Source organism: Mycobacteroides sp. H003, from assembly GCF_001440135.1.
Taxonomy (GTDB): domain Bacteria; phylum Actinomycetota; class Actinomycetes; order Mycobacteriales; family Mycobacteriaceae; genus Mycobacterium; species Mycobacterium gwanakae.
This window is the reverse complement of sequence record NZ_LJYL01000015.1, coordinates 56963-113509: the sequence shown is the minus strand read 5'-3', so window position 1 is coordinate 113509 and position 56547 is coordinate 56963. Positions and strand designations below refer to the sequence as shown.

The 56547-nt window shown below is 64.1% G+C and carries 58 protein-coding genes and 2 tRNA genes (2 of these 60 only partly in view); 38 read left to right on the top strand and 22 right to left on the bottom strand.

The window, feature by feature from the left end:
- From AOT87_RS11120 to AOT87_RS11100, 5 genes are all read left to right on the top strand, one after another.
- On the top strand, nucleotides 1-637 hold the 3' portion of the coding sequence (locus AOT87_RS11120) for a DNA cytosine methyltransferase (RefSeq protein WP_057970093.1). Its footprint begins 590 nt before the window's first position; 637 of the gene's 1227 nt are visible here — the last part of the coding sequence; the start codon falls outside the window, past its left edge; its stop codon occupies nucleotides 635-637.
- A complete protein-coding gene (locus tag AOT87_RS11115; RefSeq protein WP_057970094.1) occupies nucleotides 634-1242 on the top strand; it encodes an Eco29kI family restriction endonuclease in 609 nt (202 codons plus the stop codon). The genes AOT87_RS11120 and AOT87_RS11115 overlap by 4 nt, the downstream gene beginning before the upstream one ends.
- 178 nt (nucleotides 1243-1420) lie before the next feature.
- Nucleotides 1421-2659, top strand: coding sequence for an acyltransferase (locus AOT87_RS11110; RefSeq protein ID WP_057967182.1), 1239 nt, complete (start codon nucleotides 1421-1423; stop codon nucleotides 2657-2659).
- A 72-nt stretch (nucleotides 2660-2731) separates the two neighbouring features.
- Nucleotides 2732-3424 (top strand): GDSL lipase, encoded by a 693-nt coding sequence (locus AOT87_RS11105; RefSeq protein ID WP_057967190.1) that lies wholly within the window; start codon nucleotides 2732-2734, stop codon nucleotides 3422-3424.
- A 15-nt stretch (nucleotides 3425-3439) separates the two neighbouring features.
- Complete coding sequence (locus AOT87_RS11100; protein WP_057967181.1) at nucleotides 3440-3922, top strand: hypothetical protein; 483 nt, start codon at nucleotides 3440-3442, stop codon at nucleotides 3920-3922.
- A 7-nt stretch (nucleotides 3923-3929) separates the two neighbouring features.
- Here the strand turns inward: AOT87_RS11100 and AOT87_RS11095 are convergent, their stop codons facing one another.
- The 7 genes from AOT87_RS11095 to ponA2 all read right to left on the bottom strand — a co-directional run bounded on the left by AOT87_RS11095 (nucleotide 3930) and on the right by ponA2 (nucleotide 10517).
- Complete coding sequence (locus AOT87_RS11095; RefSeq protein ID WP_057967180.1) at nucleotides 3930-4646, bottom strand: GNAT family N-acetyltransferase; 717 nt, start codon at nucleotides 4644-4646, stop codon at nucleotides 3930-3932.
- Nucleotides 4647-4806: 160 nt separating this feature from the next.
- Nucleotides 4807-5391: a hypothetical protein gene (locus AOT87_RS11090; protein ID WP_030095914.1), complete on the bottom strand. Its 585-nt coding sequence runs from the start codon at nucleotides 5389-5391 to the stop codon at nucleotides 4807-4809.
- Nucleotides 5392-5460: 69 nt separating this feature from the next.
- On the bottom strand, nucleotides 5461-5604 hold the full coding sequence (locus AOT87_RS29040) for a hypothetical protein (RefSeq protein ID WP_030095913.1): 144 nt from the start codon (nucleotides 5602-5604) through the stop codon (nucleotides 5461-5463).
- A gap of 181 nt (nucleotides 5605-5785) precedes the next feature.
- Nucleotides 5786-5859: transfer RNA gene (locus AOT87_RS11085), tRNA-Pro, on the bottom strand.
- 101 nt (nucleotides 5860-5960) lie between these two features.
- The gene (locus AOT87_RS11080; protein WP_057967179.1) at nucleotides 5961-7031 is read right to left on the bottom strand and encodes a PLP-dependent cysteine synthase family protein; all 1071 of its coding nucleotides are present in this window, start codon (nucleotides 7029-7031) and stop codon (nucleotides 5961-5963) included.
- 1 nt (nucleotide 7032) lies between these two features.
- A complete protein-coding gene (locus AOT87_RS11075) occupies nucleotides 7033-7995 on the bottom strand; it encodes a metallophosphoesterase (RefSeq protein ID WP_030095911.1) in 963 nt (320 codons plus the stop codon).
- 101 nt (nucleotides 7996-8096) lie between these two features.
- The gene (gene ponA2 / locus AOT87_RS11070; protein ID WP_057967178.1) at nucleotides 8097-10517 is read right to left on the bottom strand and encodes a transglycosylase/D,D-transpeptidase PonA2; all 2421 of its coding nucleotides are present in this window, start codon (nucleotides 10515-10517) and stop codon (nucleotides 8097-8099) included.
- Nucleotides 10518-10775: 258 nt separating this feature from the next.
- Here ponA2 and AOT87_RS11065 point away from each other — a divergent pair, with 258 nt between their 5' ends.
- Entirely contained in the window at nucleotides 10776-11093 is a 318-nt protein-coding gene (locus AOT87_RS11065; protein ID WP_030095909.1) for a WhiB family transcriptional regulator, read from the top strand.
- Between the two features lie 85 nt (nucleotides 11094-11178).
- Here the strand turns inward: AOT87_RS11065 and AOT87_RS11060 are convergent, their stop codons facing one another.
- Entirely contained in the window at nucleotides 11179-12300 is a 1122-nt protein-coding gene (locus AOT87_RS11060; protein ID WP_030095908.1) for an ArsA family ATPase, read from the bottom strand.
- Entirely contained in the window at nucleotides 12297-13325 is a 1029-nt protein-coding gene (locus AOT87_RS11055) for an ArsA-related P-loop ATPase (RefSeq protein ID WP_044104955.1), read from the bottom strand. The genes AOT87_RS11060 and AOT87_RS11055 overlap by 4 nt, the downstream gene beginning before the upstream one ends.
- Nucleotides 13326-13395: 70 nt before the next feature.
- Here AOT87_RS11055 and AOT87_RS28335 point away from each other — a divergent pair, with 70 nt between their 5' ends.
- The 4 genes from AOT87_RS28335 to AOT87_RS11040 are packed head-to-tail and all read left to right on the top strand — an operon-like array spanning nucleotide 13396 to nucleotide 15667.
- Entirely contained in the window at nucleotides 13396-13557 is a 162-nt protein-coding gene (locus tag AOT87_RS28335) for a DUF4177 domain-containing protein (protein ID WP_044104864.1), read from the top strand.
- Nucleotides 13554-14027, top strand: coding sequence for a RidA family protein (locus AOT87_RS11050; RefSeq protein WP_030095906.1), 474 nt, complete (start codon nucleotides 13554-13556; stop codon nucleotides 14025-14027). The genes AOT87_RS28335 and AOT87_RS11050 overlap by 4 nt, the downstream gene beginning before the upstream one ends.
- Nucleotides 14027-14815 carry an MBL fold metallo-hydrolase gene (locus AOT87_RS11045; RefSeq protein WP_057967177.1) on the top strand — a complete coding sequence of 263 codons (789 nt, stop codon included), beginning with the start codon at nucleotides 14027-14029 and terminating at the stop codon, nucleotides 14813-14815. The genes AOT87_RS11050 and AOT87_RS11045 overlap by 1 nt, the downstream gene beginning before the upstream one ends.
- Nucleotides 14816-14821: 6 nt before the next feature.
- Nucleotides 14822-15667 (top strand): DMT family transporter, encoded by an 846-nt coding sequence (locus AOT87_RS11040; protein WP_057967176.1) that lies wholly within the window; start codon nucleotides 14822-14824, stop codon nucleotides 15665-15667.
- Between the two features lie 12 nt (nucleotides 15668-15679).
- Here AOT87_RS11040 and crp read toward each other — a convergent pair whose 3' ends face one another.
- Nucleotides 15680-16354 carry a cAMP-activated global transcriptional regulator CRP gene (gene crp, locus AOT87_RS11035; protein ID WP_030095903.1) on the bottom strand — a complete coding sequence of 225 codons (675 nt, stop codon included), beginning with the start codon at nucleotides 16352-16354 and terminating at the stop codon, nucleotides 15680-15682.
- A gap of 91 nt (nucleotides 16355-16445) precedes the next feature.
- The gene (locus AOT87_RS11030; protein WP_030095902.1) at nucleotides 16446-16784 is read right to left on the bottom strand and encodes a hypothetical protein; all 339 of its coding nucleotides are present in this window, start codon (nucleotides 16782-16784) and stop codon (nucleotides 16446-16448) included.
- A 262-nt stretch (nucleotides 16785-17046) separates the two neighbouring features.
- Here AOT87_RS11030 and nth point away from each other — a divergent pair, with 262 nt between their 5' ends.
- The 4 genes from nth to marP are packed head-to-tail and all read left to right on the top strand — an operon-like array spanning nucleotide 17047 to nucleotide 20430.
- Nucleotides 17047-17748 carry an endonuclease III gene (gene nth, locus AOT87_RS11025; RefSeq protein ID WP_232783356.1) on the top strand — a complete coding sequence of 234 codons (702 nt, stop codon included), beginning with the start codon at nucleotides 17047-17049 and terminating at the stop codon, nucleotides 17746-17748.
- Between the two features lies 1 nt (nucleotide 17749).
- Entirely contained in the window at nucleotides 17750-18403 is a 654-nt protein-coding gene (locus AOT87_RS11020; protein WP_081346288.1) for a TlpA disulfide reductase family protein, read from the top strand.
- Between the two features lie 3 nt (nucleotides 18404-18406).
- A complete protein-coding gene (locus AOT87_RS11015) occupies nucleotides 18407-19171 on the top strand; it encodes a CoA pyrophosphatase (protein WP_030095899.1) in 765 nt (254 codons plus the stop codon).
- Nucleotides 19168-20430 carry an acid resistance serine protease MarP gene (gene marP / locus AOT87_RS11010; RefSeq protein ID WP_057967175.1) on the top strand — a complete coding sequence of 421 codons (1263 nt, stop codon included), beginning with the start codon at nucleotides 19168-19170 and terminating at the stop codon, nucleotides 20428-20430. The genes AOT87_RS11015 and marP overlap by 4 nt, the downstream gene beginning before the upstream one ends.
- Here marP and AOT87_RS11005 read toward each other — a convergent pair.
- Complete coding sequence (locus tag AOT87_RS11005) at nucleotides 20404-21366, bottom strand: alpha/beta hydrolase (protein WP_057967174.1); 963 nt, start codon at nucleotides 21364-21366, stop codon at nucleotides 20404-20406. The genes marP and AOT87_RS11005 overlap by 27 nt on opposite strands.
- Before the next feature lie 32 nt (nucleotides 21367-21398).
- Nucleotides 21399-21923, bottom strand: a complete 525-nt coding sequence (locus AOT87_RS11000) for a phage holin family protein (RefSeq protein WP_030095896.1) — start codon at nucleotides 21921-21923, stop codon at nucleotides 21399-21401.
- Nucleotides 21924-22159: 236 nt separating this feature from the next.
- Between AOT87_RS11000 and AOT87_RS10995 the strand changes: the two genes are divergently transcribed.
- Nucleotides 22160-22855, top strand: coding sequence for a hypothetical protein (locus tag AOT87_RS10995; RefSeq protein WP_057967173.1), 696 nt, complete (start codon nucleotides 22160-22162; stop codon nucleotides 22853-22855).
- Between the two features lie 9 nt (nucleotides 22856-22864).
- Here the strand turns inward: AOT87_RS10995 and acs are convergent, their stop codons facing one another.
- Nucleotides 22865-24811: an acetate--CoA ligase gene (acs, locus tag AOT87_RS10990; protein WP_057967172.1), complete on the bottom strand. Its 1947-nt coding sequence runs from the start codon at nucleotides 24809-24811 to the stop codon at nucleotides 22865-22867.
- A 184-nt stretch (nucleotides 24812-24995) separates the two neighbouring features.
- On the opposite strand from acs, the gene AOT87_RS10985 reads away from it, so the two are divergent.
- The 5 genes from AOT87_RS10985 (at nucleotide 24996) to AOT87_RS10965 (ending at nucleotide 30999) form a co-directional block, all read left to right on the top strand.
- The gene (locus tag AOT87_RS10985) at nucleotides 24996-26615 is read left to right on the top strand and encodes an ABC transporter substrate-binding protein (protein ID WP_046252332.1); all 1620 of its coding nucleotides are present in this window, start codon (nucleotides 24996-24998) and stop codon (nucleotides 26613-26615) included.
- 125 nt (nucleotides 26616-26740) lie between these two features.
- On the top strand, nucleotides 26741-27664 hold the full coding sequence (locus AOT87_RS10980) for an ABC transporter permease (RefSeq protein WP_057967188.1): 924 nt from the start codon (nucleotides 26741-26743) through the stop codon (nucleotides 27662-27664).
- Nucleotides 27657-28571, top strand: coding sequence for an ABC transporter permease (locus tag AOT87_RS10975; RefSeq protein ID WP_046252334.1), 915 nt, complete (start codon nucleotides 27657-27659; stop codon nucleotides 28569-28571). Before AOT87_RS10980 ends, AOT87_RS10975 begins: the two co-directional genes overlap by 8 nt.
- A gap of 18 nt (nucleotides 28572-28589) precedes the next feature.
- Nucleotides 28590-30215 carry an ABC transporter ATP-binding protein gene (locus AOT87_RS10970; RefSeq protein ID WP_057967187.1) on the top strand — a complete coding sequence of 542 codons (1626 nt, stop codon included), beginning with the start codon at nucleotides 28590-28592 and terminating at the stop codon, nucleotides 30213-30215.
- 40 nt (nucleotides 30216-30255) lie between these two features.
- Nucleotides 30256-30999: a hypothetical protein gene (locus AOT87_RS10965; RefSeq protein ID WP_030095889.1), complete on the top strand. Its 744-nt coding sequence runs from the start codon at nucleotides 30256-30258 to the stop codon at nucleotides 30997-30999.
- A gap of 411 nt (nucleotides 31000-31410) precedes the next feature.
- Here the strand turns inward: AOT87_RS10965 and AOT87_RS10960 are convergent, their stop codons facing one another.
- Nucleotides 31411-32292 carry an HAD-IB family hydrolase gene (locus AOT87_RS10960; protein ID WP_030095888.1) on the bottom strand — a complete coding sequence of 294 codons (882 nt, stop codon included), beginning with the start codon at nucleotides 32290-32292 and terminating at the stop codon, nucleotides 31411-31413.
- Nucleotides 32293-32678: 386 nt separating this feature from the next.
- Between AOT87_RS10960 and ssd the strand changes: the two genes are divergently transcribed.
- Genes ssd through AOT87_RS29310 form a run of 7 tightly spaced genes read left to right on the top strand, consistent with a single transcriptional unit; the run spans nucleotide 32679 to nucleotide 37172 of the window.
- Nucleotides 32679-33752 carry a septum site-determining protein Ssd gene (gene ssd / locus AOT87_RS10955; protein ID WP_057967186.1) on the top strand — a complete coding sequence of 358 codons (1074 nt, stop codon included), beginning with the start codon at nucleotides 32679-32681 and terminating at the stop codon, nucleotides 33750-33752.
- Complete coding sequence (locus AOT87_RS10950; protein WP_057967171.1) at nucleotides 33749-34909, top strand: TadA family conjugal transfer-associated ATPase; 1161 nt, start codon at nucleotides 33749-33751, stop codon at nucleotides 34907-34909. Before ssd ends, AOT87_RS10950 begins: the two co-directional genes overlap by 4 nt.
- A complete protein-coding gene (locus tag AOT87_RS10945) occupies nucleotides 34906-35679 on the top strand; it encodes a type II secretion system F family protein (protein WP_057967170.1) in 774 nt (257 codons plus the stop codon). The genes AOT87_RS10950 and AOT87_RS10945 overlap by 4 nt, the downstream gene beginning before the upstream one ends.
- Nucleotides 35676-36260 (top strand): type II secretion system F family protein, encoded by a 585-nt coding sequence (locus AOT87_RS10940; protein WP_057967169.1) that lies wholly within the window; start codon nucleotides 35676-35678, stop codon nucleotides 36258-36260. The genes AOT87_RS10945 and AOT87_RS10940 overlap by 4 nt, the downstream gene beginning before the upstream one ends.
- Nucleotides 36261-36311: 51 nt before the next feature.
- Entirely contained in the window at nucleotides 36312-36503 is a 192-nt protein-coding gene (locus AOT87_RS27760; RefSeq protein ID WP_081343320.1) for a DUF4244 domain-containing protein, read from the top strand.
- A gap of 41 nt (nucleotides 36504-36544) precedes the next feature.
- Entirely contained in the window at nucleotides 36545-36829 is a 285-nt protein-coding gene (locus tag AOT87_RS29315; RefSeq protein ID WP_272936775.1) for a TadE family type IV pilus minor pilin, read from the top strand.
- Entirely contained in the window at nucleotides 36789-37172 is a 384-nt protein-coding gene (locus AOT87_RS29310) for an Rv3654c family TadE-like protein (protein ID WP_256364551.1), read from the top strand. Before AOT87_RS29315 ends, AOT87_RS29310 begins: the two co-directional genes overlap by 41 nt.
- A 12-nt stretch (nucleotides 37173-37184) precedes the next feature.
- On the opposite strand, the gene AOT87_RS10925 is transcribed toward AOT87_RS29310, so the two are convergent.
- Nucleotides 37185-37820, bottom strand: a complete 636-nt coding sequence (locus AOT87_RS10925) for a TetR/AcrR family transcriptional regulator (RefSeq protein ID WP_030095880.1) — start codon at nucleotides 37818-37820, stop codon at nucleotides 37185-37187.
- A 129-nt stretch (nucleotides 37821-37949) separates the two neighbouring features.
- On the opposite strand from AOT87_RS10925, the gene AOT87_RS10920 reads away from it, so the two are divergent.
- The 3 genes from AOT87_RS10920 to AOT87_RS10910 all read left to right on the top strand — a co-directional run bounded on the left by AOT87_RS10920 (nucleotide 37950) and on the right by AOT87_RS10910 (nucleotide 42256).
- Nucleotides 37950-38411, top strand: a complete 462-nt coding sequence (locus AOT87_RS10920) for an MmpS family transport accessory protein (RefSeq protein WP_057967167.1) — start codon at nucleotides 37950-37952, stop codon at nucleotides 38409-38411.
- Nucleotides 38408-41350 carry an RND family transporter gene (locus AOT87_RS10915; RefSeq protein WP_057967184.1) on the top strand — a complete coding sequence of 981 codons (2943 nt, stop codon included), beginning with the start codon at nucleotides 38408-38410 and terminating at the stop codon, nucleotides 41348-41350. The genes AOT87_RS10920 and AOT87_RS10915 overlap by 4 nt, the downstream gene beginning before the upstream one ends.
- 66 nt (nucleotides 41351-41416) lie before the next feature.
- A complete protein-coding gene (locus tag AOT87_RS10910; RefSeq protein WP_057967183.1) occupies nucleotides 41417-42256 on the top strand; it encodes a class I SAM-dependent methyltransferase in 840 nt (279 codons plus the stop codon).
- Nucleotides 42257-42277: 21 nt separating this feature from the next.
- On the opposite strand, the gene AOT87_RS10905 is transcribed toward AOT87_RS10910, so the two are convergent.
- The 3 genes from AOT87_RS10905 to AOT87_RS10895 are packed head-to-tail and all read right to left on the bottom strand — an operon-like array spanning nucleotide 42278 to nucleotide 44238.
- Nucleotides 42278-42646, bottom strand: a complete 369-nt coding sequence (locus AOT87_RS10905; protein WP_046252344.1) for a hypothetical protein — start codon at nucleotides 42644-42646, stop codon at nucleotides 42278-42280.
- Nucleotides 42643-43563: a carbon-nitrogen hydrolase family protein gene (locus AOT87_RS10900; RefSeq protein ID WP_057967166.1), complete on the bottom strand. Its 921-nt coding sequence runs from the start codon at nucleotides 43561-43563 to the stop codon at nucleotides 42643-42645. Before AOT87_RS10900 ends, AOT87_RS10905 begins: the two co-directional genes overlap by 4 nt.
- A gap of 30 nt (nucleotides 43564-43593) precedes the next feature.
- Nucleotides 43594-44238, bottom strand: a complete 645-nt coding sequence (locus AOT87_RS10895) for a TetR/AcrR family transcriptional regulator (protein WP_057967165.1) — start codon at nucleotides 44236-44238, stop codon at nucleotides 43594-43596.
- Nucleotides 44239-44284: 46 nt separating this feature from the next.
- Between AOT87_RS10895 and AOT87_RS10890 the strand changes: the two genes are divergently transcribed.
- Nucleotides 44285-45244, top strand: a complete 960-nt coding sequence (locus AOT87_RS10890; RefSeq protein WP_057967164.1) for an alpha/beta hydrolase — start codon at nucleotides 44285-44287, stop codon at nucleotides 45242-45244.
- 93 nt (nucleotides 45245-45337) lie between these two features.
- Nucleotides 45338-46378 (top strand): NADH:flavin oxidoreductase/NADH oxidase, encoded by a 1041-nt coding sequence (locus AOT87_RS10885; RefSeq protein ID WP_057967163.1) that lies wholly within the window; start codon nucleotides 45338-45340, stop codon nucleotides 46376-46378.
- Here the strand turns inward: AOT87_RS10885 and AOT87_RS10880 are convergent.
- Nucleotides 46375-48684 carry a DEAD/DEAH box helicase gene (locus AOT87_RS10880; protein ID WP_057967162.1) on the bottom strand — a complete coding sequence of 770 codons (2310 nt, stop codon included), beginning with the start codon at nucleotides 48682-48684 and terminating at the stop codon, nucleotides 46375-46377. The genes AOT87_RS10885 and AOT87_RS10880 overlap by 4 nt on opposite strands.
- A gap of 341 nt (nucleotides 48685-49025) precedes the next feature.
- On the opposite strand from AOT87_RS10880, the gene AOT87_RS10875 reads away from it, so the two are divergent.
- The 3 genes from AOT87_RS10875 to topA all read left to right on the top strand — a co-directional run bounded on the left by AOT87_RS10875 (nucleotide 49026) and on the right by topA (nucleotide 52887).
- The gene (locus tag AOT87_RS10875) at nucleotides 49026-49229 is read left to right on the top strand and encodes a cold-shock protein (RefSeq protein WP_005064941.1); all 204 of its coding nucleotides are present in this window, start codon (nucleotides 49026-49028) and stop codon (nucleotides 49227-49229) included.
- Between the two features lie 115 nt (nucleotides 49230-49344).
- Nucleotides 49345-49923, top strand: a complete 579-nt coding sequence (locus tag AOT87_RS10870; protein WP_030095869.1) for a hypothetical protein — start codon at nucleotides 49345-49347, stop codon at nucleotides 49921-49923.
- A 186-nt stretch (nucleotides 49924-50109) separates the two neighbouring features.
- Nucleotides 50110-52887 carry a type I DNA topoisomerase gene (gene topA / locus AOT87_RS10865; RefSeq protein ID WP_057967161.1) on the top strand — a complete coding sequence of 926 codons (2778 nt, stop codon included), beginning with the start codon at nucleotides 50110-50112 and terminating at the stop codon, nucleotides 52885-52887.
- Here the strand turns inward: topA and AOT87_RS10860 are convergent.
- Nucleotides 52884-54374, bottom strand: coding sequence for an adenylate/guanylate cyclase domain-containing protein (locus AOT87_RS10860; protein ID WP_044104857.1), 1491 nt, complete (start codon nucleotides 54372-54374; stop codon nucleotides 52884-52886). The two genes, topA and AOT87_RS10860, sit on opposite strands and share 4 nt — an antisense overlap.
- A 162-nt stretch (nucleotides 54375-54536) precedes the next feature.
- Between AOT87_RS10860 and AOT87_RS10855 the strand changes: the two genes are divergently transcribed.
- Both AOT87_RS10855 and AOT87_RS10850 read left to right on the top strand, forming a co-directional pair.
- Nucleotides 54537-55742, top strand: a complete 1206-nt coding sequence (locus AOT87_RS10855; protein WP_030095866.1) for a DNA polymerase III subunit delta' — start codon at nucleotides 54537-54539, stop codon at nucleotides 55740-55742.
- 57 nt (nucleotides 55743-55799) lie between these two features.
- Nucleotides 55800-55875 (top strand) — tRNA-Thr (locus AOT87_RS10850).
- 31 nt (nucleotides 55876-55906) lie between these two features.
- On the opposite strand, the gene AOT87_RS29305 is transcribed toward AOT87_RS10850, so the two are convergent.
- Entirely contained in the window at nucleotides 55907-56083 is a 177-nt protein-coding gene (locus tag AOT87_RS29305; protein WP_200997023.1) for a hypothetical protein, read from the bottom strand.
- Here AOT87_RS29305 and AOT87_RS10845 point away from each other — a divergent pair.
- Nucleotides 56012-56547, top strand: partial view of an alpha/beta hydrolase gene (locus AOT87_RS10845; protein ID WP_234795837.1) — the 5' portion only. The gene runs 148 nt beyond the window's last position; 536 of the gene's 684 nt are visible here — the first part of the coding sequence; its start codon is at nucleotides 56012-56014; its stop codon lies beyond the right edge, outside the window. The two genes, AOT87_RS29305 and AOT87_RS10845, sit on opposite strands and share 72 nt — an antisense overlap.

Below are 56547 nucleotides of genomic sequence, written 5' to 3'. Positions count from 1 at the left end.
GTTCCGCAACGATGTCCCCGCAGAGTGGTCGTTCCCAGACGCGAGCCATTCGCGTGCGACATTGATGCATTCTCAGTGGGTGACCGGCGAGTATTGGGATCGCCATGGGGTGGCGAAGAAGGATCGACCACAGGTGAGGGCCTCGACCTTGCGTGCGGCTCAGAAGGCAGCGGACGGCGAGTTGGAGTTGCGCCCGTGGCGCACCGTGCGCGATGCGTTGCTGGGCCTCCCCGAACCCGACTCGAACGGCAGTTACCATCACCTAAACCATGTACTGCAGCCAGGCGCGCGCTCCTACCCCCCAGGGCACACGGGGAGCCTCATCGACTTGCCTGCGAAGGCACTTAAGGCTGGAGACCACGGCGTGCCTGGTGGGGAGAACATGCTGCTACGTCCTGACGGGTCCGTCAGATACTTCACCGTGCGCGAGTCTGCCCGGTTGCAGACGTTTCCGGATCGCTACGAGTTGCACGGTGCATGGACAGAAACGATGCGCCAGCTCGGCAATGCTGTCCCGGTGCTTTTGGCGCAGAAGGTAGCGGGGTCGGTCGCTGAACACTTAGCTGAGGCTTCCGTGCGTGAGCAGTTGGAACAACGTAGGAGATTACGTAGATCCAATCGGCAGGCATCGGCGTGACCGAACCATTCAATCCGCTGGGGATGGAGAATCTCGGCTCAAGCGTCGCCGCTGCCTTACTCGCTGCAGATCAGACTTTGTTGACGGACGTCCCGGCGTTCTATGGCGCCGGAGTCTATGCGATCTACTATCATGGCCCGCTTGATTTGTACGCTCCGCTAGCGGCGGCCGGAGCCAATGGCGCGGCCGCACCGATTTACGTCGGCAAGGCGGTACCTAGGGGTGGACGCAAAGGTACTGACGTTGAGCATGGGACCAGATCACGGGCGCTCGTCGGGCGGTTACGCGAACACGCCAACAGCATCGAGGCCGCAACGGATCTCGAAAAAGCAGACTTCTCCTGTCGCTGGCTCGTGGTTGAACCGATCTGGATTCCCCTAGGGGAAAGCGTAATCATCTCCCGTTTTGCGCCAGTGTGGAACGTGATCGTGGACGGCTTCGGCAATCATGACCCTGGCGTTGGGCGTATCGCTGGGATGCGTACTCGTTGGGACACTTTGCATCCAGGGCGCGCGCGGGCAGAAAACTACCCGGCCCGCCCAGAGACGGCTGCTGACATCGCGGTCGAAACAACCGAGTATCTAGCGCAGCGCTATCAAATCTGATAGCCCTGGGCGATGGGTTAGATCGTCAAGGGAGGAGACGGATGCTCGCCACTCACACGACGAATCCCGCGCCTTTTATGCCGCGCTGATACCCTCCGAGGACGGTCTGTTGGGGACGCAGGGGAGGCGCGCGACCGGCCGGCAACGAAATACGCCTGGTAGAGCAGAGATGAGATTAGTGCGCGGCGGAGAGATCAAGGCCCTCACGGGGCTTCGCATCATCGCCGCGCTCTGGGTTGTGCTCTTCCACTTCCGGCCCCTGCTGGAGGATGCGGTCCCCGGATTCCGGTCCGCGCTGACCCCCGTTCTCGACTGTGGCGCCCAAGGTGTTGACCTCTTCTTCATTCTCAGTGGGTTCGTGCTGACCTGGAACTACCTCGACAAAATGGGCGATCGCTGGTCAACCCGCGAGACGCTGCACTTCCTGTGGCTGCGTCTGGCCCGGGTGTGGCCCGTGTACCTGGTCACCATGCATCTAGCCGCGCTCTGGGTCATCTTCACCATGCATGTCGGACACATACCGCCCAAGGACGTTAACGGATACGACGCCATGAGTTACGTGCGCCAGCTCTTCATGGTGCAGCTGTGGTTCCGTCCGTACTTCGACCTGTCCAGCTGGAACGGTCCGGCGTGGTCGATCAGCGCTGAATGGCTGGCTTACCTACTCTTCGGCGGACTGGTCCTTGTCGTCTTCCGGATGGCGCGCGCGACCCGCGCCCGCAGCCTGATGGTTCTGGCCGTGGTGGCCTCGCTGCCGCCTGTCATCATCCTGCTGCTGACGGGGCAGTTCTACACACCGTGGAGCTGGTTGCCGCGCATCGTTATGCAGTTCACCGCGGGCGCCCTCGCGTGTGCTGCGGTGAGCAGGCTGCGGCTCACTCACCGTTCCCGCCATGTTGCCGGCTACGTGGCGATCGCGATCATCGCGGCGATCGTGGGCTCGCTGTATTTCCTGGATGCCCACCCGATCTCCGGAGTCACCGACAGCAGCGGGGTAGTGGACGTGCTGTTCGTACCGCTGGTGATGGCGCTGGCGGTTGGCATCGGCCCGCTACCCACACTGCTCTCCACGCGCATCATGGTCTACGGCGGTCAGATCTCCTTTGGGCTGTACATGGTGCATGAGCTCGTGCACGTCTCCTGGACATGGGCCACCAAGCAGTTCGAACTCTCACTGACCGACCCTGGCGGCGGTTGGATCGTGATCGGCTTGATTGCGCTCTCTGTAGTGCTGTCCATGGCGCTGTATCACGGCGTGGAGGAACCCGGACGGCGCTGGATGCGCCGGATGATCGGCGTCACCAAGCCCGCGATCACCGATCACCATGTTCCGCACAATGGCCATAAACACCAGGTGCCCGCGGATGTGACGGATCCCGATCGGGAGCCGGTGTCGACCGGTGTAACGAGTCGATAGTTTCAAACGAATAACGCTGTGCCGCAGCCGGGTTTGAGGCCCCCTAAAATGCTGGGGACAGTGGAGGTAGCAGTGGTTCGTCTGGCGGCGATTGTCATCGCATTCGCGTTTCTCTTCGGTGTGGCTGCCCCGCAGCCCGCGCCGGTGCGCCCCTACCGACTGGCCTACTTAGGTTCCGGACTGAACCATGTCGCGGTGGTCAGCGATTCGTACACCACCGGCACCAAGGAAGGCGGCCTGGGCGCCAAATCGTGGACATCGCTGGCGTGGCGGATCTTGGGGCGCGAAGGTGTCCGCATCAACGCTGACGTCGCCGCCGAAGGGCGTGCCGGATACGGCGTGCGCGGTGACCACGGCAGCGTCTTCGCCGACCTCACCGACCGGGTAGTGCGTCCCGACGACGAGCTGGTGGTGTTCTTCGGTTCGCGCAACGACCAGGATGTCGATCCGGACGTGTATGCCGAGGCGACCCGTCGCACGCTGGCGTCGGCACGGCGCACGGCGCCGGCGGCCAAGCTGCTCGTGATCGGCCCACCCTGGCCGACGGCCGACGTACCCGACGTGGTGCTGCAGCTGCGCGACATTCTGTACGGCGAGGCCCATGCGATCGGTGCGTCGTGGGTGGATCCGCTGGCCGAACGCTGGTTCGTTGGACGCCCGGAGTTGATTGGCTCGGACGGCGTGCACCCCAACGATGCCGGGCACGCCTACATGGCCGACAAGATCGCCCCGCTCATCGGTACCCGGCTGACCCGTCGGCTCTGAGAGTAGAGTCCAGGCATGACGCGGATCGTGTGGGTGACCGGAATTGCCTTGGCAGCGTTCGCTTTTACAGGCTGTGGTTCACCATCGACGGAGCAAAAACCCGTGTCCACGTCGGCCGCGCCATCCGCGCCATCGCTCCCCGAGTCTTCGCACAAGGTGGTGCCGCCGGGCGGTGTCTACTGGAATCCGGTGACCCAGCAGCCGGAAGAGAAGCCCACGCAGATCGTGCTGACCCCCGCCGACGCCGGAGACATGCTTGTCGACATCACCTGGGACAGCTGGACGCAGCAGCAGGCCACTGGAAAGGCAGTCCGCGCGACCAAGGACTGTGTCCCCGACTGCGCGACGGGCGGAACAACCCGTCGGGACGTCACGCTGACCTTCCAGGACTCGAAGGCGCTTCCCGATGACGCAGGCTGGTGGCAGTTCACCAAACTGGTGATCACGGGCAGCGACGGCAAGTCCGAAACCATCGATATGCCCATGACCGCGCAATAGGAGCGCGCTAGTCGGCGATCACGTCCAAGGTGCCAAATAGCGTGAGCCCCGCAGCACGAGCCAGCTCACTGGACGCAACGTTGTCCACCTGGCAGCGGTACTGCGGCTCGTAACCCCGAGCACACGCGTACCGGAACACGGCACGCACCAGCTGCCGGGCGTGGCCTCTGCCGCGGAATATCGGCAGCGTCAGCACTCCGAGGTCCATGATCGCCGCGCCCTCCCACTGATAGATGCTGGAGACGGCGACGAGGCGGCCGTTGTCGAAGGAGCCGAACACCGCCCAATGACCCAGCTCCACTTGGGCGTTGTCCAAATCATCCACCGAGGCAACCGATTCGAATGCCGAGAAGATTGCTTTGTCGTCGGCTGTGAGCTGACGGACATCGCCCGTGGGTACCTCGGCCACGAGTGCATCGCGCGCATCGTTGGTGAAATAGAAGAGGTTGTCCGCCCCGTGCATTGCGATGCCTGCTTTACCTGCGCTTGCCCAGAAGTAGGGCTCCGAAAGATTCTGTGCACCATCGATTCCCGCGCGCTCGGCGAGTTCGGGGACGAGGGTGATGCTGGTCTTACGGTCGACCGTCTTGAGCACCATCAGCCGACTGTCCTCATCGAGGTCGGGGCAGACGGCGAGTTGGAAATCGTCGTCGGTGTGCAGGACGGTGCCCCGGCCAAGGTAACCATGCCAGAAGTCCGTGATGATGGGGGAAAAGTCGGGCATCGGCTCTATCTTCTTGAAGGTAATCGGTTATGGCACAAACGGATCCAGAGTAGAGACCGTGCTGAAGCGGTGCCACCGAATATCGTGGTGCGCCCAAATAATCAGGCCGCCCACGTCCCGAAGGACACAGGCGGCCTGATCTGTGTGCAGTTCTAGGGCGTCAGCCCATCAACGACGTCAGCAGTGGGTTGCCCGAGGTCTCGGCCCGCTTCTCGGGGTCGGTGCAGTCCTTCCACTTGCCGTTCTCCAGCACGAACTCGCGCTGCTGATTGGCGGTCACGTCGTGGCCCTGAGCGGTGACCCCGGCGGTCGCCGTCGGTCCGGTGACGTTGATGTCGTGGACGTCGTAGGTGACGCCGGACAGCACCTCCTTGGCTGCCGCGCGGAACGACGAACGGTAGGCCTTGTCGTCATTGTTCTGGATCGCGGTGGTCAGCGCCTGGGTGGTCGGCCCGGAGACCCCGGCTGCCGACGCCACGGCGCTGATCATGCTCGGCCCGTACCCAGCGACCTGACCGATCGGGGGGATCTGATCATCAGCAGACTTCGAGGCGATCGTGCCCCGGTACTTGTCGCAGAAGAATGTCGAGAGGGTGGCGTTGTCGAGCGACTTGATGGCCGAAGCCTCGCCCGAGATGATCTGCCGGATCTGCTGGTCATCGGCGGGTGCGGCGGCGGCCAGCGCCGGTCCGCTGAGGGCGGCCGCCAGCGCGATCACACCGGCGCCCACAAGGCGATTCTTCATGTAAAGCTCCCATTCGTCGGGTTTTGTCAAACCTTACCGAAAGAAATGTCGTGTGCTTCCGCTTAGCTGTTACCGGTACATAGCGACCAGGAGCACCACCGCTGCCAGCAGGCCGATCAGCATGACGGCCTTGCGCAGCTTCCAGACGATAAGCACACCGATAGCGATGGCCGCGAGGGCGACAGGATTCGACGCGAGTTCAGAGACGGCCATGCATCCACCATGTCACGGCGGCGGGAGTCCCAGCCGGTCCGCCATGCTGATGAAAAAAGGCCCGACCGGGGAATTCCTGGTCAGGGCCTTACTTCCAGCGTCGGGGTATTCGGCGCTATGCGCCTCCTACCCCTTTCCTCGCCTCAGGTGAACGAGCACGCTCGTTCACCTCTCAGCTCAGTCGGGGTGGCGGGATTCGAACCCACGACCTCTTCGTCCCGAACGAAGCGCGCTACCAAGCTGCGCCACACCCCGCTTTGAAGCCAGGCAAGGGTATCGCATCGAGGGCTTCGGTCGCGAATGCGTTGACTCGCGTGCGCACAAACCGGATGTGACGTGCCCTTATCGTCCCGAGGCTAACCCCACCGGCCGGTGTTCTCGAACTCGGCCAGACGCTCCGTCGGGGCCAGCAGATCGAATCCCTGCTCGGCGACCCAGGCGTCATCGAAGTAGGTGTCGGCATACCGGTCGCCGGTGTCGGCCAGCAGTGTCACCACCGAGCCGGGGACACCGTCCCGCACCATTTCCGAGATCACCCGGAACGCGCCGGACAGGTTGGTTCCCGTTGACGCACCCACCCGACGGCCCAGCACGGTGCTGGCATGCCGCGTGAGCGCCACCGACTCCGCATCGGGTATCTGCTCCATACGGTCCACCACGGTGGGCAGGAACGAAGGCTCGACGCGAGGACGCCCGATGCCCTCGATACGCGATGAAATCCCGGTCACCACATCATGTCCGGCGATGTAGGACGGGTAGAACGCCGAGTTATCCGGGTCCACCACACACAGTTTGGTGGGGTAGCGGCGATAGCGGATGTACCGTCCGATGGTTGCGCTGGTGCCGCCCGTGCCGGCCCCGACCACGATCCACGTTGGCAGCGGGTGCTTTTCGTAGTGCATCTGGGTAAAGATCGATTCGGCGATGTTGTTGTTGCCGCGCCAGTCGGTGGCACGTTCGGCGTTGGTGAACTGGTCCAGATAGTGTCCACCGGACTCGTCGGCGAGCCGCTGTGCCTCGGCATAGACCTGCTGTGCCTGATCGACGAAATGGCAACTGCCGCCTTGAGACTCGATCAGGGCGATCTTGCTGGGACTGGTCGAAGCCGTCATCACCGCGATGAAGGGCAGCCCCAGCAGCTGCGCGAAGTAGGCCTCGGACACCGCGGTCGAACCGGACGAGGCCTCCACGACCGTGGTGCCTTCCCGGATGAACCCGTTACACAACGCATACAGGAAAAGTGAACGCGCCAAACGATGTTTCAGGCTGCCGGTGATGTGAGTGGACTCGTCCTTGAGATACAGCTGCACATCCACGGTGTCGGCCCAGGCCGCAGGCAACGGGTACCGCAGCAGGTGGGTATCGGCGCTACGACGGGCGTCCGCCTCGATCAGCCGGACCGCGTTATCGGCCCACGTGCGGCTCACGTCACTGCGCGGTGGCGCTGGGCAGCCGGTCGCCGGATTCGGCGTCGGTCCCTTGGCCGTCGATGCGCGCAGGCACCAGGGTCAGCAGCGTCGCCTCCGGACGGCAGAAGAACCGCATCGGCGCGAATGGCGATGTGCCAATACCCGCCGACACGTGCAGCTGCATATGCGAACCCCAGCGCGACGGACCCTTCACCCGGGAACGATCCAGTTCGCAGTTGGTGACGATCGCTCCATAGAACGGCAAGCACAGCTGCCCGCCATGGGTGTGACCGGCCATCACCAGCTGGTAGCCGTCCTCGGCGAAGCGGTCGAGTACCCGCGGCTCGGGCGAATGGGTCAGCCCCAGCCGCAGTGTGGCCAGCGGATTCGGCATTCCGGCGATGGTGTCGTAGCGGTCCCGGTGCAGATGCGGGTCATCGACTCCGGCGGCCGCGATCCGCACCCCGCCGACCTCCAGCTCGTGCCGAGTGTGGGTCATATCGTGCCAGCCGCGCTCGGTAAATGCCGCGCGCAGATCCTGCCACGGCAGCGGTTCCCCGTGCTTGCGCTCATCGCTCTTGTACAGGTATTTGGCGGGGTTCTTCAGCCGCGGGCCGAAGTAGTCGTTGCTTCCGAAGACGAAAAGTCCTGGGACCGAGAGCAAATCCCCCAGGGCCTGCACGACGGAAGACACCGCCTTGGGGTGGGCCAGGTTGTCGCCGGTATTGATCACCAGGTCCGGCTGCCACTGCGCCAGCTCGCGCAACCAGGCCTGCTTGAGGTGCTGGCCGGGCCGCATGTGGATATCACTGATGTGGAGCACCCGTAGCGGGGAGGCGCCGGGGTCGAGTACATCCATCGTTGCTTCGCGGACGGTGAACGCGTTGCGTTCGATGATCGACGCGTACCCGATGCCAAGCGCGGCCGAACCTGCCGAATAAGCGGCCGCTCGCTTGATAACCGTGTTGAACGACGTGTTCATCATCCGAGAGTAACTCCGAAAGCTGAGTGACCCTTGATCACCAGCGCAAAACGTGGCGAATTTCTCGTCGTGAACGGCGTGCGCGAAGACGGGCAGCTAGCTCACGGGGGCGGCGCCAGCACCGGCACGGTGATCGGCGGCAGGCCGGGGATATTGACGACCGTCGTCGTCATCTCGCCCGGTGGGCCGCCCAGGCCCGGAATGACGATAGGCGGCGGCGCCGGCGGGATGCCGTTACTCAGCAGGATGGTGACGGTCGAGCCCGGGATGGTTGTTCCAGATGGGCTGGTGCCGACGACCTCGTTGAACGGCGCGGTGCTGTTCACCACGCTGGCTTGGTCGGCCACCTTGAATCCGGCCTTCTTGAGAACGTCACGTGCCTCGGATTCGCGCAGTCCGTTGATACTGGGCACCTTGGAGCCAGGACCTCCGTCGACGTACCGCGGTTCGGTGGGAGGCAGGGCCGTAGGGCCGTAGTTCTCGGCGATCGGTTTCATGGCTTCGAACCAGGCCCGGGCGGGCTCATTTCCGCCGTACAGGTTTCCGTCGCCGCACTTGCGCAGCGGGAAGGAACACAGGTCGCCGGGAGAGGTCGAGTCGTCGAAGATGTAGCTCGCCGCGGCCAAGTTGTTGGTGAATCCCAGGAAGGCCGAAGACCGGTGCGCTTCAGTGGTTCCCGTCTTACTGGACAACGGCAGGCTCCAGCCGACCGAGCCTGCCGAGCCTGCGGCGGTGCCGCCGGGCTGATCGTCCTTACTCAGCGCGTTTGCGAGGGTGTTGGCGAGCCCGGTGGGTACCGCCTGCTCGCAGGCCTCGGTGGTGGTCGGGACCTCTTTGCCGTGGCGGTCGAAGACTTTGTCGATCGGATTGGGTGGGCACCACTTGCCGCCAGAGGCCAAAGTGGCTGCCACATTGGATAGTTCGAGGGCGTTCACCTGGATGGGGCCCAGTGTGAACGAGCCCAGGTTGTACTTCTTGATGTAATCGGCCAGGCTCTCGTCGCCCTCGGGGTCATAGGGCTTGGCGGTGCCCGCCTGCGCGTAGGAACGCATGCCCAACTTGACGGCCATGTCGACCGCCTTGGACACGCCGATCGACTGAATCAACTTGGCGAACGCGGTGTTTGGCGAGGTGGCCAGGGCGTCGGTGACGCTCATCGGGGAACGGTAGTTACCGACGTTCTTGACGCACCAGGTGTCCTTGGGGCAGCCCTTGGTGCCGTCGCTGCTGCCGAGACCCTTGGCCGAGAAGGTGGGCGGTACATCGAGCACGGTGTTGATGCCCATGCCCATATCCATGGCGGCGGCGACCGTGAAGATCTTGAAGATCGATCCGGCGCCGTCGCCGACGAGGGAGAAGGGCTGCGGCTGCATCGTCTCGTTGGCTGCGCCATCCAGTCCATAAGTGCGACTGGATGCCATGGCCATGATGGGGTGGCTGGTCTGTCCCGGCTTGATGACGCTCATGACATCGGCGACACCGTTGAGACCCGGATCGGCGACGTGGGAGACCGCCTGTTTCACCGAGTTCTGCACATCGGGATCCAGGGTGGTGCGGATGAGATATCCACCCTTCATCACCTGGTCCTTGCTGATACCCGACTTGGCCAGGTAGTCGAGCACGTAGTCACAGAAGAACGCACGGTCTCCGGCGGCTATGCATCCGCGCGGCAGCTCATTGGGCTGGGGCAGCACACCGAGGGGTTGCGCCCTGGCCGCCACCAGTTCGGCCTTCTTTTCCGGGGCATTGGCGATCATGGTGTCGAGCACCAGGTTGCGGCGGGCCAGCGCACGTTCGGGGTTGACGTAGGGATTCAGCCCGGAGGTGGACTGCACCATGCCCGCCAGCAGCGCCGCCTGTTGCCAGTTCAGGTCCTTGGCGTCGACGCCGAAGTAGGTCTGTGCGGCATCCTGCACACCGAACGAGTTGTTACCGAAGGACACCAGGTTCAGGTACCGGGTCAGGATCTCCTGCTTGGTAAAGGTGCGGTCCAGCCGCAGCGCCATCCGGATCTCGCGCAGCTTGCGCGCGGGGGTGGTCTCGATGGCCGCCTTGCGTTCGGCGTCGGTCTTGGCCACCACCAGCAGCTGGTAGTTCTTCACGTACTGCTGCTCGATGGTGGAACCACCGCGGGTGTCCTCGTCACCGGAGGCGTATCCGGCCAGGCCGCCGAGCGTGCCCTTCCAGTCGACACCGTTGTGCGAGGTGAACCGCTTGTCCTCGATGGACAACAGGGCCAGCTTGATGGTGTCGGCGATCTGATCGGCGGGCACCTCGAATCGCCGCTGCGTGTAGAGGTAGGCGATCTTGTTGCCCTTGGCGTCTTCCACGGTGGTGACCGCAGGTACCTCGCCCTCGAGCAGCTGGGTGGACCCATTGGCCACCACATCGGAGGCGCGGTTGGACGCCAACCCGAAGCCGCCCGCGAGGGGGAACATCAATCCGGCCAGGATGACCGCCGCGATAAGCCCGCATCCCGCGAGCTTCGCGAGGGTCACCGACTCGGGCGGGCGTTCTGGCATAGGCACAGGGTACGTGGCCTCCGCAGAGGTGTCTGCCGGTAGTTGATCGGTAACGCCGGGCCCCGGCGGGGCGATGAAAAAGACGTTGTCGGCACAACCGTCCCAAAAAATTCGGATCAGGTGTTGCGTTGAAGATCTCTGACCACTAACTTGATCTCACGGTGTGATTCAAGTTACACACCAAGCGGAGTGTGGCCCACGCCTCTTATGGGCCGCTAGTGACAGAAGGGATTGCCAGTGTCAGCTTCACGGCCAGCCATGAGTGCGTTGCATACGGCGGTATCAATCGATGGTGGAGAAGCGCGCATTGCCTGGGTTTCACAGGCCAGATGCAGACAAGGCGACCCTGACGAGTTGTTCGTCCGCGGGGCAGCGCAGCGCAAGGCAGCAGTGATCTGCCGGCACTGCCCGGTCATGATGGAATGCGGCGCCGACGCGCTGGACAACCGCGTCGAGTTCGGTGTGTGGGGCGGACTGACCGAACGGCAGCGTCGCGCGATGCTCAAGGCTCACCCCGAGGTGGATTCCTGGGCCGACTTCTTCGCCGCGCAGCGCAAGCACAAGAGCGCGGTCTAACTAGTTCTTTTCGTCGAGTGTCGACTTCTCGGGTTGTTCTCCTGAACATCCGCCCGAGAAGTCGACACTCGACGTGTATCTGGGGTTAAGAGGCGACGCCGGTGATCTGATCGGCGATCGCGCGCAGCGCATCCACGTCGGACACATCGAACGGGAGTGAAGGCACCCCGACGATCGGAACCGTGGGATTGGCGCTCGTAAACCGCGACAGCAGCCGGATCTCCCGCTTGGCGGTGGCCGCGCGCTCGGCATGAACCCGCAGCACCGCCGCCGGCAGGCTGTACTCGCCCGACTCTTCGAGGTTGTCCGCGACATCGACGGCGCGCTCGACGGTCAGGGTCGACAGCGTGGGATGAGTGCGGTTGAGGATGAGGCCGGCCAGCGGCATGCCCTCCTGGGTCAGCCGCTCGACGAAGAAGGTGGCCTCACGCAACGCATCGGGTTCGGCGGCCGACACCACGACGAACTGGGTGCTGCGTCGGCGCAACAGCTCATAGGTGCGGTCAGCCTTCTCGCGGAATCCTCCGAACGTGGAGTCCAGAGATTGCACGAACATTGAAGCGTCGGAAAGTAATTGCGATCCGAGGACCGTCGACAGCGCTTTCATCGCCAGCCCGACGGCTCCCGTGACGATCCGGCCCAAGCCGCGGCTGGAGCCCAGCAGCATCTTCCAGAGGCGTCCATCCATGAAGCTGCCCAACCGCTTTGGTGCGTCCAGGAAGTCCAGTGCGTTACGCGACGGCGGGGTATCCACCACGATCAGATCCCATTTGTCTTCATGGAGAAGCTGTCCGAGCTTCTCCATGGCCATGTACTCCTGTGTGCCCGACATGGAGGTGGCGACGGTCTGATAGAACTTGTTGTCCAGAATCGATTGTGCGCGATCGGATCCCGCGTGCTGGACCACCAACTCGTCGAAGGTGCGACGCATGTCCAGCATCATCGCGTACAGCTCGCCCTTGATGCCCTCGATGTGTACCTGCTGCGGGGTGTTACCGAGCGCTTCGATGCCCAGCGACTGCGCCAACCGGCGGGCCGGGTCGATGGTCAGCACCACAACGGTGCGGCCGTACTCCGCGGCCCGTAGCGCGACCGAAGCGGCCGTGGTGGTCTTGCCGACACCACCGGCCCCGCAGCAGACCACGACGCGGTTCTTGCGGTCTTCGAGGATGGCCGCCATGTCCAAGACGGCAGGTGTGTTGCTCATCGGACTCCCTGCTCGGCCAGGCTCTCGGCCAGTTCGTAGAGGCTGCCCAGGTCGACGCCGTCGGCCAGGGAGGGCAATTCCAGTCGCGGTATCTGCAACTCGCCGAGTAGTTCCTCGCTCTCGGCCCGTGCCCGCATCCGGGTCGCGTGCTCGATGGTCTCGGTGAGTAGACCGGCGAAGTCGGCGTCGGAGATGGTTACGTTGTTATCGGCCAATGCCTTACGAACCGCGTCGGCGTCAATGACACCTTCGGCGGCCTTGTCCAGATCTGCCGGCGACAGATGCGGCACCACGGTTCGGTTGACGATCACACTGCCGATCGGTAGGCCCATCCCGCTCAGTTCGGCGATGGCCTCGGCGGTCTCCTGCATGGGCAGAGCCTCAAGCAGAGTCACCAGGTGGATGGCCGTCTGATCCGAGTGCAGCAGCTTGCGCACACCCTCGGACTGCGAGTGAATGGGTCCGCCCTTGGCGATATCGGACAGCGCCGACGTCACATCGAGGAAGCGGGCGATCCGGCCGGTGGGCGGGGCGTCGACCACGACGGCGTCGTACACATGCCGTCCGGACTTGTCGACGCGGACGATGCATTCCTTGATCTTTCCGGTGAGGATGACATCGCGCAGACCCGGCGCAATCGTGGTCGCGAACTCGATGGCGCCGATGCGCTTCATCGCACGCCCGGCCAGGCCGAGGTTGTAGAACATCTCGAGGTACTCCATGAACGCCGTCTCGATCTCGACAGCGAGCGCGTTCACTGCTCCGCCGCCCTCGGCGGTGGCGATCTTGAGTTCCTTGGGCGCCAGCGGAGGTACGTCGAAAAGCTGGGCGATGCCCTGCCGGTTTTCGACCTCGACCAGCAGCACCTTGCGGCCGCCTGCGGCGAGCGCCAGGGCCAGGGCCGCGGCGATGGTGGACTTTCCAGTCCCGCCCTTGCCGGTCACAAAGTGCAGTCGCGCATTCGCGACTCGCGCGGGCCAGGCGTTGGCTGAGGTCCCTGCGTCGTCGTCAGGGGAAGTGTTCACCACGCACGCATGCTAACTGTCCACGATCGAACCGATGTCAGAACGTCTGTGCTTGTCTAGGGTTGCGGGTATGACCGAACGCACCGTATGGGAGTACGCCACCGTCCCGCTGTTGACACACGCCACCAAACAGATCCTGGACCAGTGGGGAAGCGATGGCTGGGAGCTGGTGAGTGTGCTGCCGGGGCCCACTGGTGAACAGCATGTCGCCTACCTGAAGAGGTCGAAGTGAGCACGCATAGCGCCCGGCTGGCCGAGCTGGGAATCGAGCTGCCCGCCGTCGCCGCACCCCTGGCGGCGTACCAGCCCGCGGTGCGCAGCGGCAACCACGTCTATACCTCCGGACAGCTGCCCATCGTGGACGGCAGTCTGGTCACCGCCGGAAAGGTCGGCGCCGAGGTGTCCCCGGAGGACGCCAAGGCCCTGGCCCGCATCTCTGCTCTCAACGCCGTCGCCGCAGTGGACGCACTTGTCGGGATCGACAACGTCGTGAAGGTGGTCAAGGTCGTCGGATTCGTCGCATCGGCATCGGGTTTCACCGGTCAGCCGGGCGTGGTGAACGGGGCATCGGAGCTGCTGGGTGAGGTGTTCGGAGACGCGGGTGTGCACGCGCGCTCGGCCGTGGGGGTCGCGGAGCTGCCGATCAACGCCCCGGTGGAGGTGGAGATCATCGTGGAGGTCACAGCGGAAGCATCCGCCTGATGACCCATCCCGCCTACGGGCAGCTGCGTCCGGTCACCGAAACCGCTTCGGTGCTGCTGGCCAACAACCCGGGGATGATGACGCTGGAAGGCACCAACACCTGGGTGCTGCGCGCCCCGAGCAGCGATGAGATCGTCATCGTCGACCCCGGCCCGGGTGTCGCCACCGGTGACCCCGATGTACACGTCGAGGAGCTGGCGAAAATCGGCAAGGTGGCACTGGTTCTGGTGAGCCATCGGCACTTCGATCACACCGGCGGCGTCGACAGGCTGGTCGAACTGACCGGTGCGCCGGTGCGCGCGGCGGACCCGGCCTGGCTGCGCGGCGATTCGGTGGCCCTGACCGACGGCGAGCACATCGACGTCGCGGGCTTGTCCATCTCGGTGCTCGCCACACCCGGGCATAGCGACGACTCGGTGTCCTTCGTTCTTGACGACGCGGTGCTGACCGCCGACACCATCCTCGGGCGGGGTACAACCGTCATCGCGCAGGACGGTGGAGGCCTCGGTGACTACCTGGAGTCGCTGAAACGTCTTGAGGGCCTGGGTAAGCGCACCGTGCTGCCCGGCCACGGTCCGGAGTTGGGTGACTTGTCGGCGATATCGGCCGAGTATCTGGCACATCGCGAGCAGCGTCTCGACCAGGTGCGCGGGGCGCTAGCCGCACTGGGTGAGGATGCCTCGGCTCGGCAGGTCGTCGAATTCGTCTATACGGATGTGGACCCGTCGCTGTGGGGCGCCGCGGAATGGTCGGTGCAGGCGCAGCTGGACTACCTGCGCGCCGTCTAGCCAGCGGTGAACACCATCCCATTGGCCCTCACGGGCTCGCTCAGCTGGGGCATCAGCGATTTCATCGGCGGGCACGCGAGCAAGCGGCGTTCCACTCTCGCAGTACTGGCACTGAGCCGGCCCGTCGGGCTTGCCGTGGTGAGCCTGGTTGCGCTGGTCACGTCCTCATCACATTTCGACGGCCGCACGCTACTGGGAATGCTTTCCGGCCCAGCGGCTTTCACGGCGCTTTACGCGTTGTATCGCGCACTTGCCATCGGACCGATGGGCGTCGTCTCGCCCATCGCGGCGGTGGGTGCGGTGGTGCCAGTCCTCTGGGGCGCCACGATCGGGCAGTCGCTGTCGGGACTGACCTATCTGGGGCTGGCGGGCACCCTTGTGGGCGTCATGCTGGCCTCCGCTTCACAGGGGCTGGACGGGCAACGCCCGGGCAGACAGGTGCTCATCTGGTCGTTCTTCTGCATGGTGATGTTCGGTGTCTGCATGATCCTGCTGGCCGAGGCCGGCAGGTACCACCCGGTTGAGGCGGTTGTGGTTTCCCGCGCGACCGAGGTAACGCTGATCGTGGTGCTCGGGGCATTCAGCTGGAAGAACCTGCGGGCCAATCTGCGCCCGCCGTTCGGGGCGGTGCCCTTCGCCGGTGTGCTCGACACCTCAGCGATTCTGTTGTTCACGTACGCCTCAGCGCACGGAAGCCTCGGCATCGCGGCGGTGCTGTCCTCGCTGTACCCGGTGGTGACGGTGCTCATCGCCCGCGTGGTGCTTCATGAGCGGCTCAGCCGGATTCAACAAGCCGGTGCGGTGCTCACGCTGGTGTGCGTCGCGGTGGTGGCGTTGAGCGCGTCACGCTGACGCGCGCAGAAACTAGCGCGCGCGGCGAGCCAGCCGCTCCGAGTCGGAGATCAAGACGCTCTTGCCCTCCAGCCGGATCCAGCCGCGGTGCGCGAAGTCGGCCAGCGCCTTGTTCACGGTCTCGCGGGATGCACCCACCAGCTGAGCGATCTCTTCCTGGGTCAGGTCGTGCGTCACGCGCAGCGCGCCGCCCTCCTGGGTACCGAACCGCTGGGCCAGCTGCAGCAGCTGCTTGGCCACGCGACCGGGCACATCCGTGAAGATCAAATCGGCCAGATTGTTGTTGGTGCGGCGCAGGCGGCGAGCCAGCACGCGCAGTAGCTGCTCGGCGATCTCCGGACGGTCGGCGATCCAGGCGCGCAACGCGTCCCGGTCCATCGACACGGCGCGCACCTCGGTGATGGTGGTGGCGCTTGACGTCCGGGGTCCGGGGTCGAAGATCGACAGCTCACCGAACATGTCCGACGGACCCATGATCGTCAGCAGGTTCTCACGGCCGTCGGGTGACCGGCGTCCGATCTTCACCTTGCCGGTGATGATGATGTACAGACGGTCGCCAGGCTCGCCCTCGGCGAACACCGTGTGCCCGCGCGGAAAGTCAACCGGCTGCAGCTGCTTGGTCAGCGCCGAGATGGCACTCGGTTCGACACCCTGGAAGATTCCGGCCCTGGCCAGGATCTCGTCCACGTTTGCCCCTTACCCAAATTCGTTAGTCATGCTTGCGCTGGCCTACTCGACATGAGTCTAGAGGCCAAGTCGCTAAAGAACGTGATCCAAGCTACACCGCTGCGCCACCGGCACGCAGTGAATCCACCACCGAATGCCGTGAGCGCATCGAGGACACACCCTCTTCACGCAGGCGATTCATCGTTGAACCGTTGATTCGTGGCTGGTTGTAGCCGTTTGTGGTGGCCTCATACACCGCCTCCAAGGACGGCTCGATGCGCTGCAATTGCCGCCGGTGCAAGTCCTCGATTGCTGACGGCATGCCGTCGCGCGCGAGGCGATTCATATCCGAAGGACTGGCTTGGTCCAGGAAATCGGCGACCTCGCTCGGCTGCAAGGTATGCCGCATCAACCCGGCTTCCAGCTTCCCGAGCCCAAGGCTGGCAAGCATGAGAAGTCCGGGTACCAACAAACCGAATAGGCCCGACACGGGTTGAAGTAAACACGCCCAAGATCTCGACGAGGTCACGAAAAACAACCGGTTTGTCCTGCGCAGGGGTGTAATCGGTGGGCACGCTCGCCCCTCCCGTGTCCTCAGCTCCCGCTACCCTGGGCTTGTGTCACTGACCGGATCGGCCTCTAAGCCCAGAGCGAAATCGACGGTAAAGACGCCAGCTCCGGCCCGAACCTGGAAGCCCGAGACGCACACGGGATTGGTCCGTCGGGCGCGGCGAATGAATCGCACTCTGGCGCAAGCATTTCCGCACGTCTACTGCGAGCTCGACTTCACCAACCCGCTGGAATTGGCGGTCGCGACCATTTTGTCGGCGCAATGCACCGACGTCCGGGTCAACATGGTGACGCCCGCGTTGTTCGCCAAGTACCGCACCGCGGAGGACTACGCGGGAGCCAACCGGACCGAACTCGAAGAGATGATCCGAAGCACCGGCTTCTACCGGAACAAGGCGAACTCGATCATCGGGCTGGGCACCCAGCTGGTGGAGCGGTATGGCGGTGAGGTGCCGCCGCGGCTGAAGGATCTGGTCACCCTCCCCGGTATTGGTCGCAAGACGGCGAATGTTGTCCTGGGCAACGCCTTTGACATCCCGGGCATCACCGTCGACACGCATTTCGGGCGACTGGTGCGACGCTGGCGCTGGACCGAGGAAGAAGATCCGGTCAAGGTCGAGCACATCGTCGGAGAGCTGATTGAACGTAAGGAATGGACCCTGCTCAGCCACCGGGTGATCTTCCACGGTCGGCGGGTATGTCATGCCCGCAAGCCCGCATGCGGTGTCTGTGTACTGGCCAAGGACTGCCCGTCGTACGGACTGGGCCCGACAGATCCCGAGCTGGCCGCGCCGCTGGTGAAGGGGCCGGAAACGGAGCACCTGCTGGCCCTGGCCGGGTTGTGACGTGTCTCGGCTCAGCACCGGGGCGCGGTGGACGATCGTGGGGATGGTGCTGGTCGCGGCGCTGATCGCCGTCATGTTGTCGCAGCAACACGATCAGCGGCGGCGCGCGCCGCAAGGGCAGGATCCTGTCGCCGCCCGCGAACGCCGGGACGCCGACACCCCCGAAGCCCTCGCGGAACTGTTCCGGCAGGCGCAACTGCCGCCATGTCCCAACGCCGACAGCGCACCGGGGACGCGCGAGCTGGCCGGGATAACGCTGGAATGCAGTGGGGCTCCGGTGGCGGTCGGTCCCGTCCTCGCCGGGCGGCAGGTGGTGCTGAACCTGTGGGCCTACTGGTGCGGTCCCTGTGCCGATGAGCTGCCGGCGATGGCCGAGCTGCAGCGCCGCGCGGGCGACAAGCTCACCGTCGTCACGGTGCATCAAGACGAGAACGAGGCGGCCGGGCTGGCCAAGCTCGCCGAGCTACACGTCAGGCTGCCGATGATCCAGGACGGGGCCCGGCGCATCGCCGCCGCGCTGAAGTCACCGAATGTCATGCCCACGACCATTTTGATTCGAGCGGACGGTAGCGTTGCCCGAGTGCTACCGCGTTCGTTCACTTCGGCGGATGAGATCGGTGCCGAGGTGGAACAAGCGTTGGGAGTGAGGTTCTAGGTCGTGACTGCCGATGAGCCGCTTACGCGAAGAGGATTGGCGACAGCGCCACTGACGCCCGGTGCCGCTCCAGACTGGATGCGACCGCTGGTGGACAACGCCGCGGGTGTCAAGGACATCTACGGCCGTGGCGTGCACCCCGCGATCAAGGCGGTGCTGCGGGCGCGCAAGCTGCCCTCTTCCGGGCGCCCGGCGGCGGTGCTGGTGCTGGTGTCCGCCGACCAGGCGGTGACCGACCCCACCGAGGCGGATCTGTTGCTGACGGTGCGCGCATCGACCTTGCGTCAGCACAGCGGTCAGGTGTCCTTCCCTGGCGGTGCTACCGATCCCGGTGACGCAGGGCCGGTGGGAACCGCATTGCGTGAGGCGCAGGAGGAGACGGGGCTGGACCCGGTTCGCGTGCAGCCGCTGACGGTCATGGAGCCGCTGTTCATCCCGCCATCCGGCTTCCACGTCTCTCCGGTGCTTGCCTACTCGCCCGACCCGGGACAGGTTCTTGCGGTCGATCCGGGCGAGACCGCCGGGGTGTCACGGGTGAAGATCGGTGACCTGGTGGATCCGGCGAATCGAATCATGGTGACTAAGAAGACATTTGGTATTCGTTACAGTGGCCCGGCCTTCTTGTTGCCGGGGATGCTGGTGTGGGGCTTCACCGGGCAGATCATCTCGGCGATGTTGGAGGTGTCCGGCTGGGCACAGCCATGGGACACTCGTAACCTTCGTGATCTTGATGAGCTGCTGGCCGAGCACCTGGGAGGGTCGGTATGAATCTGAATCCATCACAGTGGCTCGATATCGGCGTCATCGCCGTCGCGTTCATTGCCGCGGTGTCCGGATGGCGTTCCGGCGCACTGGGTTCCTTGATGTCATTCGTCGGGGTGATCCTGGGCGCGGTAGCCGGCGTGATGCTGGCCCCGCATGTGGTGGGCAACCTGGACGGGGCACGTACCCGGTTGTTCGCCTCGCTGCTGCTCATCCTGGTGTTGGTGGTCATCGGCGAGGTGGCGGGCGTGGTGCTGGGCCGGGCCATGCGTGGTGCCATCAAAAATCGGGCGCTGCGCGCCGGCGATTCGGTGGTGGGAGTGGTGCTGCAGGTGGCCGCCGTGCTGGTGGCCGCATGGCTGCTGTCGATTCCGATGCAGAGCTCCAACCAGCCGAATATCTCTGCGGCAGCTCGTGAATCGAGGGTTCTCAGCCAGGTCGACAAGTACGCCCCGGACCAACTCCGCAAGGTACCCAACGACCTGTCCAAGCTGCTGGACACCTCGGGTGTGACCGGTGTGTTGCAGCCGTTCGGTAAGACCCCCATCGCGGCCGTCGACGCCCCGGACTCAACGTTGGTGGACGGTCCGGTGGTGCGGGGCGCCGAGCCGAGCGTTGTGAAGATCAAAGGCATTGCCCGCAGCTGCCAGAAGTCCCTTGAGGGAACCGGATTCGTCATCGCCCCGCACCGGGTGATGTCGAATGCGCACGTCGTGGCCGGCACGAACAGCGTCACCGTCGAGTCGGCCGGGCAGACGTTCGATGCCACCGTGGTGGCCTACGACCCCAACGCCGATATCTCGATCCTCGCGGTTCCGGATATGCCGGCCACGCCGCTGGTCTTCGCGCCCAAACCGGCCAAGACCGGGGACGACGCCATCGTGCTGGGCTACCCGGGTGGCGGGAACTACAAGGCGACACCGGCGCGGGTCCGGGAGATCATCGAGCTGAACGGCCCGGACATCTACCGGTCCACCACGGTCACACGTGAGGTGTACACCGTCAGGGGCTCGGTGCTACAGGGCAATTCGGGTGGTCCGTTGATCGACACGGAGGGGCGTGTGCTCGGTGTTGTCTTCGGGGCGGCGATCGATGATGACGACACCGGCTTCGCGCTGACCGCCAAGCAGGTCAAAGATCAGCTCGCCAAGGCCGAGCTCTCCGAGCCCGTCGCCACCGGCAGTTGCATCTCCGCGCCGGAGGCCAACAAGTCACCGCAGCCCGTCAGCGGACCGCAATCACCGGCGCCCATTAAAGCTCCCTAGGTGCTCGTTGACGGTGCCGGGGTCTTCTTCGTGGCCGTAATGTCCTACCCCGCGCAGCGCGACGAATTGGCCGTGGGGCGCGAAGGACAGTGATCGGTGCACCGGGTCGGCGAGCACATACGGATCGCTGTCGCCGCGCATGTGAAGTACCGGGACGGATAGTTCACGGTTCATTGACCTCATGAAACGCCAACCCTCGCTGCGCAACTGGCTACGCACCGCCCACCGCTGATACTCCAGCGCGCAATGGGCCACCCCGGGGATGGCGATCGCGGTGCGCAGCTGCTGGATGGTCTCGGCGAAATCGTCGGTGGTGGTCCAGTGCTCGCCCGCCCGCAAGCGCACCAGACGTTCCAGCTCGGCACCTCGATGACGTGTCAGGGTGCGCTCGGGAAAGATGGGCAGCTGGTAGCGCATCAGGGACGGCAATAGCGCGCCTCCCTGTCCGGTTCTGCGGAATGTGGCGGTGCGCAGGGCGATCGGGTGCGGCGAGCTCACCACCGCGATGGCGTCGACGAGGCGTGGATGCAGGTTCGCGGTGGCCCAGCAGACCAGTCCGCCCTCGGCATGCCCGACCAGCGTGGCCGACGTGTGTCCCAGGGCGCGGATCAGCCCGGCGGTATCCCCGGCCAGCGTCCATCCGTCGTATCCGCGTGGCGGCTTGTCGCTGCCCCCGTAGCCGCGGAGGTCGACCGCCACCACGCGGGCATCTGTCAGCTCGCGAAGCTGATGCCGCCACGACCACCAGAAGGACCCGAACCCATGCAGCAGCAATACGAGTGGCCTGCTGGTGACGGCCACGGTTGGTGTGTGAGGAGCATCGGCTTCCACCACATGGAACCGAATGCCGTTGGCGTGTACGTCAAAATGGCGCCACGGGCCGACGATGCGGACCACGGATGGGTCGGGGTGACGTGCCGTCTGGTCGAACAGCATGGATGCGTCGGTGTCGAGCCGACTTCAGTGGGCTACCAGCCCGACGGGTCTGCGGGCTTGGCCGACTTGGTCAGTGCGGGAGTCTCATCGTCGCGTGAGGTGAACACGGTCCGTGTTTCCTTGACGGAGGCGATGGTGTCGCGTGGTCCTCGGATTCGTCTGACCTGGAGGAAACCGATCAGCACCGCGAGGATGGCGACGAACACCATGGCGGCGAAGATGATCAGGTACGCCGCCCAGGCGGGCAGCCAGATCTTGAGGATCTCCGCGGCGAAAAAGAAGAAGAAGAACGTCGAGTAGAACAGGACGACGAGAGCCGCGATGAAGAAGATACTGCCCGCGACACCCTTCTTGACGTCCCGGACGACCTCGGCGCGGGCCAGTTCCACCTCGGCACGCACCAGGGCGGAGACCTGGGTGGTGGCATCACGGACGAGATTGCCGATGGTGGGTTCTCCGGTGCCGGTCGCGTTCGGATCGGACAGCGGAATGGCGGCGACGGTGATCGGAACACCATTGCTGTCCGTGCGGTAGTTGCGGCTTCCAGGGCTGCTCACTGTGCTCCCTCCGTGTCCCTTGCGGGTCCGGTGTGATGTCGTGCGGCCTATGTTGCCACGTCGGTGGCGTCGGGGCTGCGGCGCGTCTGGCCTGGGGCGTCGTTACCCAATCGATAGCACTGTGACAGAAGTGACCAGTGTGAATCTTGTTTAGAATGGTGTCAGGCATGGCCGACGGGGGAGAGATGCGGCCGGAATGAGAGAGGCTGCGCGACATGAGGTCATTTGGACGGCATATGCGGTACGGATTGCCGGTCCTGATCGCACTGTTTGGCCTCGTCGTGGCCACGATTCCGGCTGGCGCGGCTCCCGCCGCCGGAGCCGATGACAAGGTGCCCATGGGCGGCGGGTCCGGGCTCATCATCAACGGTGACACCCTCTGCACGCTGACGACGATCGGCCACGACAACAAGGGCAATCTAGTGGGCTTCACCTCGGCTCACTGTGGTGGTGCCGGTTCGCAGGTGGCCTCCGAGGACTTTCCCAAGAAGGGTGTGGTGGGAAAGTTCGTCAACGGTAACGAGCAGTACGACTACGCCACCATCCAGTTCGATCCGGAAAAGGTGCAGCCGGTGTCCACCTACAAGGGGTTCGCCATCACCGGAATCGGACCGGATCCGCAGCCCGGTGACATCGCGTGCAAGCTGGGCCGCACCACCGGTAACTCGTGCGGCGTGACCTTTGGAGCCGGAGCCGAGCCCGGCACCTTCATCAATCAGGTCTGCGGGCAACCCGGGGACTCGGGTGCGCCGGTCACGGTGAACGGACAGCTGGTGGGGATGATCCACGGCGCCGCTACCAAGCTGCCGGTGTGCGTCATCAAGTACATCCCGCTGCACACGCCGACCACCACGTACTCGATCAACACCGTGCTGGCCGATATCAACGCCAAGAACCGCACCGCCGGAGTGGGTTTCACCCCGGTCGGCTAGCTCACGGCGCTACTTGCTGGCTCTGATCGCCTCGAAGACGCTCGGGTCGACCAGCGTCGAGGTGTCGCCCAGCTCGCGTCCCTCGGCCACATCACGCAGCAGCCGCCGCATGATCTTGCCGCTGCGGGTCTTGGGCAGCTCGGGTACCACGTGAATCTCGCGCGGCTTGGCGATGGGCGAGATCTCCTTGGACACCTGAGCTTTCAGGTGTGAGACGAGCTCATCGCCCTCGACGGTGTGACTGGCCTTGAGAATCACGAACGCCACGATGGCCTGCCCCGTCGTCTCGTCGGAGGCGCCGACGACGGCGGCCTCGGCGACACCGTCATGTCCGACGAGCGCGGATTCCACTTCGGCAGTCGAGATTCTGTGGCCGGAGATGTTCATGACGTCGTCGATGCGCCCCAACACCCAGATGGCGCCGTCGCTGTCGTAGCGTGCGCCGTCTCCGGCGAAGTACCAGCCCTTCTCGGCATAACGGGACCAGTAGGTCTCCTTGAACCGCTCGGGGTCGCCCCAGATACCGCGCAGCATGGACGGCCACGGCTGATCGAGCACCAGGTACCCGGTGACCGGTTCATCGCCGCTGGCCGGCTCCAGCCGATTCCCGTCGTCATCAACGATTTTCGCGGAGATACCGGGTAGTGCGCGCATCGCCGAACCAGGCTTGGTGTCGGTGACACCGGGCAGCGGGGAGATCATCGCCGAGCCGGTCTCCGTCTGCCACCAGGTGTCCACAATGGGGGTGCGGTTGCCGCCGATGACCTCGCGGTACCAGCGCCATGCCTCCGGGTTGATCGGCTCACCGACGCTGCCCAGCAGTCGCAGGCTGGACAGGTCGTGCGCGAACGGGATGTCGCGTCCCCACTTCATGAACGTACGCACCAGCGTGGGAGCGATGTAATAGATAGTGACACCGTACTTTTCGATGATCTCGAAATGCCGGTGCTCGTTCGGCGAAGTGGGTGTGCCCTCGTAGACCACCTGGGTGGCGCCGTTGGACAGTGGGCCGTAGACGATATAGGTGTGGCCGGTGACCCAGCCGATATCGGCTGTGCACCAGTACACGTCGGTCTCGGGTTTGAGGTCGAAGATGTTGAAGTGTGTGTACGAGGTCTGCGTCAGGAAGCCGCCCGAGGTGTGCACGATGCCCTTGGGCTTTCCGGTCGTTCCCGAGGTGTACAGCAAGAACAGCGGGTGCTCGGAATCAAAGGATTCGGGCGTGTGGGTGGTGTCGGCGTGAGCGACCGTCTCGTGCCACCACAGGTCGCGTTCCTGGGTCCAGTCGACGGGAATCTCGGTGCGGCGCACCACCAGAACATGTTCGACGGAACTCGGCTCGCCGCCCAGCGCTTCGTCCACAGCGGCCTTCAGTGGGGCCGCGGCGCCGCGCCGCCATTGGCCGTCAGAGGTGATGACCAGCTTGGCCTCGGCGTCGTCGATGCGCGCCCGCAGTGCCGCGGCGGAGAATCCCGCGAACACCACCGAATGCATCAGCCCCAGCCGCGCACACGCCAGCATCGCCACGATCGCCTCGGGCAGCATGGGCATGTAGATCGCGACCCGGTCACCGGAAACCAGGCCGAGGTCGGTCAGATAGTTGGCCGCCTGGCTGACCTGAGCCAGCAGCTCGGCGTAGGTGATGGTGCGGGTGTCGCCGGGCTCGCCCTCCCAGTGGATGGCGACCCGATCACCATGGCCGGCCTCCACATGCCGATCGACACAGTTGTAGGCGACATTGAGCTTGCCGCCGACGAACCACTTCGCGAACGGTGCGTCGGACCAGTCGAGTACGTCGCCGAAAGGCTCGCTCCAGTGCAGACGGCCAGCCTGCTGCGCCCAGAACCCGAGCCGATCTTCCTCGGCCGCCTGATAGAGGTCGGCGGTCGCGTTCGCTGTCGCCACGAACTCCGGCGACGGCGGGTAGCGATCCGGTTCGGTGCTGATTTCGGTCATCTGATCTGGCCTTTCTGCCCTAGACAGGTCCGCTCGAAAGCCTAGTGGGCGCCCCCGGTTACCGAGAAGTAATTGGGGCCGTCGTTCAGATCCGGGCGTGGCGGTGTGTCGATGGAGAGACATCGGCGTGTTACCCGCCTATGGTTCGTCCTACCTATTTCAGCTACCGAAGGGCAGGGTGAGGATGCGGTTTCGCCGACTGGCCGTCGCGTTGCTCGTCGGCATTGCGGCGCTTCTGCCCTCGGGCTGCGGTGACCTGGTGACTCCGGCACCCCCGGGGTACTTCAGCATGTACATCACCGAACCCGAGCACACCTTGGTCCCGGGAAACACCACCGAGAATCAGGGTGGTCGGATCCTGCGCTCGCTATTTACCGCGCTGGTCGAGTTCAACAACGACACCGCGGAAGTGGAATACACCGGCGTGGCCGAATCGATCACCAGCCACGACAACGTCAATTGGACGATCAAGCTCAAGCCGGGATGGACCTTCCATAACGGCGAACCGGTGACCGCGCAGTCCTATGTGGATGCCTGGAACTACACCGCCTTGAGCACCAATGCCCAGGGTTCCTCGAGTTTCCTTGCCAACGTCGATGGGTACGGCGATCTCCAGGGAGATCCGAAGAACAAGATCCCACCGCGGGCCACCCAGATGCGCGGATTGCACGTCGTGGATGACGTGACATTCACCGTCCGGCTCAACACCCCGTTCGCCATCTACCCGATGACCTTGGGATACACCGCGTTCCTGCCGCTGCCCAAGGCCTTTTATCGGGATCCGGCCAAGTTCGGCGTGCACCCCATCGGCAATGGCCCCTTCAAGGCCGACGGCGACTGGGTGCGTGGTATCGGGTTCACGCTGAGCCGTTACGACCAGTACGCCGGCCCGAAGAAGGCCAAGTCCAAGGGCTTGATCTGGCGGGTATACACCGAGGGCCTGACCGCGTACACCGATATGCAGGCCGGTGCTCTCGACATTCAGCTCGATCTGCCCGACTCCGCCTACGAGAACGCCAGGGCCGAATTCGGATCGGCCTTCCTGGAGCGGCCCCGCCCGGACATCACCTCGCTGGGGTTCCCGATGTACGACCCGCGGTACAAGGATGTACGTGTGCGCCAGGCGATTTCGATGGCCATCGACCGTGAGGCGATCACCCAGGTAATCTTCTCCGGCACCCGCACCCCGGCCACGTCCTATGCGTCGGCGGTGGTCTACGGGTACCGCAAGGGGGCGTGCGGAAAGCTGTGCGAGCTGCACGTCGATGAGGCCAACAAACTGCTCGATGACGCTCATTTCGACAGGAGCAAGCCCATTGAGCTGTGGTACAGCTCATCGAGCACCGGAGCACTGTCGTGGGTGCAGGCCATCGGAAACCAGCTGCAGTCGAACCTGAAAGTGCCCTACAGCCTCAAGAGCCTGCCGTGGTCGCAGTTCCTGCCGTTGCAGGACAGCAAGGGGATGACCGGACCGTTCCGTTCCGGCTGGGTGATGGACTACCCGTCGATCTACAACTTCCTGGAGTCGTTGTACGGCACGGTGGCGCTGCCACCGGCGGGCTCCAATTACGTGTTCTACAGCAATCCGGCATTCGACGAGCTGCTGCGGCAGGGGAACAACCAACCGACCGTGGAACTGGCCACCAAGGCGTATCAGAAGGCAGAAGACCTGTTGTTCAAGGACCTTCCGGCCGCGCCGCTGTTCTATGAGGTCAATCAGGCGGTGCATTCCAAGCGGGTGAGCAACGTCAAGATCAGCATCCAGGACTGCATCGAGTACGCCGATGTGGAGGTCGTGCAATGACCGGACGCAAGTGGCCGCGATCGCTGATCAACGAAAGGGTTGATAGGCGGGGAGTGGAGCGTGCACTCCCGGTTCCGTGGCTCGATGATGTGCTGGACGTTCGGCGGCTTTGGCAGAACGCGGGCTTGTTTCGTTATGTGGTGAAACGGCTGTTGCTGGCTATTCCGGTGCTCATAGGCACGTCGCTGCTCATCTACTCCCTGGTGTACGCGCTACCGGGTGATCCCATTCGGGCGTTGGCGGGCGACCGTCCGTTCACCCCCGAGGTCATGGCTCAACTACGGGAGCGCTTTCATCTCAATGATCCGTTCCTGGTGCGCTACGGCAAGTACATCGTGGGCTTCCTGCATGGTGACTTCGGTACTGATTTTCAGGAACGCCCTGTCGCGCAAACTGTTTCACAACGCCTGCCGGTGACGTTGAGGCTCACGGTGGTAGCCGTGGTGTTCGAGACGATCATCGGCATCACGGCCGGAGTGCTGTGTGCGGTGCGCCGGGGATCGTTCTACGACAACCTTGTTCTTGTCACCACGACGCTGCTGGTCTCGATGCCCGTGTTCGTGCTGGGCTTCCTGGCGCAGTACCTGTTCGGCTTCAAGCTCGGCTGGTTCCCGATCGCCGGAATCCGGGACGGCTGGTACAGCTTCCTGCTGCCGGGGCTGGTGCTGGCCTCGTTGTCCATGGCCTATGTGGCTCGGCTCACCCGAACCTCGATGTTGGAGACCATGGACGCCGACTTTGTCCGGACCGCCCGTGCCAAGGGCGTCTCCGAATCACGCATTCTGTTGCGGCACACCCTGCGTAACAGCCTGATTCCCGTCGTCACATTCATCGGTGCCGACGTGGGTGCGCTGCTGGCGGGCGCGGTCGTCACCGAGTCGGTGTTCAACATCCCTGGGTTGGGGAGGGCGACATTCGATGCGGTGCGCAACCAGGAGGGCGCCGTCGTGGTGAGCATCCTGACGCTGATCGTCTTCTTCTACATCTTCTTCAATCTCGTCGTCGACATCTTGTACGCGCTGCTGGATCCGAGGATTCGCTATGAGTGACCCCATACATGCCCCTGGCCCGGTCTCGGGCCCTGATGCCGCCGCCGAGTCGTTGGTGGAGCAGGCGGATCTTTGGGGAAATGCCTGGAAGTACCTGCGGCGCAGTGGCTTCTTCATCACCGGGTCGATCCTGCTGACGATTTTGGTCCTGATGGCGTTGGTCCCGCAGTTGTTCACCTTCGGAAAGGACCCTCGGGCCTGCGACCTCTATCAGGCGCGCAAGGGGATCAGCGCGGCGCACTGGCTGGGTACGGACCTACAAGGATGCGACTATTACGCCAACGTGGTCTATGGGGCGCGAGTGTCGCTGACGATCGGCCTGATCGCGATGGTGGGCGTGCTGATCATCGGTGTGCTCGTCGGGGCGCTGGCGGGGTACTTCGGCGGTTTCGCCGACTCCACACTGTCCCGGTTGACCGATGTCTTCTACGGTATCCCAACGATTTTGGGTGGCATGATCCTGCTGTCCGTCGTCGGTCATCGGACGGTGTGGAGCGTCGCGGGCGCGCTGATCGTGTTCGGCTGGATGACCTCGATGCGGCTGGTGCGATCCAGTGTGATGACCATCAAACAGAGCGACTACGTTCAGGCCGCCATCGCGCTGGGAGCGCCGACGTGGCGAATCCTACTGCGGCACATACTTCCCAATGCGCTGGCGCCCGTGCTGGTGTACGCCACCATCGCGGTGGGCAGCTTCATCGCGGCGGAGGCCACGCTGACCTATATGGGCATCGGGCTAGAGCTGCCAGAGATTTCGTGGGGACTTCAGATCAACGATGGACAGTCCCGTTTCGCCACCACGCCGAGGCTGGTCATCGTTCCGGCCTTGTTCCTCTCGGCCGCCGTGCTCGGCTTCATCATGGTTGGTGACGCCCTCCGAGATGCTCTCGATCCGCGGAGGAGGTAGGCGGTGCCCGCAGATTCCGTGGTTGAGATCGAGGACCTCTCGGTCGACTTCGAGGTAGACAAACAATGGGTGCCGGCGGTCAAGGGTGTCTCGTTGACGGTCGCCAAGGGCGAGGTGCTCGCCATCGTCGGTGAATCCGGCTCGGGGAAATCGACCACTGCCATGGCCATTCCGGCATTGTTGCCGTCCACCGCGCGGGTGGCGGGCAGCATCAAGCTCAACGGTGCCGAGCTGCTGGGGGCCACCAATGACGAACTGCGTGAGGTCCGCGGCAAGGATGTCGCCGTCATCTTCCAGGAGCCGATGACGGCGCTGAACCCGGTCTACACCATCGGTTGGCAGATTGCCGAGGCCGTACGTGCGCACAAGAAGATCACGCGCAGGCAGGCGCGTGAGCGCGCCATCGAGTTGCTGGAGCTGGTGGACATGCCCGAGCCCCAGCGGCGGGTCAAGCATTACCCCCATCAGCTTTCCGGAGGGCAGCGTCAGCGCGCGATGATCGCGCAGGCACTGGCGCTGGACCCGGGGCTACTCATCGCCGATGAGCCCACCACTGCGCTGGATGTGACCGTGCAGGCCGAAATCCTTGATCTCATGCGTGATCTACGGCATCGAATCGAGGCCGGCATCATCCTGATCACCCACGATATGGGTGTCGTCGCCGACATGGCCGATCGCATCATGGTGATGAAGGACGGTGAGGTTGTCGAGGAGGGTGATGCCGACAGCATCTTCCACCGCGCGCAGCAGCCATACACGCAGCAGCTGCTGGCATCGGTGCCGCATCTGGGTGCGACATTGGGCGACGCCGACGAATCATCTTTACCGGTAACCGATCTGGCGCTGAGCGTGGAACATGCCGTCATCGAGTATCCGGGAAAGGGTGGCAACTTCCGGGCCATCGACGACGTGTCCTTCTCGATCGGCAGAGGGGAGGTGGTGGGCCTCGTCGGCGAGTCGGGTTCCGGGAAATCCACCATCGGACGCGCCGCGGTGGGCCTACTCAAGGTGGCTTCGGGCACTATCTGTGTTGCCGGGCAGGATATTTCGACTGCCAACCGTAAGCAGCTGCGTGATATCCGGAGCAAGGTGGGGGTGGTGTTCCAGGATCCGGGATCGTCGCTGAATCCGCGATGGCCCATCGGCCAGTCGATCGCCGAGCCGTTGACCCTGCACACCGATATGGACCGCTCCCAGCGGGAAAGCAGAGTCAAGACGTTGTTGGAGCAGGTGCAGTTGCCCGCGAACATGCGAAACCGGTTCCCCCACCAGCTCTCCGGAGGGCAACGGCAGCGGGTGGGCATCGCGCGGGCGCTGGCGCTGGAGCCGACCCTGCTGATCGCCGACGAGCCAACCTCGGCGCTGGATGTCTCGGTGCAGGCCCGGGTGCTCGAACTCTTTGCCGAGCTGCAACGTGAGCACGGGTTCGCGTGTTTGTTCATCAGCCACGACCTGGCAGTTGTCGAATTGGTGGCAAGCCGCATCGCGGTGCTCAACCACGGTCGTCTTGCCGAATTCGGTTCTGACAAACAGGTATTGACCGCGCCCACCGATGACTACACCAAACGGCTGCTGGCGGCTGTTCCGGTACCCGACCCTGAGCAGCAGCGAATCCGGCGCGAGGAGCGCAAGGCCCTGCGGTGAGTCTCGTATGCGGCGAGTCATTCAGTACCGTTAGTGGACCATGACTGATCCACTCGCGCCGCTGGCCGCCCTGCCGGGAGTATCCGACGCTGCCGAATCCGCCCGTGATGCGTTGAGCAAGGTGCACCGTCATCGCGCCAATCTGCGGGGATGGCCGGTGACCGCGGCCGAGGCTGCGGTGCGGGCGGCCAGGTCTTCGTCGGCGCTGGATGGCGGCACGATGAAGCTGAGCGCCGATGGTGCGGTGGAGGACCCGATACTGGCCGGCGCGCTGCGGGTCGGTCAGGCGCTCGATGGGGACGCGCTCACTCAGTTGACCGCGGTGTGGTCGCGTGCTCCACTGCAGGCATTGGCGCGTCTTCATGTGTTGGCGGCCACCGGCATGGCGGACGAGGACATTCTGGGACGCCCGCGCCCCGGCGTCGACACCGATCGGCTGGAGTTGTTGGCGCAACTGGCATCGGGTGGAACATCGGTGTCCGCGCCGATTCTCGCGGCGATCACGCACGGGGAACTGTTGGCACTGAATCCCTTTGGTTCTGCCGATGGTGTGGTCGCCCGCGCGGCGTCCCGATTGGTGACGGTCTCACGCGGGCTGGATCCGCACGCGCTTGGTGTCCCCGAGGTGATGTGGATGCGGCAGTCCGGCAGATACCGTGAGCTTTCGTCCGCGTTCGCCGCGGGTACACCCGAAGCCATCGCTGCCTGGATCATCTTCTGCTGTCAGGCATTAACGGCGGGTGCGGCGGAGGCGACATCGATCGCTGATAGCGCTAAGCGCTGACCGAGACTGGCCTGAACATTAAAAACGGGCGACGGTCCGAATGAATCGGCCCGCCGCCCGTTAGCACGGATCCTCCGGTTACCAAGCGTGCAATGTGGGTTGTGTGGGTGGCCTCGGCGCTTTCGCGACGCTTCCAACTCGGACTTCACCCAAGAAGTCTGATGAATTGTCTCTGTTCGCGATTACGCAGGCCCACAACGCTTCTGCCCTTGTCGCGGCGTGCTCCGCGTGGGTGCCGTGGTCCGTGCTGGGAATCCTAGGTCGGGAGATCGATCCTTCTCTTCCGGGTCGACCTTGGCCTTGCCAGGCTTCCGTACCTACTTTCTACACTGAGACGACGGTCACATCAAGGGGTAATTCGTTTGGTCACTGCATTGTTACGTGCGTGCCGAAAGTGACATGTGTCTAGTACTACGGCCGTAGCTTGCGAATCAGCGAATAGGTAAGTGCGCCAGCGGCGATCGCGCTCAGCCCCACGGCCGCCGTGGTGGCGGCCGCCGCGCCGGAGGGAACGGGTATCCGGTCGCCCAGCGACACGGGCCGTGAGAACGTCAGCACCGGCCATCCGCGTGCCATGGATTCCTTGCGTAGCGCCCGGTCCGGGTTGACGGCTGTCGGGTGACCGACAGACTCCAACATGGGCAGGTCGGTGATCGAATCGGAGTAGGCGTAGCAGTGCTCCAGTGGGTAGCCCTCGCGCTTGGCGAGTTCCTGGATCGCGGCCACCTTGCCTTCCCCGTAGCAGTAGAAGGCGACATCTCCGGTGTACTTACCTTCTTCCACCACCATGCGCGTGGCCATGGCGTGGGTGGCGCCGAGTGCGCGCGCAATGGGGGCCACGATCTCTTCGCCGGACGCCGAGACCACCACAACATCACGGCCGCAGAGTTTGTGATCGGCGATCAGATCGGCCGCCTCGGCGAACACCAACGGATCGACGATGTCGTGCAGTGTCTCGGCCACGATCGCCTTCACCTGTTCGACATCCCACCCCGTACACATGTTGGTGATGTGTGTGCGCATGCGATCCATCTGGTCGTGATCGGCACCCGACAGCAAGAAGAAGAACTGCGCATAACTCGATTTCAAGACGGCGCGTCTATTTATTAGGCCCTGATCGAAGAACGGCTTGCTGAAGGCGAGGGTGCTCGACTTTGCGATCACGGTCTTATCCAGATCGAAGAAGGCCGCCGTTCTGGGGGCTTGGCCGGCGTCCGTGGGCTCACTGATGGCCGCGGCATCCCGGTCTTCGACAGACGGAGAGGATCCGGGTGCCGTTGCGTGGTCGGTCACAGCTCGAGGATAGATCTCACGGACTACATCGTCGGGTCCATCAGTAAAGTCCCAGTTCAGCCGGGGTAGTCTGGTAACGCGGCTACGCCAGAAGAAGGGTTGCCTTTCTTTGGCTTTTTTCAGCCGATTGGTCTTGCCACCCTCACCTGGTTCGTGTGTATAGTGGGGTTACTCGGCTATGCCGAGTGTGTCTCAGCCCGACCCCCCGGGGCTGAAGCACGACGACCCTCGCCTCCTCCCCCCCTGGCGAGGGTCGTCCTCTTTTCTGGGGACGTTTATCACCGATTTTTTGCGGCTCATCCCGGATCTATCCACAGATTCGTGTCCATCCCCAATCTCGATGAGGCCGCTGGCGTTCACGTCGCGCAACCTTGATGGTGGAGCGCGTGGAGGCAAATGCGGGGGAGCCGATCGTTGTGGCAGTCGGCGATGGACGGCTTGGCAACGACATCGAGCGGATCGTCGCCGCGACTGGCAGGCCACTGATCACCGCTACCGATGCCGGTTCGATCGGCAGACAGGCCTGGACCCGCGCGAGTGCGGTGCTGCTCGATGGAGCCGACCCGTCGTTGGAAGCTGTGATCAGACTGCCTCGTCGGGCTCGGGTGTTACTCATCTCTGGGGACGAGCCGACAAGTGAGATGTGGCGCAGAGCGGTCGCGGTGGGTGCCGAGCAGGTGCTCACGTTGCCCGAGGACGAAGTCAGGCTCATCGAGGCATGTGCGGCGATGCCGGTCAGCGCCTCGGCGGGTCGCGCCCCAGTGATTGCGGTGGTGGGAGGACGCGGTGGTGCCGGTGCGTCGGTGCTGTGTGCGGCGATTGGTCTCTGCGTGCCGGGCGGTGCGCTCATCGTGGATGCCGATCCGTACGGAGGCGGAATCGACCTACTGCTCGGATGGGAGGACGTCGAGGGCCTGCGCTGGCCGGACATCGATATGCGCAGTGGTCGAGTGGGTTTCGATGCTCTTCGACGTGCGCTGCCGCATCGGCGCGGGCTTGTCGTGGTGTCGGGCGACAGAACGGGTGGCGGAGGCAACACGGAGGCGATCGGTGGGGTCATCGATAGTGCACGCGACGCCGGCGTGCCGGTGATCGTCGACCTTCCGCGGCGTCTCGGTGCGACAAGTGTGGCCGCACTGGAGCGCGCGGATCTGGTGGTCGTGGTGACACCTGCTGAGGTGCGAGCCTGCGCGGCCGCTGCGCTTGTGACCAGCGCGATACAGCTCATCAATCCGAACGTCGGCGTTGTGGTGCGAGGTCCGGCTCCGAGCGGGTTGCGGGCGGCCGAGGTGGCCGAAATCGTGGGGGCCCCAATGATCGCCGCGATGCGGCCGGAACCGAATCTCGGCAATCGCCTCGACAACGGCGGTCTGCGATTATCGCGCCGTTCACCGTTGACGGGTGCCGCGCACGCCGTGCTGGCGCTGGTCTCGCGGGAGGGCAAGGGGGCGGCGGCATGACCGGATCGCTGATCGATCGAGTTCGGGAACGGCTCGCGACCGAGAACGCGACGCTGCGTCCTACGGCGGTAGCGGCAGTGATACGCGCTGAATCCGGTGGCGTACTGGGTGATAGCGATGTGCTGCATAACATAAAGGAGCTCCAAAGTGAGCTGGCCGGTGCGGGCATCCTCGAGCCACTGTTAGGCGCGGACGGAGTTACAGACGTCTTGGTCACCGCGCCGGATCGGGTCTGGGTGGATGACGGTCAAGGATTGCGGCTCACCGCAGTGCGATTCGCCGACGAGGCCGCCGTGCGGCGACTCGCGCAGCGGCTGGCTCTCGCGGTGGGGCGACGTCTCGATGACGCGCAACCGTTTGTCGACGGTCAGCTGACAGGGATCGGCCCACCGCGTTCAGTGGTACGCCTTCATGCTGTGCTGGCGCCGATCGCGGTGGGCGGAACATGTGTCTCGCTGCGCGTATTACGCCCGACTGCTAAGGGTTTGGATCAGCTGATCGCTGATGGCACCGTCGCTGAAGACGCTGGAGTCTTGCTTCGCGGGATGCTGGCGGCCCGGTTGGCCTTCCTCGTAACGGGGGGAACTGGCGCGGGTAAGACGACGCTGCTATCGGCCCTGCTCGGAGCCGTCCATCCATCGGAACGCATCATCTGCGCCGAGGACGCCGCCGAGCTCGCGCCGCGTCATCCGCATGTGGTCACGTTGGCTGCACGCACCGTCAACGTCGAGGGGGTGGGAGAGGTCACCCTCCGCCAGTTGGTGCGGCAGGCGTTACGGATGCGACCCGATCGCATCGTGGTGGGAGAGGTGCGGGGCGCCGAGGTGGTTGAGCTACTGACCGCACTGAACACCGGTCACGATGGAGGTGCGGGAACTGTCCACGCAAACGCCCCGGCAGAGGTCCCGGCAAGACTGGAAGCGCTCGGGGCGTTGGGTGGGCTCGATCGTGCCGCGCTCCACTCGCAGTTCGCCGCGGCGATTCAGTGCGTATGTCACATCAGGCGGTTTGGGAACATTCGGAAACTGACTGAGATCGCGGTGGTGTGCAAGGGCGACGACGGGATAGCGCGGGTGATACCCGCATGGAATCTAGACGGTGGGCCTCGTTCCGGTGCGGAGCGGTTCGACGCATTGATCGCACGGGGTGTTACATGACACCGCAGGCCCTACTGCTGCTCTCTGTCGCGTTACTTGTTGCACCGCAAAGGCATTCACGCTTATGGCAGAGGGCTTCCTCGCGGCGGTGGAACTGGAAACTGGCGGCAGCCCCGGTGGGAGTGCTGGTGCTGGCGGCCCTGTGGTTGTTGCCTCTGTCGGTGGTGATCGCGGTGGGGGTGGTGGGTGGAACCTTGTGCATGTGGTGGAGTCGCCGCTCCCGGTTGAAGGTCCAGTCGAAGGAACTGGCTGTTTTGGAGTCCGGCCTTGATGTCCTCGTCGGCGAGCTGAGGGTTGGCGCGCATCCGGTGCACGCATTCGAAATCACTGCGGCGGAGCTTGGCGGAACGGTCGGGGAGGTGTTCGCGGCTATGGCCGCACGCGCACGTCTCGGGGTGAAACTGGATCCGGCGATGCCGAGACTGGGGCCATTGGCGGGCCAGTGGAATCGGATCGGCTGCGGCTGGGCACTGGCCCAGCGGCACGGTCTCGCGGTTGCCGATCTGCTTGACGCATGTAGGACGGACCTGCAAGAGCGGCAACGATTTACCTCACGTGTTAACGCCGGGCTCGCCGGGCCTCGCGCGACCGCGGCAGTGCTCACCGGTCTGCCGGCAGCGGGAATCGGGTTGGGGCAGATGATCGGAGCCAAACCGCTCGCCGTGCTGAGCTCAGGTGGGTTCGGTGGCGTGCTGCTCGTTGTTGGGGTGGCTCTGGCGTGTGCAGGTCTGCTGTGGTCCGACGCTATTACGGGGAAGGCATTGCGATGACCGCAGCGCTGCTGATGCTGGCCGCGGCGATTGTGACCGCGCCGGGAGCGTTGCGTGCTCGGGTCAGGCTGTCGCGTGCCGACGCAATTGTCTCTGCCGATCGCCGCGTGGCTGAAAAGGGTTTATTGGGAATGGCATTCAGTCTTGATGTGCTCAGCGTGTGTCTTCGATCGGGGATGCCGGTCGCAACCGCCGTGTTAGTGGTGTCGTCGTCCGCGCCGTCGGAACTGGCCCGCATCCTGAATCGCGCAGGGGAGATGCTCGCCTTGGGGGCACCGGCGTCTGCGGCCTGGGCTGACCCGGGAGCGTCGGATGATCCGGGATATGAGCAGCGGCAGGCGCTGACCAGGCTGGCGCGGCGATCAGCCGACTCCGGTGCGGTGATGGCTGATGGCATCGCCTCGTTGGCCACTCAGTGTCGCAGGGATGCGCTGGATTCGGCAGTGGCCACTGCGGAACGGGCCGGTGTGCTTATCGGGGCGCCGCTGGGTCTGTGCTTTCTGCCGGCCTTCGTCTGTCTGGGCATTGTGCCTGTCGTCATGGGTTTGGCGCGGGATGTGTTCAGTAGTGGCGTGCTGTGACCCGCGGACCGACCGCGGGGTTGAAAGGGAGGGAATCCATTGATACGCAACATCTTGACGACGCTACGTCGGCGGATGGTGGTGGTCGTCGAGTCAGAGGACGGCATGTCCACCGTCGAATACGCGATCGGGACGATCGCGGCGGCGGCCTTCGGAGCGATCCTCTACACGGTGGTCACCGGGGACTCGATTGTCAGTGCGCTTACCAACATCATCACGCGCGCGCTCAACGCCGCCGTCTAGCGGGCGACACCGGAGCGGTTACCGTCGAAGCCGCGTTCGGTATCGCAGCATTGGTGACGGTACTCGTGTTGTGTTCTGTGGGTATTCAAGCGGTGTCGATGCAGGTGCGTTGTGTGGACGCCTCGCGTGAGGCGGCACGGTTGGCCGCCCGCGGTGACGAAGGCGGCGGGAGAGGGGTCGCACACCGCCTTGCTCCTCGCGGCGCAGTGGTCGAGGTTCGGCGCGACGGTGATTACGTGGTGGCGCGGGTTACCGCGAGAAGCCGGTTGTTGCCCGCCATCACGATTGCCGCCGAATCGGTTTCCGCGATGGAACCCGAGGGCTGAGGAAGGCTCGGCGACCATCGTCGCGGTGGCGATGATGGTCGTGCTGCTGGCGCTGACCGCAGGAGGCGCCGTGGTGGGCTCGGCGGTGGTGGCGCGGCATCGCGCGCAGGCCGCCGCTGATCTATCTGCGCTGGCTGGTGCACAGCGTGCGCTGTACGGCGCGGCTTCCGCCTGCGACAAGGTGGCCGTTGTTGCCCGGAGGATGGGTGCCACTGTCAACAGCTGCGTAGTTGAGGACCTCGATGTTGTTGTCGGGGTGAGTGTTCCGGCGATGTTAGGCCGGTTCGGTGTGGGTCCGGCCCGGGCGGCGGCCCGTGCCGGACCGGTCACCGGCGACGGGTGACGGCGGTACTGATCAGCGTTTGTCTGTTGACGGCGGTGAATCGAGATAGGGGGCCACGGCGGCATAGAAGATTTCGACGTAGATGTCGATCATGTGTTGGCGGTCCAGGTCGGGGCGGGACTGCCACCAATGCCCGAGGCGTTCGGCTGCACCGGACATGGCGTGCGAGAGTCCTTCGGCGAAAAGCTTAGGTACGTCGGGATGGTCCTTGGTGATCAGCGCGTAGGTAGTCTCGATGTTGTCCAACCGCAAGGCGGAGAGTTCTTCACGTGACTCGGCAGGCAACACCGCGGCGCTGCCGTAAATAAGTTCCCACCGCTCGGGATGAGTCTCCAAGAGCTCGAAGAACACGTCGGCGGCGGTGGCGAACTGGTCGCGCACGGTCAGCGTGGGATCTACCCGCTGTATCAGCGTCTGCGCGAAATCAGCCTGTGCGCGCCGCGCGCACGCCAGATATGCGCCATCTTTGGTTGTGAAGTGACGGTAGGCAATGGGCTTGGTGACGCCTGCGGCCTGGGCGATATCGCTCAACGACACTGCGGCGAAGCCGCGCTCGAAGAACAACTGCTCGGCGGTATCCAGCAGGTGCGCGTGGCGCTCTGCCCACGGACGACGCGAGCCCACGCCGGACGTCAAAGCTGCCTCCATGGTTCAACAGCCTAGCCGACTTGTTACTTTTGGTAACAAGAGCTATGTTACCGAAGGTAACAACGACACGAGCGGCAAGGAGGATCGCGTGTCCGCTATCCATCCCGTCCAGGTCAGGGGTACTCAGCTATGAGTCGGCACAAACAGTCGCGAGGCCGTGCCGGTCGACTTCTCGGCACGTTGTGGATGCCTTTGGTGGCGCTCATCGTCATCGTGGTCGTTGGCTTCGGAGTCAATCGGATTCGAGAGAAGTCGCAGGCAATCAGCCATCCGGCGACCACCCGCCCGATTCCGGCCACGGTTGTTCAGATCAATCCCAAGAACGTCACTTACGAGGTGTTCGGCAATTTGGGAACCAGCGGGAAGGTGTCCTATGCCAACCTCAACAGCGAACCCGTCGACGTCGTGCTGACCGCATTGCCGTGGTCGGTCTCTGAAACCACGATGTCGTCGGCCGCGTCGCTGAGCCTGGTCGCCCAGGTGGACGGGGACTCGCTGGGCTGCCGCATCCGGGTCAACGGCGAGGTCCGCGAGGAACAGGTTGTCAACCATGCCAGTGCCGCGGTCGCATGCACGGTGACGGCAGCATGACGTCGGGTCAGCAGCCGCCGGAGGACGCGACGACCGGTCCGGTACTGGTAGCGCCCGCACCGCCGGTGGCACAGGAACCCGAGAAGCGCCCTGGGCCTGCGCGATTGCTCCGCGTGCTGGCGATTCCGGTGGTCATCTTCTGGGTGCTGGCGGCCGCAGCCCTCAACATTTTCGTGCCCACCCTGGAAGAAACGACCGCGGCCAATGCCAAGGCGATGATTCCCCGTGACGCACCCTCGTCGGCCGCTGCCATCACGCAGGGGCAGGACTTCGAAGAGTCCGACTACACCAGCATGGCGGTAGTCGTCCTGGAGGCTCAGGGCCGCACGCTCGGCGAGCAGGACCACCGCTACTACGACGAGATGGTTCGCCGTCTACTCGACGATAAAGAGCATGTGCAGTCGCTCATGAATCTGTGGGGCGACCCTGTCACCAGGTCGGGTCAGCAGAGCGCCGACGCGCAGGCCGCAACGCTCACCGTGCGTCCTGCCGGAGATTTGGGTGACGCCGACTCGAACAGGTCGATCAAGGCCATCCGCGGCATCATCGAAAAGCTGGACAAGGACAAGCCTGAAGGGCTCACGGTCTACGTGAGTGGGCCGGCACCCCTGGCCTCGGACACTCTCAATGCCGCCGACGAGAGCATGGTCACGCTGACGATCGTCACCATCGTGGTGATCATCGCGATGCTGCTCATCGCCTACCGCTCGTTCACTCGAGCAATCATCCCGTTGATCGGAGTGTTGATCACACTGGCCACGGCCCGTGGCGTGGTCTCCCTTCTGGTCGAAAACCACGTCATCGGGATCTCGTCGTTCGCGATGAACATGGCCGTGTCATTGGTTCTCGGTGTCGCCACCGATTACGGGATCTTTTACCTGGGCCGTTTTCAGGAGGCCCGGCGCGCGGGGGAGGACCGGGAGTCCGCCTACTACACCTCGGTGCGCAGCGTGGCCCACGTTGTTCTGGGATCGGGCATTGCGATATCGGGTGCGTGCCTGTGCCTGAGCCTGACGACCCTCGACTACTTCCGGACGTTGGGGCCACCGTGTTTTGTGGCAATGGTCGTCGCCGTTATCGCGGCGCTCACGCTGGGGCCGGCCCTGTTGACACTGGGTAGCAAGATCCCCTGGCTCTCCGAGCCGGCCAAGACCAGCCCGGTCTGGCGCAAGCTGGGCACGGCGATCGCCAAGTGGCCTGTCGCGATGATTGCGGTTGCAGCGCTGGTGATTCCATTGTGTATCGCGAACCTGGCCAACTACACGGTGAGCTACAACGATCGCGATTACGCCCCCAAGAGTGTCGAGTCGTCTCGCGGCTATGACGCCGCGGACCGGCATTTCCAGCCGAGTCAGCTCTCGATCGACACCTTGTACATCAAGGCCGATCACGACATGCGCAACACCACCGACATGATCAGTCTGGACCGGATCGCGAAGAACATTGTTCGTACGCCGGGTATTTCGATGGTGCAAAGCATTACCCGGCCGAATGGCCGGCCGCTGGAACACGCCTCGCTGCCGTATGCGATGGGTTCGATGGGAACCAAGATCGGTCAGAATCTGGGGTTCCTGAAAGACCGCGTAACCGACATCGACACCATGGCCGCCCGGATGGGGGACATGATGGAGTTGAGCAAGAACATGGCGAACATCACCGGGCAGCTGTCCGCGGGTACGCAGATGTCCGTGGAGGCTTCCCGGGGTCTGAAGGCCGCGATGGAGAAGACGCGCGACAACCTGTCCAACTTCGATGACTTCTTCCGCCCGATACGTAACTATTTGTATTGGGAGCCTCACTGTTTCGACATTCCGATCTGTTGGGCCATGCGCTCGTTGAATGAGTCCGTCGACAACATTGACGAAGCGACCTCGCAACTGGGCCCGATGGTAGACGGGCTGAGCATGGTTGATGCGGCCACTCCGCAGATGATCACGCAGCTCAATGCCATGGTGCAGAACATGGCCGTCATGCAGCAGCTGACCTTGACGATGCAAAGCCTCTTCCACGCCACCATCGCCCAGCTGGAGCCCATGATCGACCCGATGGTCGATATGGGTAAGGCCTTCGACAACGCCAAGAATGACGACTTCTTCTTCATGCCGCCGGAGTCGTTCAAAACTAAGGACTTTCAGACAGGGTTGAAGTTCATGATGACCCCTGACGGCAAGGGCGCACGGATTCTGATCTACCACGAGGGCGAAGCGATGAGTCCCCAGGGCATTGATCAGATTCAGCGCGCCGAGTCCGCCGCCCACGAGGCGATCAAGGGGACGTCGCTGTCCAATGTCGATCTGCTGGTAGCCGGTGCATCCGCGAATTACCGTGATGTGCAGGCATTTTCCATGAACGACATCTTGACGATGATGTTGGCGACGTTCGGTCTGGTGTTCCTGATCGTCATGGTGATCACCCGCACCCTGGCCGGTTCGGTGATTGTCCTGATCACTGTGGTGCTGTCTTTCCTGGGCTCCCTTGGCTTGGCGGCATTCATCTGGGAAACCTTGATCGGTATCGAATTGCATTGGCTGACGCTGCCTATTGCGTTCATCGTGCTGGTGGGGGTGGGTTGCGACTACAACCTGCTATTGCTCTCCCGATACCGCGAAGAGCTCTCTGCCGGAATACGCACCGGTCTGATTCGTACCATCGCAGGCTCGGGCAACGTTGCCGTCACCGCGGCATTCGTGCTCGCCGGCACCATGCTGGCCATGCTCTCCAGCGATGTGGTCAACATCGGCCAGGCGGGGTCCACTATCTGCATCGGCCTGATCTTCGACATGATGATCGTCCGGCTGTTCCTGGTCATGCCGTTGGCCAGGCTCCTGGGGCCCTGGTTCTGGTGGCCGCAGAAACTCCCCACCCGGAAACGCGCCACGTTTAGAGACGAGCCCGAACGTGGCCCGCAACCGGAGGAGCCCACTACCGCAACGGTTTAACAGATTGCCGACCTGATCATTGTCCGTACAGCTAAATAGGTTGTACGCGCCAATAGGATGGCAACCATGAGTGACAGAGCTGGTTGGTTGGGTGCAAATCGAGCCAACTGGAACGAGCGGGCCGCAATTCACGCGGCACGCGATGGCTCGGGATATCAAGTGCAGGACTTCGTCGACAACGGCGCGTTGCTCTCGGATGTCGTCAGTTTCGATCTGCCGGTGCTCGGTGACATCGCAGGCAAGAACGCCGTGCACCTGCAGTGCCATATTGGTACGGACACGATCTCGTTGGCCCGTCTGGGCGCCGTAGCGACTGGCCTGGATTTTTCACAGGACGCTATCCGGGAGGCTCGGACACTGGCTGCCGAGACGGGTGATGTCGTGACCTTCGTAGAGGCAGACGTCCATGATGCAGCAAAAGTGCTGCCGTGCAATAGCTTCGACCTTGTCTACACCGGAATTGGGGCGCTGTGCTGGCTCCCGCGCGTTGACGCATGGTCGGAGGTGGTCTCGGCGCTCCTTGCTCCCGGTGGGGCTCTAGTCATCCGCGAAGGACATCCGATCTTGTGGTCGATAGATGATTCCGTGGGTGCCGAGTTATGTCTGCGGTACCCGTACTTCGAGCACGACGAACCGTTGGAATGGGACGACGGTCAAACATACGTCCCGACGGACAAGGTCATTCAGGCTTCAACGACCTACGAATGGAACCACTCTCTCGGCGAGATCGTGACGGCTCTGATCGCCAGCGGTCTGCGCCTCGATCTCCTCATCGAGCACGACAGTGTTCCCTGGGAGGCACTTCCCGGCCACATGGCGCCGCGGCCCGGAGGTGAATGGGCGCTGAGCGAGCGATCGGGTGTTATGCCCCTGACATACACGATCAAGGCCACGAAGCCGGCCTAGCGCGGGCTGCGGTTGTCAATCCTATTGAACTGCAACCAAAGCCAGACCGCCACTGGTCGCGACGAATGAGGTGAACGTGACAGCCTTGAAAACCGCGGTGGACGTAACATTCTCCTTGAATGCCATCGGCAGAAACAGGGTTGGGTTCAGCAGCGCGCCAAAGACTACGACGGCGGCCAGCCAGCCGGGCATTCCCGGCACGGCGAGCCCCACCGCGATCAGGAGTATTCCCATCATGATGTAGTCCAGATGGGCCTGGAGAAACCTGCGGCCGTTCGTTACACCGATGCGCTTGAGCAGTTGCGGGGCAAGGAAGTTGGCGGCCACCGCCCACCCCATCATTGCCCCGAATGCCAGCTCGAGTAGGCCGATGCGGACGACGAGGTTCATGCGCTGACCATGTTTCTGCGATACCACCGCCGGCCATGCCACCGTTGGTAATGCCATGCGGCGGTGGGGAGTGCGCCGCGGGGATGCAGCCAGAAGCGGTCGGGAATCTCAGTCGTGGGTGCCTGGCGTCCGAGGTCGATCTCGCCGAGGAGAATGCCCTGTCCCTGTTCGGGGCGACGTTCGGCGATGATATGCCCGGCACCATCGGTGATTAGTGTGGAACCCTCAAAATGCCCCCGGTACTCGAGGGGAATCCAAGGCATAGCGCAGCGCAAATCGCCGACGTGTGCAGCGTGAACAACCGGTGCTCCAACGTATTTGGCGAAGGTGCCCGCCGCGGCCCGGGCTGTCTCGTGGTTGCGGCGTTCCATCCCCTCGAATGTCGAGCGTGGGTGCCATGGAGGTACGGACCACCAGCCAGAACCGGTCATCACCAGGTCGACCCGTGAACGCATACGTTGTGCAGTGCGGGTGCGCATCAGCTCCCAACACACGGCAGCCCCAACGTCATACGCGCCCGCGCGGAACACCCCGTCGTCCCGGCCGCCGACGTAGAAGGAGTTCTCCCACATGGTCGGCAGGTCTTTGTCGTGGCGCCCGACCACTCCCGTCGCGTCCGCCGCGACGTAGGCGTTGCGGACGTGCCCGTCCTCGTCCCGGCACAGGAACGAGCCGCCGACGAGCGCGTCGTAGCGACGGGCCACTGAGCGCAGCAGTTCGGTGGCCTCGCCCGAGAAGGGCAGGGTGGCATTTTTCAAGGAGGGATCGAAGGCGATCCCGCTGGTAAAGAACTCGGGCAACGCGATGATGCGCGCGCCGGATTGGCCGGCCTTATCGGCGAGCGTGGAGCACCTGTCCAGGTTCGCGGCGACATCGCCGATAACTGCTTCGAGTTGGATCGCCGCCGCCAGCACCATAACCGAACGCTACTACAAAACCGAACGCTTCTACAAGACTTTGTTGCGGACGAGGCCACGCTCGATGATTTCGCGTCCCAAGGCCAAGACGCGTTGCATCTCGGCAGGCTCGAGGCGCAGCCGGTCAGGACGCAAATTGAGCGATAACACGCCATTCCATGCGCCCCACAGAAAGAGGGACGTCCGGACCGGATCTGTGCAGTACAGCTCACCTGCGGCGTCGGCGCGGCGGAGCACATCGGCGATGTCGCCGACCAGCGACTCGACCTTGTCGGCAATCCGGCGCTCGACTTCGTCGGCCATATCTCCGGGGGGAACGTCGAGAGTGCGCAGGGCGATCATGCGGAAGTACCCGGGGTTCTGCAGATGGAAATCGCAGTAGGCATCACTGGCAGCGCGCAGCTCCTCCATCGGCGTGCGCCCCTTGCCGAAGGCCTTTGCCATCGCCTCCTCGTTGACCAGCAAGGCGCGCTCGACGAGTGCGAGATAGAGACGCTCTTTGTTCTTGAAGTGGTGATAGATCGAACCAACCGCGAGATCGGCGGTATCGGCGATGGCGTCCATGGTGACCGCATGGAACCCGCGCTCCACGAAAAGTGCTTCGGCCGCGTCGAGGATTGCCGCAGTCGTGACGGCGGTCCGGCGGTCTTGACGTCGACCCTTGGTCTCAGGCACCCACCGAGGTTACGGGTGTGCGATCCCCTGGCGGTAGCGTTAGCGGATGGTCGTCACCCTGCACCCCAAGTCGGGTCTCAAGGCCCGGTTGCCGTTTTTGTTTGTGCTGCTGTTCGTCAAGCCGCTGTTGATCCTGTTTCCGATCCTCGACGCCGGTCTTCGCCAGCTCAAATGGCTGGACCAGGGCGCCCAACGGGGACCCGATGCGCCCGGCATTCAGCGGACGCGGATCGCCCTGGCCGACCGGCCTACGGATCTGATGGTGCCGGCGGGGACGCAAGCAAGTGATTCCGATACGGCCATCCTGTATCTGCACGGTGGCGCCTTCATCGCGTGCGGACCCGCCACCCACCGCAAGATCACCGGCTTGCTGGCGCGCCAGCTTCAGATCCCGGTCTACGTGCTCGACTACCGGCAGCTGCCGGTGGCCGGGGTGGGTACCTCGGTGGCGGATGCGGTGCAGGCCTATCGCGAGCTGCTGCAGGACTACGCGCGGGTGGTGATCGTCGGTGACTCGGCCGGCGGGTACCTGAGCGGCAAGGTCATTGAGCATGCGCACGCCCATGGACTTCCGAAACCCGTTGCCTATGTCGGGTATTCGCCGCTGCTGGATCTGGACCTGGCGTCCAATCCGGCCAGCACCAGCCGCCATGACGCATATTTACCCAAGGGCAAGCTCGCCAAGCTCGCACCCAAATTCGACAGGGGCCCAGTGGAATTCACTGGCGAGCGGCGGGTGATTTCGGTGCCTGTCGAGGCGTTTCCGCCTACGCTGCTCATCACCGCGCAGGATGAGTTCCTGGAGCCGGATGCTCTGGAGCTCGCCGAGAAGCTCACCACCGCAGGCGTGGTTGCCAAGGTGCACAGCTACTCGTGGCAGCTGCACGCTTTCCCGGCCATCGCGGTCTCGCGCGATACCGCTGAGGCGGTCGTGCTGTCCGCCGACTTCGTGCGGGAGGCGCTCTCCGCGGTCGAGCAGGGACCGGCAACCGAACAGGCAGGCTAAATAGGGCGCGGGAAGCATCCCGCGCCTGTCTGCGTTGGATTGTGCCGGGCCAGCCAGGCTGGCCGTCGACCCGACGCGAGGAGCCTTCGCACCATGAGCCTGCTGTTCGAGCCGTACCGGCTGCGCGACATCACCATTCCCAACAGGATCTGGCTGTCGCCGATGTGCCAGTACTCGGCCGACCCCACCGGTCCCTTGACCGGTACACCCAACGATTGGCACCGCACGCACTTGATCAGCCGGGCGGTCGGTGGTGCTGGGCTGGTGTTCACCGAGGCAACCGCCGTCAACGCGCGAGGGCGACTCTCCCCGTACGACACCGGGCTGTGGAACGACACCCAAGAGCAGGCCTGGGCCTCCATCGTGGGCGCGGTTAAGGAGTTTGGTGCGATTCCCGGGGTACAGCTCGGGCATGCCGGACGTAAGGCGTCTACCGTCGCACCATGGGACGGGCATCTCTCACTGAACCCCTCAGATCCATTGAGCTGGGAGACAATTGGACCCACCAACGCGCCGTATGGTGACTTCGAGCCGCCGGTGGCGGCCACGCCCGCTGATCTCAACGCGATCATCGATGACTACGTGGTTGCCGCACAGCGCGCGTTGCGGGCGGGTTTCCAGGTGCTTGAGGTGCATGCCGCCCACGGCTACATTCAGCACCAATTCCTCTCTCCGGCAAGCAATACCCGCACCGATGAGTACGGCGGGTCTTTCGCCGGCCGGGTGAAGCTCACCCTGGACACTGTCGCGGCGGTACGTACGGTCTGGCCCGAACACCTGCCGCTTTTCGTCAGGGTGTCGGCCACTGACTGGGTGTCCGAGGAGCCCGGGCTGGAGGCAGACAGCTGGACGCCCGACCAGACCGTCGAGCTGGCCAGGCTGCTGCAGGCGCGTGGGGTGGATCTCATCGACGTGTCGACGGGCGGCAACGTGCCACATGTCCGGATTCCTACGGGGCCCGGATATCAGGTGCGATTCGCTCGTCGCATCCAGACCGAAACAACGCTTCCCGCAGCCGCGGTGTTGCTGGGCCGCGAACTATTGCGCGACCCGTATTGGCCACGGCGCGCGGCCCGGGAGCTGGGCGCTGAGCTGAGCCCGGTGGTTCCCAAGCAGTATGCCCGCGCCTTCTAGCCGGGTAGTCGAGACAGCACCAACCGCAGCACCTTGACGGCCGCGGCCTTGTCCAGTGGGGAGTTTCCGTTGCCACACTTGGGTGATTGCACACAGGACGGGCACCCGGCCTCGCATTCACACGCCTCGATGGCGTCAGCCGTGGCGCCCAGCCAGATCGCGAGCTGCTGATATCCGCGGGCGGCAAAACCTGCACCACCCGGGTGGCCGTCGTACACGAACACCGTTGGTAGCCCGGTTTCGGCTTGCAGCGCGGTGGACACTCCGCCGATGTCGCCACGATCACAGCTGGCCACCAACGGCAGCAGGCCTATCGCGGCATGCTCGGCCGCATGCAGGGCGCCGGGCGTGGCCAGTGCCTCGATGTCGATGCCCGCCAACGCTTCCGGGGTGATGGTGTACATCACCGCCTTGGTACTCAGCGTTGAGGAGGGCATATCGAGCTCGACGAAGTCCAGGATCTCGCCGGTCGCCAGCTTGCGTAGATAGCCGATCACCTGGTGGGTAACGTCCACCGGTACCAGCCCTATCTGGATGTCACCCAGATCGATCCGCTCGCCCTCGCCGGTGATCGCGATATCGATGGTCGACCGGGCGAACGTCGAATAGTCTGGAGTGGCGTTGTGCACCAAAGCGATTCCATCACCGAAATCGAGCGAATCGACCAGGTAGGTCTCACCGGAATGCAAATAGACTGCGCCCGGATGAACTGTCGCGGGGGCCCGCCCGGAGTCGACGGTTCCCAACACTCGCCCGGTATCGGCCTCCAGGATCATCACCTGCCCGCCGATAGATCCACGGATATCCACCGCCGCATACGGGTTGAGGCCGGGGGCTGCAAAGTATCCGCCGGGCCGCTTGCGTAGTAGCCCGTCGTCAACGAGCTGGGCGACCACATCTCCAGCATCCAGGGATCGCACATCGTCCTCTGTCAGCGGTAATTCAGTTGCCGCGCACAGCAGATGGGGGCGCAGCACATGTGGATTGGTCGGATCGATCACCACCGCCTCAATCGGCTTGTCCAACAGCGCGCCCGGATGGTGAACCAGGTAGGTGTCCAGCGGATCGTCGCGAGCGACCAGTACCACCAACGACCCCTGTCCCCGGCGCCCGGAGCGTCCCGCCTGCTGCCAGAATGAGGCCACGGTGCCCGGAAAACCAGCCACCACAACGGCATCCAAACCGGCGATATCGACGCCCAGCTCAAGAGCGTTCGTGGTCGCCGCACCGGTCAATGCGCCCGTCGACAACGCCTGTTCCAGCGCCCGGCGGTCCTCCGGCAGATAGCCCGCCCGGTACGCCGCCACTTGCGACGCCAGTGCCGGATCGACCTCCGCGAGCCGATGGGCGGCGCCGAGCGCCGTCATCTCCGCGCCGCGCCGCGATCGGACGAACGTCAAGGTCCGCGCGCCCTCCTGGACCAAATCGGCGAGCAGTCGGGATGCCTCGGTGCTTACCGGGCGTCGCACGGGTGCCCCGTTCTCTCCGGTGATCGGAAGCAGCGGCGGTTCCCAGAGCGCCACCGTGCGCATCCCGTGTGGAGAACCGTCTGCGATGACTTCTTCGACCGGCTGACCGATCAACGCGTGCGCCGCGGCGCCCGGATTAGAGGTTGTGGCGCTGGCGAACACCACTGTTGGATGCGAACCATAGCGTGCGCACAAGCGCAGCAGTCGCTGCAGCACGAGAGCCACATTTGACCCGAAAACCCCACGGTAGTAATGACATTCGTCCACCACCAGATAGCGCAATCCGCGCAGGAATGCCGACCAGCGGGTGTGGTTGTGCAGCAGTGACACGTGCATCATGTCGGGATTGGTGAAGATCCACCGCGAGCTCTCGCGCGCGAACCGCCGCAACTCGTTGGAGCTGTCGCCGTCATACGCGCAGGGCAGCACTCGATCGAAACTGTCGATCCCCGTGATCAATTCGCGTATCGAGCGCAACTGGTCGTGGCCGAGTGCCTTGGTGGGTGCGAGATAGAGCGCACGGGCCCGCGGCTCTGCGGCCAGCGCGGTCAGAATCGGCAATTGATAGGCCACCGACTTCCCGGAAGCTGTGCCGGTGGCTACCACCACATGGCGGCCCGCGAATGCCAGCGAGGCGGCGGCGACCTGGTGCGACCACGGATCGGTCACTCCTTGGGCGGCAAAAGCAGTGATCGCGTCGCGGTGTACCCACTGCGGCCACACCGCGACCTCGGCATTTCGAGCAGGAATATCGCAAATATGCCGCACTGGAGTTTCGCCGCTGGGCGTACCGGCCACGATGAGATCCAGCAGTTCACGGCCATAGCCGACGGTCACCGCAAAACCCCTCGTGACCTGCACACTTGTGCCAAAACGGTGTCGAGTCCGCTACCGCATCTGGCCATAATGCCAGGGTAAGGCAGGCCAAAAGGGGGCCGAAGTTTCGCCACTGTTCACCGAACTTCCTATCAATTATCTGGCTCACCGCTATCGCCAACGCTCTAAACATGCTCTACTTAGGGCGGTCGCAGCTTCTGTGTTCGTGTTTTGCACTCGCAGGATCGACGTTGCGGTCGCGGTTCCTGCGAGGGTCTTCTTCACGGGGTATGGCGGTCGGAACGGGGCCCGACGTACCGAACGGCGCGTCGCACCCGGTGTAAGAGAAGGAAAATCAAGAAATGCCACAGGGAACTGTGAAGTGGTTCAACGCGGAAAAGGGCTTCGGGTTCATTGCTCCCGAGGACGGCTCCGCCGACGTCTTCGTCCACTACACGGAGATTCAGGGCAACGGATTCCGTACCCTGGAAGAGAACCAGAAGGTTGAGTTCGAGGTAGGCCAGAGCCCCAAGGGCCCCCAGGCTACCGGCGTCCGCGCCGTCTGACCCACATCCGTCGAAGGAACGCCCCTGGCCATGGCCGGGGGCGTTTCTGGTTCCAAGAATCTCTCCGCGCGCGGGTAGGGCCTACTGGTGCGCGGAGAAAGTACTGTCTGTGACTGTGAGCCAGCTGTCCTTCTTTTCCGCCGAATCGGTGCCTCCCGAGGTCACCGATCTGGCGGGGCTGCTGGCCGGACCGGGCCAGGTTGTGGTCAGTGGCGCGGGCGCACGGATCTCGGTGGTCGTGGACCAGCCGTGGCGTGCGCTGGCACTGGCCGAGATGATCACCGAAACCGGTTTACAGGCCGAGGTCGGTCACACCGACGAGAACCATCCGCTGGTGCGTACCGCCATCGATCCCGCGGTGCTCCCGATCGCGCGTGAGTGGACTCGGGGCGCGGTGAAAACCGTCCCAGCGCAATGGTTACCAGGTGCTCGTGAATTGCGGGCCTGGGTGCTTGCGGCGGGCGCACCGGAAGCCGATCGGTACCTCCTCGGACTGGACCCGCACGCTCCCGATACCCATTCGACGCTGGCGGCCGCGCTGATGCGCGTGGGCATTGCCCCAACCTTGATCGGAACACGTGGCGCCAATCCCGCGTTACGAATCAGTGGGCGACGCCGGCTGGGGCGGCTGCTCGAAAACATCGGGGAACCACCCGGCGATACCGATGCATTTCGTGTTTGGCCGAGGGTATAACCGGGTTTTATCAGCGGTTTAACGGCGACACGGACACACTTTTAGCCACCCTGACATCGGGAATACCGAAGCCGATATGAAAGGCTAGGTTTGCGCAATTGGCGCGGGGGTGTCATCTTGTGACCACGGTGGACCGCCCCTACACCGTACATATGCGGCTGAATGCGCAGGTAAGGAGACGAAGCAGTGCGACGGCTCGTCATCGTCGAATCACCGACGAAGGCCCGCAAGATCGCTGGCTACCTCGGCGACGGATACGTCGTCGAGTCCTCGCGTGGCCACATCCGGGACCTGCCCCGTGCCGCTGCCGACGTTCCGGCCAAGTACAAGTCCGAACCCTGGGCTCGACTCGGGGTGAACGTCGACGAAGACTTCGAGCCGCTTTACATCGTCAGCCCCGATAAGAAGGGCACCGTCACCGAACTCAAGGGCCTACTGAAGGACGTTGACGAGCTCTATCTCGCAACGGACGGTGACCGCGAGGGTGAGGCCATCGCCTGGCACCTGCTGGAGACTCTCAAGCCCAAGGTGCCCGTTAGGCGCATGGTCTTCCACGAGATCACCGAACAAGCCATTCTTGCGGCCGCTCAGGACCCCCGTGACCTCGACAACAACCTCGTCGACGCACAGGAGACCCGCCGCATCCTGGACCGGCTCTACGGCTACGAGGTCAGCCCCGTGCTGTGGAAGAAGGTCGGCCGGAACCTGTCCGCCGGGCGCGTGCAGTCGGTGGCCACCCGGATCATCGTTCAGCGTGAACGCGATCGCATGGCGTTCCGCAGCGCCGGGTACTGGGATCTGGGTGCCGAACTGGACGCCGGCAGCGAGGCCAAGCCTCCGCGTTTCAACGCCCGCCTGCTGAGCGTTGACGCGCTGCGCGTGGCTTCCGGCCGCGACTTCGACTCGCTGGGCCAGGTCAAGAAGGCCGACGACGTGCTGGTTCTCGATGAGGTGCGGGCCAACGCCCTGGTCGCCGGACTGGCTCAGGCCACTCTGACGGTCGCCTCCGCCGAGGAAAAGCCGTACACCCGCAAGCCGTACCCGCCGTTCATGACATCGACGCTGCAGCAGGAAGCCGGGCGCAAGCTGCGGTTCTCCTCCGAGCGCACCATGAGCATTGCGCAGCGGCTGTATGAAAACGGCTACATCACTTATATGCGTACCGATTCCACGACACTGTCCGAATCGGCATTGACTGCCGCGCGTAGTCAAGCAGCGGAGTTGTACGGAAGCGAATATGTGCACCCGTCGCCGCGGCAATACACGCGCAAGGTGAAAAATGCGCAGGAAGCGCACGAGGCTATTCGTCCCGCAGGCGAGACTTTCAAAACTCCGGGACAATTGCATTCACTGATCGACAATGACGAATTCCGTCTGTACGAGCTGATCTGGCAACGCACCGTTGCCTCGCAGATGGCCGATGCACGCGGGACCACGCTGAGCCTGCGGTTGGCCGGCACCGCCACCTCCGGCGAGCAGGTGGTGTTCACCGCCAGTGGCCGCACCATCACCTTCCCCGGCTTCTTGTCGGCGTACGTCGAGACCGTGGATGAGCTGGCCGGCGGCGAGGCAGACGACGAGGAACGTCGTCTCCCGCAGCTCAAGCAGGGCCAGACCGTCACGGTCGCCGAGCTGTCCGCAGACGGACACACCACCAATCCGCCCGCTCGTTACACCGAGGCCTCGCTCATCAAGGCGTTGGAAGAGTTGGGTATTGGGCGTCCGTCGACCTACTCGTCGATCATCCGGACCATCCAGGACCGCGGCTACGTGCACAAGCGCGGCAGTGCGCTGGTGCCCTCATGGACCGCGTTCGCGGTGATCGGACTGCTGGAACAACACTTCGGCCGGCTGGTCGACTATGACTTCACCGCGGCGATGGAGGATGACCTCGACGAGATCGCCTCCGGTAACGAACGGCGCACAAACTGGTTGAACGCCTTCTACTTTGGTGGCGAGCACGGTGTCGAAGGTTCGGTCGCCCGGGCCGGCGGACTCAAGCGCCTGGTGGGTGTGAATCTCGAGGAGATCGACGCCCGCGAGGTCAACTCGATCAAGCTGTTCGACGACGACCAGGGGCGCCCCATCTATGTGCGGGTCGGAAAGAATGGCCCGTACCTGGAGCGAATGATCACCGGCGACGACGGGGAACCGACCCCGCAGCGCGCCAACGTCAAGGACGGCGTCACCCCCGACGAACTGACCGTCGAGATGGCAGAGCAGCTGTTCGCGATTCCACAGGAGGGCCGGACGCTGGGTGTTGACCCGGAGTCCGGGCACGAAATCGTCGCCAAGGATGGACGTTTCGGTCCCTACGTCACCGAGGTGCTGCCCGCACCGCCGGAGCAGCTGGACGCCGCCGAGGCGGATGCGAAGCCTAAGCGCGGCGCCAAGAAGGTGGAGGGGCCCAAGCCGCGTACCGGCTCGCTGCTGAAGTCCATGACGTTGGAGACGGTGACGCTCGACGACGCGCTCAAGCTGCTGTCCTTGCCGCGCGTGGTCGGTGTCGATCCCGCTAACGGCGAGGAGATCACCGCCCAGAACGGGCGGTACGGCCCATACCTCAAGCGCGGCACCGATTCTCGATCGCTTGCCACCGAGGATCAGATGTTCACCATCACCCTCGACGAGGCGCTAAAGATCTACTCCGAGCCGAAACGTCGCGGCGGTCAGGCGGCTTCGGCGGCTCCGCTGCGTGAGCTCGGTGCGGATTCGGCGACCGGCAAACCGATGGTGATCAAGGACGGCCGCTTCGGCCCGTACGTCACCGACGGTGAGACCAACGCCAGCCTGCGTAAGGGCGATGACGTGCTGTCGATCACCGATGAGCGTGCCTCGGAGCTGCTTGCCGACCGTCGGGCGCGGGGTCCGGTGAAGCGCGTCAAGAAGGCGCCGGCGAAGGCGGCAAAGAAGGCTCCCGCCAAGAAGGCCCCGGCGAAGAAGGCCGCCAAGAAGGCGACCTAGATGCGGCGCGGGCGTGCCACCTGAGTGGACACGTTGCGGCCGCGCAGTTCGACGGTTTCACCGACGTCCCAGCGCAGAGCCTCTTGGTCGCGTGCCTCCATGACCGCGGAGGCGGACGCCAGCACGTTCCCGGGTTCGTTCTTGGCCAGCTCGGTCAGCCGGGCAGCCTCATTCACGGGATCGCCGATGACGGTGTACTCGAAACGCGCCTGTGCCCCGATGTGGCCGGCGATGGCTCGTCCCGCCGAGACTCCGATGCCAAAGTCGTTGGAGCCCAGCACGCTGGTGAGTTCATGGGCCAGCTCGCGGGCGGCTGCCAGCGCCGCCGCGGCGCCATCGGGGTGGTCGATGGGCGCGCCGAAGATGGCCAGCGCAGCGTCACCCTGGAATTTGTTGACGAAGCCGCCGTGCTTGTTGACGGTATCGACGATGACCCGGAAGAACTCGTTGAGAACCCTGACGACCACCGCTGGCCCGCGTGTCGACGCCAATTGGGTAGATCCCACCAGGTCGACGAAAAGCACAGCGACACTGCGCTCTTGACCGCCGAGTTCGGTGCCGTACTCGAGTGCCCGGCGTGCGACATCCTCACCGACGTAGCGGCCGAAGAGGTCGCGCAGGCGTTGCCGTTCACCGAGATCGCGCACCATGTCGTTGAACCCGGCCTGCAGCAGTCCGAGCTCGCTCGCGTCATAGATGGGCACGTGGGCGTTGTAGTTGCCGCGCTGCACTTCGCTGAGTGCCCAACGTAATTGGCGCAGCGGGTCGGCGATCGAGGTGGCCACCAGCAGCGTGCCCATCAAACCGATCGCCAGCGCGATGATCGCCAGGATCAGGATGGACCCGGTGAGGTTGTCGGCATTGGACTTCAGATATCCGGCGCGTTGGCCCACGACGGTGAGCACGATCGCCAGGATCGGCACGCCGGTGCTCAATGCCCAGGTGAGTATCTGGCGGACGATGACCCCTGGGGCGGTGACATTTTCCGGCACGCCACGGCGCAATGCCTGAATCGCTACCGGGCGCAGGACGCGCTCGGACTGCAGGTAGCCGATGATGCTGGTGGTGGTGGCGCCCAGCACGGTCGCGAATGCCGCGACCAGTACCGAGCTATGGGTGGATGACCAGGTGACGGCGACGAAGATCGCACCACCCACGAGCCAGGTCGCGACGCTGATGACGGTGCGGTAGAAGGGCATCTGCAGGGCACGGACGCGCACAGACTCCGATCCTTCGGATTCGAAGTCCGGGGAGCTGTACTGCCAGCGCAGAACCGGTAACAGCAGGTAGGTGCTGACGATGGCGCCGGCAATGAACAGGATGAACAGCGAGACGCCGAGGATGATGAGCCGTGCGGTGCCAAGCTCTGACAGTTCCACCCTGTCGCTCGGCGGCAGGCCGAAGCGCAGGAAGCCCAAGACGAACAGGGCCCCGACCAGGTTCGACTGTGCGATACCCATGATGAAAAGAGGCCATGGGGTGCGCATGACCCATCGTGAATACCGGGCTGCGCGTGCGAGTGGGCGCTGGTCTGCCCTTCCTTCCGCGCCAGTCACTCGTTAACCGTAGCTGTCGGCGGTGACGGCAGCGTTTCACACGCCTATGCGGCCTGTTCGGGGAGTCTGATCCGGCAGCTAGGGTTGGTGACGATGAGCGGGGTTTTCGGTCGCCTGGTGGATCAGGGAGCGGTGGTTTCCACGCTCTCATCTGCGGCATTGGCTGCGCGTGGGGATGACGTTGGCCGGATGACCCATGCGTGGTTGTTCACCGGGCCGCCGGGGTCGGGCCGATCGGTGGCCGCGTTGTGTTTTGCCGCCGCCCTTCAGTGTGAATCGGAGGGGGCCGCGGGCTGTGGGGAGTGCCGTGCCTGCACCACCACGATGGCCGGGACCCATGCTGACGTGCGCAGAGTCGTTCCCGAGGGATTGTCGATTGGTGTGGACGAGATGCGCGCGATCGTGCAGGCGGCCTGGCGCCGTCCGAGTACCGGGCGCTGGCTGGTGGTGCTGATCGAGGACGCCGACCGGTTGACCGAGGGCGCCGGCAACGTGCTGTTGAAGGTTGTGGAGGAGCCACCGCCGCGAACGGTGTTCTTGCTGTGCGCCCCCTCGGTGGACCCGGAGGACATCTCGATCACCTTGCGATCACGCTGCCGTCATGTGGCGCTTGTCACCCCCTCGGTGACTGCTATCGCACAGGTGTTGACGGACCGCGACGGGATCGATCCCGAGCAGGCGCAGTGGGCCGCATCGGTGAGCGGTGGTCATGTCGGCCGCGCGCGCAGGCTCGCCACTGATGAGCAGGCCCGTGCCCGGCGGCTCCGAGCATTGGGGCTGGCCCGGGAGGCTGCGACCCCCACGCGGGCGTATGCGGCGGCCGAGGAGTTGGTGAGCAGCGCCGACACCGAGGCGAAGGAACAGACGGCCGCGCGCAACGAGGCCGAAGAGGAAGAGCTGAGGACGGCGCTGGGGGCCGGCGGCACCGGCAAGGGTGCGGCGACAGCGCTGCGCGGAGCAGCGGGTGTCTTGAAGGACTTGGAGCGCAAACAAAAATCGCGTCAGACCAGGGCTTCGCGTGATGCGCTGGACCGCACGCTCATCGATTTGGCCACCTACTTCCGAGACGCCCTGGTGCTTTCGGTGGGCGCTGCCGAGGAGGGCCGGGTGGCGCTGCATCACCCCGATATGGCCGACCGGCTCGGGCCGATGGTGGACCGGGTGCCCCCCGAACAGCTTCTGCAATGCATCGAGGCCGTTCTGGTGTGCCGAGAGGCGCTGGCGGTCAATGTGAAACCCAAGTTCGCGATCGATGCCCTGGTCGCGACGGCGGGGCAGGCTCTTCGTCCCTCGGAATGAGATTGGGCGTCGTGGCAGGGGTGCCGTAGACTCTCGGTCGCTGGGTTCGCCCGGCGTGCTGCCCTAGCTCAGTCGGTAGAGCAATTCACTCGTAATGAATAGGTCGGGGGTTCGATTCCCCCGGGCAGCTCCATGCGGAGTACGTGGTTCGGGCCCCTATGGAATTAGACGGAAGTCTTCGTCGCGATGGTTGTGTGCTCAGATACTCCGATACTGCTGGTTCGGGCATTCCGGTCGTGTTCATCCATGGAGCGGGCGCAGACCATGCCATGTTCGAATCCCAGCGCGATGTCCTCCGGGCCGCCGGATTTCGCGTTGTGCTCTTCGACTTGCGCGGACACGGAGCCTCGAGACCTAGTACCGCCGCTATCACAGCGGACGTGCTGGTATCAGACGTGGAAGCGTTGATCGCCCACCTGGGCCTGAGCCGGCCGGTGCTCATCGGACTTTCTTTGGGCGGCAACATCGCGCAGCGTCTTGTCAGGCAGGCGCCGAATGGCTATCGGGCGCTGGGTGTCCTCGACTCGACCTGGAACACCGGTCCATTGTCTTGGATCGAAAGGTCATCTTTGCGGCTCGCTGCTCCGCTGCTGCGGCTCATACCGGCACGATCCTTGCCGGGTGTCATGGCGGATGCCTCGGCGGTTACCGAGCCCGCGCGTGCCTACCTGCGCCGGGCGTTTGCGGCGATATCGAAGGCCGAGTTTCTCAGGATATGGCGCGCGACCACCGAGTTCGTTGAGCCCGATAGCGATTACCGCACACAGTTGCCACTGCTGCTGATGCGTGGCGAAATGGATCGCAC

Bases quoted from the DNA above. Each gene is read 5' to 3' on its own strand.
- AOT87_RS10965 (WP_030095889.1), top strand. From the start codon at position 30,256: ATGACTGATCCACTCGCGCCGCTGGCCGCCCTGCCGGGAGTATCCGAC.
- AOT87_RS10925 (WP_030095880.1), bottom strand. From the start codon at position 37,820: ATGGAGGCAGCTTTGACGTCCGGCGTGGGCTCGCGTCGTCCGTGGGCA.
- AOT87_RS28335 (WP_044104864.1), top strand. From the start codon at position 13,396: ATGACCGAACGCACCGTATGGGAGTACGCCACCGTCCCGCTGTTGACA.
- AOT87_RS10910 (WP_057967183.1), top strand. From the start codon at position 41,417: ATGAGTGACAGAGCTGGTTGGTTGGGTGCAAATCGAGCCAACTGGAAC.
- AOT87_RS10890 (WP_057967164.1), top strand. From the start codon at position 44,285: ATGGTCGTCACCCTGCACCCCAAGTCGGGTCTCAAGGCCCGGTTGCCG.
- AOT87_RS10855 (WP_030095866.1), top strand. From the start codon at position 54,537: ATGAGCGGGGTTTTCGGTCGCCTGGTGGATCAGGGAGCGGTGGTTTCC.
- AOT87_RS10905 (WP_046252344.1), bottom strand. From the start codon at position 42,646: ATGAACCTCGTCGTCCGCATCGGCCTACTCGAGCTGGCATTCGGGGCA.
- AOT87_RS11045 (WP_057967177.1), top strand. From the start codon at position 14,027: ATGACCCATCCCGCCTACGGGCAGCTGCGTCCGGTCACCGAAACCGCT.
- AOT87_RS11090 (WP_030095914.1), bottom strand. From the start codon at position 5,391: ATGAAGAATCGCCTTGTGGGCGCCGGTGTGATCGCGCTGGCGGCCGCC.
- AOT87_RS10995 (WP_057967173.1), top strand. From the start codon at position 22,160: ATGCGGTACGGATTGCCGGTCCTGATCGCACTGTTTGGCCTCGTCGTG.
- AOT87_RS10920 (WP_057967167.1), top strand. From the start codon at position 37,950: ATGAGTCGGCACAAACAGTCGCGAGGCCGTGCCGGTCGACTTCTCGGC.
- AOT87_RS10860 (WP_044104857.1), bottom strand. From the start codon at position 54,374: ATGCGCACCCCATGGCCTCTTTTCATCATGGGTATCGCACAGTCGAAC.
- marP (WP_057967175.1), top strand. From the start codon at position 19,168: ATGAATCTGAATCCATCACAGTGGCTCGATATCGGCGTCATCGCCGTC.
- AOT87_RS10940 (WP_057967169.1), top strand. From the start codon at position 35,676: ATGACCGCAGCGCTGCTGATGCTGGCCGCGGCGATTGTGACCGCGCCG.
- AOT87_RS10885 (WP_057967163.1), top strand. From the start codon at position 45,338: ATGAGCCTGCTGTTCGAGCCGTACCGGCTGCGCGACATCACCATTCCC.
- AOT87_RS29040 (WP_030095913.1), bottom strand. From the start codon at position 5,604: ATGGCCGTCTCTGAACTCGCGTCGAATCCTGTCGCCCTCGCGGCCATC.
- AOT87_RS11060 (WP_030095908.1), bottom strand. From the start codon at position 12,300: ATGAGCAACACACCTGCCGTCTTGGACATGGCGGCCATCCTCGAAGAC.
- AOT87_RS10985 (WP_046252332.1), top strand. From the start codon at position 24,996: ATGCGGTTTCGCCGACTGGCCGTCGCGTTGCTCGTCGGCATTGCGGCG.
- AOT87_RS11030 (WP_030095902.1), bottom strand. From the start codon at position 16,784: ATGCTTGCCAGCCTTGGGCTCGGGAAGCTGGAAGCCGGGTTGATGCGG.
- AOT87_RS11005 (WP_057967174.1), bottom strand. From the start codon at position 21,366: ATGCTGTTCGACCAGACGGCACGTCACCCCGACCCATCCGTGGTCCGC.
- AOT87_RS11075 (WP_030095911.1), bottom strand. From the start codon at position 7,995: ATGAACACGTCGTTCAACACGGTTATCAAGCGAGCGGCCGCTTATTCG.
- AOT87_RS10950 (WP_057967171.1), top strand. From the start codon at position 33,749: ATGACCGGATCGCTGATCGATCGAGTTCGGGAACGGCTCGCGACCGAG.
- AOT87_RS10900 (WP_057967166.1), bottom strand. From the start codon at position 43,563: ATGGTGCTGGCGGCGGCGATCCAACTCGAAGCAGTTATCGGCGATGTC.
- AOT87_RS10915 (WP_057967184.1), top strand. From the start codon at position 38,408: ATGACGTCGGGTCAGCAGCCGCCGGAGGACGCGACGACCGGTCCGGTA.
- ponA2 (WP_057967178.1), bottom strand. From the start codon at position 10,517: ATGCCAGAACGCCCGCCCGAGTCGGTGACCCTCGCGAAGCTCGCGGGA.
- AOT87_RS10875 (WP_005064941.1), top strand. From the start codon at position 49,026: ATGCCACAGGGAACTGTGAAGTGGTTCAACGCGGAAAAGGGCTTCGGG.
- AOT87_RS10975 (WP_046252334.1), top strand. From the start codon at position 27,657: ATGAGTGACCCCATACATGCCCCTGGCCCGGTCTCGGGCCCTGATGCC.
- AOT87_RS10945 (WP_057967170.1), top strand. From the start codon at position 34,906: ATGACACCGCAGGCCCTACTGCTGCTCTCTGTCGCGTTACTTGTTGCA.
- AOT87_RS11095 (WP_057967180.1), bottom strand. From the start codon at position 4,646: ATGCCCGACTTTTCCCCCATCATCACGGACTTCTGGCATGGTTACCTT.
- AOT87_RS11065 (WP_030095909.1), top strand. From the start codon at position 10,776: ATGAGTGCGTTGCATACGGCGGTATCAATCGATGGTGGAGAAGCGCGC.
- acs (WP_057967172.1), bottom strand. From the start codon at position 24,811: ATGACCGAAATCAGCACCGAACCGGATCGCTACCCGCCGTCGCCGGAG.
- AOT87_RS11100 (WP_057967181.1), top strand. From the start codon at position 3,440: ATGACGCGGATCGTGTGGGTGACCGGAATTGCCTTGGCAGCGTTCGCT.